The following is a 54839-nucleotide window of genomic DNA, read 5'->3' as shown; positions in this document are numbered from 1 at the left end:
GGTTATTCCGGCGGCTTTTTTTGTTCAGATTGCTTCTTCTTCAACCGTCTCGGACATGTCTTCAGCGGCCCGTTTCAGCCGGTGATAAGACCGGCGGGAAAAGGGCAGTATTGCGACATAGAACAGTCCGGCGGCGGCTAGTGCGCCCCACGGGTCTGCAACGAGAACGGCCGCATAGAGGCCCGTTCCCAGCATGAGCGGCAGAACATAGCGGGCCGGAACCTTGAAATTCTTGAAAGACCAGACCGGCAGCGTCGAGACCAGCAGCAGACCTGTCAGGATCAGGCAGACTGCCGAGACGATGGGTGCACGGGCGAAAGCTGCGAGGCCTTCGGCATGCATCCTGTCCGCCTCGAGCCCCAGAAATACAGGGAATAGAACGATACCTGCGCCAGCAGGGGCTGGTACGCCGGTAAAGAAGTTGGCGGAGTAATCCGGCTTGTCATCGTCATCCAGGCTTGCGTTAAAGCGTGCCAGACGAAGGGCCATGCAGACCGTGAACATGATGCAGGGGACAAAGGCATAGCGCCCGGCATCTTCAAGGCACCAGATCAGCAGCACGAATGACGGTGCGACACCGAAGCATACGAAATCTGACAGACTGTCGAATTCGGCGCCAAAACGCGTTGTGCCGCGCAGAAGGCGGGCAATTCGGCCGTCCAGTCCATCAATGCAGGCGGCGATCAGGAGGGCGACCGCTGCGTGTGCAAACTGGTGTTCCAGCGCAAAGCGCATCCCGCTCAACCCGGCACACAGGCCGAGCATGGTCAGGATGTTGGGAATCAGCCGGTTAAAGGACGGTCCCCGCACGCGTGTGCGGGGGGTGCGTCCCATGCGCCGCAGTCGGCGACGAATGCGGCGGCGTCTGGCAGGACGGTTGGGTTCAGCCGTCTCGGGAATGGTCATTGGCGCGTTCTGGCTCAGAGCTTCGCCAGGACGGTTTCGCCCCCGATCATGGTTTGGCCTTCAACAACGATCGGCTCAACACCCGGCGGCAGATACACGTCTGTGCGGGAGCCAAAACGGATCAGACCAAAGCGTTCGCCAGCTTCCAGATGCTCGCCTTCTTCAACGAAGCAGAGGATACGGCGCGCAATCAGGCCTGCGATCTGCACGACGCCGATATTGCGGCCGTCTGCAAGGGTCAGGCGAATTTCATTGCGCTCATTGTGCTCGGAGGCCTTGTCTAGGCTGGCGTTCAGGAACTTGCCTGCATGATAGGCAATCTTCGTGACCTGACCGGCTGCAGGCATGCGGTTGATGTGCACATCCAGCACGGAAAGGAACGTGGAGACGCGCCAGACCGGAGTTGTGCCCATTTCAAGCGCTGCCGGCGGAGCAACGAGGGAGACCGACGTTACGCGGCCATCTGCAGACGCCAGTACGAGATCTGATCCCGGTGGCGGTGTGCGCTTCGGGTCCCGGAAGAAGTACAGGCAGAAGGCAGAAAATGCGATGCCAGCCTTTCCGATGAGACGCGTGAACCGCCAGGGCGTCAGGCGCCCGATGATGCCAACGAAGGCACCAGCAGCGAGGAAGGGAGTCGCAGCGCGATGCGGCGGCGACAGGACAAGTTTGAGGGACTGGATCAACGACATGGAACGCACTCTTACGGCACAGGAAGCTAGGGTCAAGAATTCGCCACAAAGAAGGCGTTTTTCAGGCAGGTTCTGCAACCTGTCTGGGGACGGTCACACGCGCTTTTTCGTCCATCAGGGGTAGGCCTGCATAGACGTTCTTGCGAGCCACCACGATATGGACGCCCGCGCAGGGGTAGCGGATCATTTTTCCAACGCGCTCTGGAAGTGTGCCTGAAAGGCGCGACAGCAGAGCAGGAGGCGTCATGAGGGCGCCAGTGTGATGTTCGATTTGGAACAGTCCCTGCTCCAGCAGCCGCGTCAACTGTCTGGTGCTGAAGGGGACGCCGTGACCAAAAGGTGTTGCATCCGTATGAGCCCAGTAGCCGGAGCGGTTTGGTACGACGAGAATCAGGTAGCCGTCATCCGTCATGACTTTCCAGGCGGCGCGGAGAAACTCTGCTGCTGAACGGGTAAACTCCAGTCCATGAACGACCAGCACGGTATCCATCGACAGGTCATCGAAAGGCAGGCGCCCGCTCTCAATCAGGCAGTCCTGAACGATGTGGTGAAATGGGCGCTGGGTCTGGGGATGCTGCAAACGCGCAGAAATTGCGCACCCGGCTGTGGTAGGAAGATAGGGGCCGGGGTACCCTATCCCGAGCAGCCGACGCGCCCGGAGGTCTGGCAGGAGGCTGTTCAATCTTCGGTTGAGGAGGCTGGCTGTGCGTTGGCCTGCCCAGCTTTGATAGAAAGCGGCAGCATCTTCGGAACGGGTGCGTGTCAGGCGCGTCAGCATGGAAGTATCTAACCAGCAAGCTCAGTTCAGGGGAACTGTCATGTCACTTGATATTCAGCCCATTCCGGTTTTGTCAGACAATTATGTCTGGCTTTTGAAAGCAGAAGACGGGACGCGGGCTGTCGTGGACCCAGGCGAAGCTGGCCCAGTCATGGACGTGTTGGGAGAAGGGCGTCTCGATCTGATTCTTCTGACGCATCACCACGCGGATCACACGGCAGGGGTGGAAGCCCTTCGCGAGCGATATGGCGCGAAAGTGTTCGGCCCATCTCAGAAGCAGGAATGGCTTCCTAAGCTGGATCGTGGCCTTGGAGACGGTGACAGTTTTTATATCGGATCTACGAAAGTGGATGTTCTTCTAACGCCGGGACACGCTGTCGGGCATCTTTCCTATATTGTGCCTGAAGTGCCTGCGTTGTTCTGTGGTGATGTGCTGTTCAGTGTCGGATGTGGGCGCCTGCTGGAGGGGACAGCAGAGGAGCTGTATCGGAGTCTCCATCGTTATGATGCACTGCCTGATAACACGCTGGTTTGTGCCGGACATGAGTACACCCGCTCGAACATCGCTTTTGCATTACATGTCGATCCAGACAATCAGGCTCTGAAAGCGCGGGCAGCGGAAGTGGAAACGCTTCTGGAAGCGGGGAGACCGACATTGCCAGTCTCTCTGGGAGCGGAGCGGGCCACGAATCCATTTCTGCGAGCGTCCGATGTGGCGCAGTTTGCGGACTTGCGTCGGCAGAAAGATACCTTCTGAGGGCATGAAAAACCCCGCCTTTCAGGGGCGGGGTTTTTCTTTGGGAGGCCTCGGTTAGTGATGGCCGCCGAAGATGATCCTCTTGAGGAGTTCAGCTCCCACGCCAACGACGAGGACACCGCTGAGCCAGAAGAGTACGAACCATCCCACCCGTTTCATCCAGGCGACGGTGCCGGTTTTCTGGTTGGGCTTTCCGTACTCGATTCTCATGGCGCGAACTCCCTGAAGGTCAGTGGTAGTGATGCTCGTTCGTCACTTTTCCACGGAACACGTAGTAGGAATAAATCGTGTAGCCGAGGATGACTGGCAGCAGGAACATCGCACCGAACAGGACGAAAGCCTGACTGCTTGGTGGCGAAGAGGCCTGCCAGATCGTGATGGTCGGCGGCACGATATACGGCCACACGTTGATCCCGAGACCGGAAAAGCACAGGAAGAACAGACCCAGTGTCGAGATGAACGGCAGCAGGTGAGACTTGCGGTTACGCAGGCCCAGGAACAGCGCGCCAGCAACAGCTACGACAGCGACCGGAACCGGCAGGACCAGAGCAAGCTGCGGCCATTCAAGCCAATGCTGCATGTAGGTCGTGTGAAGCTGTGGCGTCCAGACGGATACAGCGACGATCGTCAGCAGCATCAGGCCGGCAAGGCCATAGGAGACACGACGCATCGTATCCTGCAGTTCGCCTTCACAGCGCCAGATGAGCCATGTGGAACCCAGAAGCGCGTAGCCGATTGTGACGGCTGCACCACAGAACAGTGCAAACGGCGTCACCCAGTCCAGCGAGGTTCCGACGAACACGTTGTTCTGGACAGGAATGCCCTGCACCAGCGTCCCGAGGATCACACCCTGCATGAATGCTGCAACGATGGAGCCACCGCAGAAGGATGCATCCCAGAACAGCTGTGAACCGGGAGATTTCATCTTGAAGCGGAACTCGAAGGAGACACCGCGCAGGATGAGAGCCAGCAGCATGAACAGGATGGGCAGGTACAGCGCGGGAAGGATCGTGCCGTAAGCGACCGGGAAGACGCCGTAGAGGGCGGCGCCGCCGAAGATCATCCAGGTTTCGTTGCCGTCCCAGACAGGGGCGACTGTGTTGACCATGACGTTGCGGTGATCGTGGTCCCGTTCCTTGAGGAACAGGACGCCGATGCCCAGGTCGAAGCCGTCAAGGATGACGTAGAGGAAGATGGCAGAGGCCGCGAGAACGGCCCAGACCACGGGAAGCCAGAAAGCGGCGGATTCGGTCATGATCGCTTACTCCGCCAGACCAGCATTGTGGGGGTGATGTGAGACCTGCGTGGTACCAGCGGACATCTGCGGCTCGTGCTCGGACGGACCTTCCTCACCAGAGTGAGGCTCTTCTGCGAAGCTGCGCAGGAGAATTGTGATGCCACCTGCGAAGACCACAAAGTACACAATCACGAAGGCAACCATCGACGTCGCCATGCTCGGCAGAGCGATCTGGGAGACACTGTCGGAGGTCTTCAGGAGGCCATAAACCGTGTACGGCTGACGGCCGACCTCAGTCGTGATCCAGCCACACAGCAGAGCAATGAAGCCTGCCGGGGACATCCACAGAGCGACACGATGGAGCATGGCGTTGCTGTAGAGGCTGCCCTTCCAGCGCAGGAAGAGAGACCACAGACCAACCAGAACCATGAGCGAGCCAAGCGCGATCATGATGCGGAAGGAGAAGAACAGCAGAGGTGAATACGGGCGCAGATCCTTCGGGTAGTCCTTGAGGCCCGGCACTTTGCCATCGAGGCTGTGCGTCAGGATCAGGGAGCCGAGGAGCGGAATCTGGACCTTGTAGTGCGTCGTCTCGTTTTCCATGTCCGGAATACCGAACAGGATTTCCGGCGCGCGGCCTTCGGAGTCCCAGTCGCCTTCCATCGCGGCGATTTTGGCAGGCTGGTATTCCAGCGTGTTCAGACCCTGCGTGTCACCCGCCAGAAACTGGACCGGAGCGACGATCGCGGCCATCCACATGGCCATGGAGAACATCAGGCGGACCTGTTCGGACGCCTGGCGCCCTTCACGACGGGCCTTCAGCAGATGCCAGCCAGCGACACCAGCCACGATGAACGCGACGGACAGGAACGCTGCCAGTCCCATGTGCACGAGGCGGAACGGGAAGGACGGGTTGAAGATGATCTGCCACCAGTTACCCGGCAGGAAGCGACCTGTAGCTTCATCAATGATGTAGCCCTGCGGCGTCTGCATCCAGGAATTGGAAGCGAGAATCCACGTCATGGAGATCAGCGTGCCGATCGAGACCATGCAGGTGGCGCCGAAATGCAGACCTTTGCCCACGCGGTTCAGGCCAAACATCATGACGCCGAGGAAGCCAGCTTCAAGGAAGAAGGCCGTCATCACTTCGTAGGCCAGCATTGGGCCGAGGATGGGGCCAGCCTTCTGCGAGAACTGGGACCAGTTAGTCCCGAACTCGTAGGACATGACCAGACCGGAAACCACGCCCATCGCGAATACGACGGAGAAGATTTTCAGCCAGTATTTGAAGAGATCCAGATAGGCGCTGCGTCCCGTCTTGAGCCAGAGGCCTTCAAGAACGGCGAGATAGGCAGCAAGCCCGATCGAGAATGCCGGGAATACGATGTGAAACCCGACTGTAAACGCGAACTGAAATCGCGCGAGAAATAAAGCCGACAGGCCAAACATTGCGATGGTGCCTTCTGCTTGGGAGGCGGACCGCAGAACCGGTCCGCATGGACCCGTCAGCTACGCTCGCACCCTAGAAGTCAGGAATGAGCTGAGATCATGCGCACCGCACTGCACACATGATCCGGATCTGAATCTTGAAAGCCGCAGCACGGGAAAAGTTTTCTTTCCGCGCCATGGTTTTGACAAAAATCAAAACATTCCCTGCGTCTACTCGCGCAAATGTGACGCGTCAATTTTTTGTGTGGAGATTGTTTGCAAAAGTTGTTCGAGAGCAGGTGCAGCATGACCGTTCACGACGGAAACTTCTGCGACAACAGGATGACTTTCTGCCAGTCCCGGTGAGGGCGTTGCGTACAAAATGTGCTCAAGAAAGACGCGCGTGTCTGGAGCAAGCGAGGCCTGAAGGCGCGGAATATTCAGGATTTTTTCGGCGGCATCATGCCAGTTCAGAAGCGTCAGGGTGAGGTGGCCGTTGAGCGCTGGGTATGTCAGTTCACCGGAAAAGGAAAAATGTGCAGAAGTCGCTTCCGACCCCATCGAAAATGATGCTGTCTGCACAAATAGGCGCTCATAGCCATCAGGACTAAAAAGTGGACTTTCAGGATGTGTGCTGGACGTTGTGAGAGCTACCACGAGATGAGCGTTGTGCAGTGGATACTTGGCAGCATTCAAAAATGATGTGCTGAGGGTGGAAGACAACACATCCAGTCCGAGGCGTGTGGCTCCCGCTGGGGCCTGGGATTGGATGAGGATGCGTCCAGAAAGGCGGGACAGCGCGACTGTCTGATCCACAAGGTTCATTGCGACGGCGACTTGGGCAGAAGGAGCATGGAACATTACGGTTCCGTCCTCTGAGATGTGCAGTCTCAAAGTTTCTGTGAGAATGGTTGCTCTGGCCGAAGAAGTGATAATGCGCGCAGCCTGACGACCAGGAAGGGAGACGGTGAGGCCGTTTCTGACGAGTTCCGTCCATGGTCCGCCAAGCCTGAAAGTCTCACCTGCCCAACCAGCTTCGAATGGTTGGGCAGGAAAATTTTTATGGCTGAGTTGGGGTTTCTGAATTTCGATCCATGCTCCGAAAGGCCAGCCTCCACGTCGAACTTCTCCAGTCTCTACGGACCATCCTGTTGCTTTCAGGTTCGCGACTTCGTTTTCAATTTGTGCCTGCATTCTGGTGGTGACGTGATGCCACAGGGCGGTATCTGCAGCCGCCACAACTGTAATGAAACAGAAGATGACAAGCGTGATTTTCAGGTAACGGGCAGTATTGGAAACTGGGTTCACTGGGCCTGTCTTTGTGTAACTGGATAAAGAGGCTGGTTCGATGGACGGTATTTTATCCCCAAAACAGCATTCCGCGTGCAGTCATTGTTTGACAGCCGAGTCTATGGAAGGCGATCTGAGAAAATTGAGGTCAGGAAATAGCTGAAAACCGCAGAAAAACAGGGTTTTTTAGCTACGTATGGAAACTGTTGGGTTTCTTGAGATTCGCCCAAAGCCTGTCGCCCCAAAACTCCTTCTGTTCCGGCGGCTGTTAAACTCTCTGAAGCTCCACAGAGTTATCCACAGTATTGCGCGGTAATTCATGGGTTGCGCACAGTTCATCCCATGCTTCGTTCAGCGCGGTCGTGAAGCCGTCGCGTCCCTCTGTGGAGGGGAGTGGCGCGCCGATGACGACCTTCAAAACACCAGGTTTTTTCCGCCAGGGAGATCGGTCCCAGAAAAGGCCGGAATTGGTGGCGACCGGCACGACAGGGACATTAGCCTGTCGGGCTAAAGCAATAATGCCCGGTTGGATGGGGTGGCGCTCTCCGGGGAGTGTGCGTGTGCCTTCAGGAAAGATAATAATCTGTCTGTCAGATGCGTGAGCGCGTGCGCTGTCTTTCATCATGGTGCGCAGGGCTTTAGATCCGGCGCTTCGTTCCACAGGGATCATACCGCTCAGAACGAGCATGGGGCCGACGAGGGGTATTTTAGTCAGTTCCGCCTTGATGATGTAGGTCGGTAGGGGAACCAGATCCATCCAGACGAAGCCATCGAAGAAGGACTGATGCTGAGATGCAATCAGGCTTGGGCCTGCAGGAATATTATCCCGACCATAAACTTCAATTTTCACGGAGCAAAGCTGTGCAAATCCGAACAGCACTGCTCTGGACCACAGTTTGGCGTAAGAGAGTGCCAGATCCTGTCGCTTCATAAGGCGGATCGGGATTGCCCCGAGGCCCATGATGACTGTGAGGATCAGGAAATAAAGATTGAACAGCAGGCCGCGAAGAATGCTCATAATTTTGTCTGCTCACCAGAAAAGCTGCGGTTGCACAAGAGGCCTTAGTGAGGCGTAAGGCCAATCTTGCCGTCTGGTAAGCCCGTCAGATTACTAAGTTCTGCGCCCAGAAGTTTGAAATATTCCCGGATGAGTAAGTGCAGGGTCTGGCGGGACAGTGGCGCTTCCAGAGCTGGCGGGAGAACCGGATAAGGCACGAGTTCCAGATCTGGGGCAGTCCGGCTGAGCTCTATAATGGCGCGGCGAATGTGGTAGCCAGCGGTAACGACCAGCAGGCTGTGCATCTTGTGATCTCTGGCCCACGTCGTGATCTCATACGCATTACCAATCGTACTGACGGCGCGGCGGCCCAGAGTGACACGGCTGGCCAAATCGTTGGAAAGGGTCTGGTTCTGAAGGCGCACAAGTTGATCGAGTGTAACATGGGGCCCTACGCCAGAAATCAGTAGAAGCTGGCCATATCCGCCCTTGAGAAGGGTGAGGGAGGTTTCGATACGGGATTGGCCGCCTGTGAGGGTGACGATGCCATCGCAGACAGTGGCAACGTGCGGTGGCTGTCGGGAATCGTGGATGAACCAGACGAAGCCAGCCGACCAGAGCACGGCAATAAGAAACAGCGAGGAAAGAAAGGCCTTCACGGCAATCGACGAAGCCACACGAGCACAACGCCCTGAGCTGTGATCCATCCCAGAAGAGCCGCAATGACGGGCAGGGCACCGAGCTCTTTCAGGAGGCTGAGAGGTAAAATGCGGAGTGTCGTCCACCAGCCATCTAGTGTTGTCGGAAAGGTGCTTGGGACGGTGGCCTGATGCGTGAAGGGGGCGAGGGTTGTGGCAAGGGAGGTTGTCAGTGGCGTGAGGAGGACGAGGCCAGCCACGCCGCCCATAAAGCTGAGGAGTGCAGCCCGACCGGCAATATGGCTGGAAATTGTAAAGTCCCCGGCGCCAAGGGAATGCACGATTTCCACAGCCCGTTTCTGGGCAGCGACAGAGCGGCGGACAGTGATGCCAATGGATAAAACGGCAATCGCTGCGATCAGGATAACAGCAAGCCAGGCGCATCCGACGAGGCTTGTGCCCAAATGTTCAAGCCTCTGGCCCCACTGCATGTCTTCCTGAACAATGGCTTCGGGTAACGTCTCATGAACAGTGGAGCTTAGGTTAGCGTCAGGCGTGTGGGCGACGATGAGGACGGTGGGCAGTGAGAGGCCCGGCAAGCCTTTCCGTGAATCCGTAGGCTGGCCAAGCCAGGGCGCCAGTAGATCCTGCACTTTGTCTGTGGAAAGCTTTTGCAGGTTGGTAACGCCCGGCAAGGCTTTGAGAGCGTGAATGAGTGCGTCCGTGCGATCTGAGGCGTTTGGAATGTCCGTCGGGATTTCGATCGTTGCAGCACTTTGGGCCGCCTGCGCCCAGCCATCTGCAAGCGCTTGAACACCGGTCAAACCAGCAAGAGCCAAGCCAGCCAGCAGGGTCATGAGAGCAACAAGCAGAGGGAGGCTGCCTGAGCGCAGACCGGGAGAGACGCGGCGGCTCACGCTATCGCCTCATTTGCATGCGGATCGAGCGTGCCATCACGAAGCATGATGGATGGGGCGGGAGCATCGCGCACGAGGCCTTCGTTATGCGTCGCGACAATCACGGTTGTTCCCAGATCAATCAGTTCCTGGAACGTTGCAAGAAGGCGTCTGGCCTGAGAATCCTCAAGAGCGTTTGTTGGTTCATCGGCAAGAAGGATATCGGGTCGTCCGATCAGGGCGCGTGCAATGGCAACACGCTGCTGTTCGCCCCCGGAAAGAGTGGTCGGTCGGGAATGGGCATGCGGGGAAACATCCAGCCAGTCCAGGACGGCAAAAACCTCCTGTCGAATATCGCGTTCGGAGCGCCCGCGCAGACGCAACGGGAGGGCGACGTTGTCAAAAACATTCCACTCTCCGATCAGGCGGTAATCCTGTGGGACGAACCCGATACGTCTTCTCAGGTTCCGTAGAGTGCTTCGGCTGGCGCCCGTGACTGGGGTGTTGAGAATATCCATTTGGCCTGAGGCGGGTTTTGCCCCGAGTGTCAGAAGCTTGAGAAGGCTGGATTTGCCTGCGCCTGATGGCCCGAGAAGCCAGCGGAATTCTCCCTGAGGGATTGTCAGGGTCATGCCGTGCAGAACAGGCTGCCCAACGCCAGCAGGTTTCAGGGAGACATCGCGCAGGCGGATCATATGAAAACGATCAAAGGTGTTGCAGGCGTATTAACCATTTATTAACGACAACCTCGTCATATGGGCAACCCAGTTGAGGTCAGACCGAGGCCGGTACGGTCTGATTTTTGAAGGATACCGTGATGCGTGTTGAATGTCCCCACTGTCATGCTGTTTTTGAAGTGCCTGATTCACTTTTGGAGCAGGCGCGGCGGCTGCGTTGCGCGAACTGTGGGGATAGCTGGCCTTTACAAGAGGCGCAGGAGGCTGAGCTTGCGCAAATTCCGCCTGATGACTTGTCCTTGCTCAAGGCTGAGACTGAAGAGCCTCCAGGCCCTGAAACATCACAGTCTTATCCTGTTGGACTAAGCGCGTCCGAAGCACGGGACGCTGCGAAACATGCGTTTGTTCTACATTCCCGGACAGTAACCCACGGTCTGGGTAAACCCGAGACTGTCGGGACGAAAATGATTGGAAGTCTTGGGACTTGGAGTGCCGCGTGGGGGCTCAGTCTTGTGGTGGTCGGCGGAGGCGTGGCCGCACTATGGCACTGGAAGGCTGGGGAGCTCGTGACTTTATGGCCGGGTATCGGCCATCTCCTTACTCCCTGAGCCTGGGTCTTACATGTTGCGAGCGGCCAGTGCGGACAGGGTCGCTCCAATTGCGGCAAGTCCCATCAGGAGAAAGCCGTCGAACATGAGGGAGCCTGGGGTTAGCAGGTGACTGCCGATCTGAAGGTGGGTCGGCAGGGTGCCCGCCACATGGTTCATGATGTCTTTCGCCTGCGGGTCGGCACTCGCAGCACTTGTCGTAATGGCGTTCACGATGTGCGGAAGGATATACCAGCCAAGACCAAGAATCAGGAGAAGCGGAGCGAGAAGCTCTGCGACCTGCTGGGCAAAGTAGAAGGCGAAATAGCAGATGGACCAGATGCCCGTCCGGATCAGCGCGCCGGTTGAAAGAGGGCCGCTTTCCCCGCTGCGGGAGTTGAGCAGGCGATCCGTCAGGTTGCGCGAGGGCTGAATGTCCATGAGATACGGCTTCCACTGATCCGGTAACGGGAGTTATCTTCGCCCCTTGGAAATCGGACGAACATCAGCTTCGGACTAGCTGCAAGAGGCCGTTAATGCAAACATTCCGTCATTCTCATGCTGCATTCTGATCTTAAAGCTCCGCTCGGAGCCACAGAGACCGCACGTGTTCTGCTCGTGGAGCCGGATGATGCTCATGCCCAGCGGATCTGGCGTGTTCTTCTAAAGGAAGGCTTCACCGTGACCTGTCTCGGCAGCGGTGAAGCTGCTTTGGGAACGGTTGAGGATCTGATGCCTGACCTTGTGGTCGTGTGCTCTGAGCTGCCCGGCATGACGGGTGGGCAGTTGGCGCGGCGTTTGCGGTTGGATGCCCTGACACGCACCATTCCGATCCTGATGCTGACGGAAGATGCTTTTCCCGGCGGTGAGCGAGAGGGGCTGGAAAGTGGGGCAGATGCCTATATTTCCAAATCCGCTCATCCTGACCTGCTGGTGTTGCGGATGCGCGCTTTGCTTCGGGAAGGACCGGAGCTTCTTCAGGTGGATGAAGCCTCTCGCTTTCGCCGGGCAAGAATTGTCATCGTCAATTCTCCCCGTGAAGAGGAGGAAGACGAAGAGATTACTGAAGATGCACCTGAGACAACGTTGGGTGAGCTGCTCTGGCGTGATGGGCATACGGTCACGTCTATCGAGCGTTCAGACGATCTGATTGATGGTGGATGGTTGCGCGGCGCAGATGGTCCTGACTGTTTGGTTCTGGAACTGGGGAGCGGAGATGAGGATCTCAAGTTTTGCCGTCTTCTGGATGCACGCCGTCAGGCTGTTCTGGAAGCCGGTGGAATTCCGTTCCGAACGCTTGGTATCGTGGAGGCCTCACGCTTCCGGAGGCAATCTTCCGGTGAATTCTTCGAGGCCGGCATTGACGATCTGGTTCCCAGCGACATTGCCATCGAAGCCCTCGCCATGCGGATCAGGACGCTTGCGCAAAGACGTATGGCGCAGGATGAGTTCCGGCAGCAGGAAATTGAGCGGCAGCAGAATGCGCTTACTTTAGAAGCGGCAAGGGCGAAGGCCGAAATGGCTGAAGCACTGGCGCAGGCCAATATGGAATTAGCGCGCACAAACGAACAGTTGATTCAGGCGCAGTCGAAACTCGTGCAGACTGCCAAGATGGCTTCGTTGGGTGAGCTGGTGGCGGGTATCGCTCATGAGATTAACAATCCGCTAGCCTTCACAATCGCCCATGCCGACACAGTGGAGCGGACGCTCAAGCGCCTTCAGGCGATGGGGAGTCCAGAGGATGGGGCGCCGCTCATGCAGAAGGGGATTTCACGTCTGGAATCCATGAAGCTCGGGTTGCAGCGGATTCAGAATCTCGTTTTGAGTCTCCGGCGATTTTCCCGGCTGGATGAAAGTTCATTCCAGACAGTCGATGTTCCCAGTGCACTTGAGACAGCATTGGCGTTGCTGGGACATAAGCTTGGTCCGGACATTAGAATTGAAAAGGATTTGCAGGCTCCGGCGCATTTGGTCTGTCAGCCTGCGTTTCTGAATCAGGTGGTTATGAATATTATTTCCAATGCAGCCGATGCATTGGCTGACATCTCGCCTGAGGGCGGCCCTGTGCAGGGGCGTATTGTGATCAAGTCCCGTCTTGAAAATGGCCGGTATGACATGACGATCAGCGATGATGGCCCGGGTTTGCCGATGGAACTGAGAAATAGGGTGTTCGATCCGTTCTTCACAACCAAGCCGGTTGGAACAGGCACGGGGTTGGGGCTTGCGATCGCTTATAGTGTGATGGAAGCCCATGATGGCATTATCGAAATTACAGATGCCCATTTGCCGGATGGCCGTGGAATAGGGGCGTGTTTCCGGCTCAGCCTTCCCGTCACAATGACGGAAGACGGGCCGGTGGCAACGGGACGTTCCGTATGAGTGTGTGGAGCGTGAAGGGGCCATTACGTCCCCGTATTTTGCTGGTGGATGACGAGGAAGAAATCCTTGTCGCCCTGGAAGATCTGCTGGAAGACCAGTACGAAATTCTTGCAACGACGGATCCGCTGCGAGCTCTGGAGCTTTTGCGGGCGCATCCGGATGTTGCCACCATTATCTCCGATCAGCGGATGCCTGGACTGACGGGGGATCAGCTTTTGATGCGGGCGCGCGAGTTTTCGGATGCGCGCAGTATTCTGCTGACGGGCTATGCGGATTTGGATGCCGTGGTGTCTGCCCTGAACCTTGGACAGGTGCAGGCTTACGTGCACAAACCCTGGGATTCGGATGCGCTTCGGTCTTTGGTCGGGGAAGTGACGCAGCATTGTATTGCCCAACGGGCGCTGCAGACGGAGCAGGCTCTGTTGCGGGGCTTGATGGATGCCCTTCCGATGGGTCTTGTTTTTTCTGATGCTCAGGGGCGCTGTATTCGGAGCAATGTGAAAGACGTTGTACAGGATTTTAACGACGAACTGATGCACTTCCCGGAAGTACTGCGTGATGATGTTCAGCAAATGCGCGAGAATGTCCGTAGTACGGGGCAGGAAGAGCGACTGGTTGCTGAAGTTCTGCCCGATCATGACGGAGGAAGCGTTCAGCGCTGGCACGAATTGAGCCGCCTTTCTCTGGCGTGGCCGCAGGGCGTTCCGACGGAAGACCGATGGCAGGTCAGCATGGATCGGGACGTTACGCAGCGAGTGCTGATGGAAAGCCGTCTGCGGCAGGCGGACAAGCTTCAGTCTCTTGGTACGTTGGCTGGGGGGATCGCGCACGATTTCAACAATCTGCTTGCTGCTATTTCCGGGTCTCTGGAACTGCTGGAAGACATGGTGGACCTGGATGAGACATCCAGTGCTCTGGTGAAGAACGCTATGGAATCTGCGCAGCGTGGTGCTGTGCTGACACGGCGGCTACTTCAGTTTGGACGTCCGCGTGAAGCGCGTCTGGCGCCGGTGGCGTTGCAGGATCTTCTGCCGGGGCTGGAAGCGCTTCTGGTTCAAAGTCTCAAGCGGCGAAGCGGTGAAAAAAGTGTGGCCTGTAAACTGTCTCTTGAGGAAATGCCTGTTGATTTCCCCGCGGTCTGGTCGGATCAGGATCAGCTTGAAATGGCGCTTCTGAACCTCTGTGTGAATGCTCGGGATGCCATGACGCAGGGTGGGACAGTGTCGGTGTCGGCGCGTGTAGTGGGGCAGAAATTCACGACGCTGCCTCCGGAATGTTGCCTGGATCGTGCGGTGGCCATTGATGTGGTCGATGAAGGTGAGGGCATGTCACCCGAGGTGATGAAACGGATTTTCGATCCATTTTTCACCACCAAGGATGTCGGGCGTGGAACAGGGCTGGGCCTTTCCAGTGTGTATGGGTTCCTGAGCCGGAGTTATGGCGAAATCGTTGTGGACAGCACGCCCGGCAAAGGGACGTGCATGACATTGCTGCTTCCGGTCGTCAGGAGCGATGTTGTGGCAGATCGGGCTGCGGAAGATGAGAAACCGCGTTCCCTGAAGGTATTGGTTGTCGATGATGAGGCGCCGGTTCGCATGGTGACGGAGGGTTTTCTTCGTCAGGACGGGCATGAGGTTGCTTCTGCATCTTCTCTGTCCGAGGCTCTGGCGCTGACAGATGAAAAGGGACCCTTCGATCTGGCGGTGATTGATATGCGCATGCCCGACCATGATGGACCGACCTGTGCAGCCATCCTGATGGAAAAAATGTCGCATCTCAAAGTGCTGTTCATCAGTGGCCACACAGATACCCAGTCTGAAAATGAGCCATTGCCCAAGCCCTTTACGCAGAAGGGACTACAGGATGCGATCAGGCGGCTGATGCAGGAGGCAATATAACCTGACAGGAGAGGTCCTCTTGTCAGGCGCTATATCCGCACCATCTTTTTGAGTGATGTCTTACCAAATCACTCCCCACGATCCGGTCGGCTGGCATGGCACGACCATTCTTTGTGTCCGTCGCGATGGCCGGGTGGCCATGGCGGGGGACGGCCAGGTCTCCCTCGGGCAGACCGTTATCAAGGGTAATGCTCGCAAGGTTCGGCGAATTGGCCCTCACAGCAATATCCTTGCGGGTTTTGCCGGTGCCACGGCTGACGCCTTTACCCTGCTGGAGCGACTTGAAGCGAAACTTGAGCGGTATCCAGGGCAGCTTGAGCGGGCCTGCGTCGAACTGGCGAAAGACTGGCGCACGGACCGCTATCTGCGGCGTCTGGAAGCCATGATGCTGGTGGCTGACGCAGACCGCTCTTTCACCCTGACCGGAAATGGCGATGTGCTGGAGCCGGAAGACGGCATTGTGGCCATTGGCTCCGGCGGAAATTACGCACTGTCTGCAGCGCGGGCATTGATGACGGTGGAGGGCCTGAGCGCCGAGGAAATCGCGCGTCGGTCCATGAAAATTGCCGGTGATATCTGCGTTTACACGAACTATTCCGTGACGCTGGAAACACTAGGCGGGGAGGCCTCCTGAGATGTCTGTTCCAAATTTTGCCCCCCACGAAATCGTATCCGAGCTTGATCGCTTTATTGTTGGTCAGTCCGACGCAAAACGTGCAGTTGCCATCGCGATGCGTAATCGCTGGCGCCGGTCCCAGCTTCCTGAAGGCTTGAAGGATGAGGTTGTTCCCAAAAACATTCTCATGATTGGCCCTACAGGTTGCGGCAAGACAGAAATCGCCCGTCGACTGGCCAAGCTGGCGCAGTCTCCGTTCCTGAAAGTGGAAGCGACCAAGTTTACGGAAGTTGGCTACGTCGGGCGGGACGTGGACAGTATTGTCCGGGATCTTGTCGAGGTCTCTCTGACCATGCTGCGGGATGGACGCCGCAAAGACGTGCAGGAGAAAGCTGAGGCCGCCGCCGAAACCCGGCTCGTTGATGCGCTGGTTGGAGAAGGCGCGACGGCCGACACCAAGGTGAAGTTTCGCCAGATGCTGCGAGATGGCGCTTTAGAAGACAAAGAAATTGAAATCCAGATTGCTCCTGATCCACAGCGCGGTAAGGAGAGCAGCGATATTCCAGGTCTCCAGCCCGGGCAGGTCATCAGTTTCAACGATATGATGAAGGGGTTCATGAACCGGATGCCTTCACGCAAGAAACTGAAGGTTTCGGTGGCCCGCGAGCAGTTAATCCGTGAGGAAGCGGACAAACTTCTGGATGATGAAGCCCTGACGCGCGAAGCCATAGAGCACACCCAGAACCATGGCATTGTGTTCCTGGATGAAATCGACAAGGTTTGTGCGACATCTGAGCATGGAACGCGCAGCGGAGATGTCTCTCGTGAAGGCGTGCAGCGTGACCTTCTTCCGCTGATTGAGGGGACGACCGTCAGCACGAAGTATGGCTCGGTGAAGACGGACCATATCCTGTTTATCGCGTCCGGAGCCTTTCACATTGCCAAGCCTTCAGATCTTCTGCCGGAATTGCAGGGGCGTCTGCCTATTCGTGTGGAGTTGGCTGGCCTGAGCAGAGACGATTTGAAGCGTATTCTGCTGGAGCCTGAGCATTCGCTTCTGAAGCAGTATGTGAGTCTGCTGGGTACAGAAGGTGTGACGCTGGAATTCGGTGACGATGCCGTGGATGCTTTGGCGGAACTGGCGGCTGATATTAACGAGCGGGTTGAAAACATTGGGGCCCGCCGTTTGGCAACAGTTCTGGAAAAGCTGCTGGAGGACGTCTCATTTACTGCATCTGACCGGAAAGGCGAGACCGTGAGGGTGACGGCAGAGGATGTTCGTGACAGGGTGGCGCCGCTTGCCCGCAAGGGTGATTTGAGCCGCTTTATCCTGTGACGGAGACGTTTTTTGTGAGAGATGCCTTTCTTGCCCCTCAGGAAGAGACGGCGACCGCTGCCATCGAGGAAATTGAAGCCGAACTGGCGATGTTCGACGACTGGATGGAGCGGTATCAGTATATTATTGAAATGGGCCGCAAACTTCCGGCTTTCCCTTCGGAATGGCAGGACGATGTCCACCGTGTTCCGGGGTGTCAAAGCCAGGTCTGGCTCGAAGCGGAAGACCGTGATGGTAAGCTCTTCTTTGCTGGCGCTTCAGATGCGGCCATTGTTCAGGGATTGGTAGCCCTTTTGCTAAGGGTGTATTCAGGGCGGAGCCGTGAAGAGGTCCTTCAGACGAGCCCGGTCTTTTTGCATAATATGGGGCTGGTCAAAGCACTGTCCACGAACCGTGGAAATGGCGTTGAGGCAATGGCTCAGGCCATCCTCAAGCGTGCTGCTGCCTAACGATCTCAGTCTTTCAAAAAAGCCCCTGCCAGCGTCTGCTGACAGGGGCTTTTTTGTTTGAGCTTAGTGAGCAGGCTGAGCAACTTGCGGAGCTGTTACGTCACATTTGGTGAACTTGCCTTTGGCATCCCGGCAGGCCTTCGGCTTCTTTGGTGCTTCACACTTTGTGAATTTGCCTTTGGCGTCCCGGCAGGGCTGAGATTTGGCATGTGCGAACTGGCCGCCGAAAGCGATGGTAGCGAAGGCAAGAAGAGCAAATTTGCGAAGGGTCATGAATAGCCTCTGTGCAGTTTTTTGCCCTGAACCGACAGGGCTTTCGATGCTGATTATGGAATGGACCAGCGTGCAGACACAAGATTTCAGCGGAACCCGTCGTTCCGGTCTTTCGCGTCTGACTCCCAGTTTATGTTGCCATGATAGGGGGCTGAGATGGGTTGCCCGTCTTTCATAGCCGGAAGGTATCTGGCCAGCGTGAAATAAGCGAGCGCTGCCCGTCGTAAAATTTCGGGCCCCGGGCTGGCGATGCAGTCATGCGCGATGCCTGCAGTATCAACCTGACAGGTGACGGCTACTCTTCCTGTAATATTTCTGTCGTTCGCAAAGTCTGGATAGTAGGGGCGTGGAGTGTGCTGATGATCCACGACGGGGACGGTTGCTGTTCCCTGGGCCTGGAAGGGAATGGTCTTTTCCCAGCGGCCTTCAACGGGTTTGCTGTCCTGGTATGCCGGAAGAAACTTGGATGAATAGGCATAGGCTTCTGCTGCAAGTGCGAAATCCGGTGCGCTCGCTGAAGTTTCACAGCTTTGAGGCTGACCGTCCTTTGTGATGACGCAGACAATATGTGCCGATCCCGAATGCCGCAGTTCAAGTTCAGCCGGCGGATAGATGAGACGTCCGTGATGGCTCGGATCCAGCACCGCCGTTACGGAAACAGTATCATCGCTGTGGGCTGGAGACGGAACGACGGCGATGAGCCCAAAGATGGCCAGAGCCATTCCAGATCGAGAAAAATGCATGACGCCCTTACTTTATGGAATATATTTCATAACGTAACGAGAACTTAGAAAGCTTTTGCCGGGACTTGAAGACAAAAAAAGGGGCACCCGAAGGTACCCCTTTTTCTCGATAACCAATGGCTTACTCAATGATCACTTCTGATCAGCGAGGCTGTAAGCAATCAGATCGTCGCCCATAACGGTCGGGAAGGAGTTGTGGCCACCAGCATAAGTGACAACGAACTGCTTTCCATTGACCGCATAGGTCATTGGCGTGGCTTGCGCGCCAGCTGGGAGGCGATCCTGCCACAGGGTCTTGCCTGTCGTCAGGTCGTAGGCGCGGATGTAGTAGTCCATCGTGCCTGTCAGGAAGCCAACGTTGCCAGCCGTGGAGAGCGGGCCGCCGAGGCTCGGGACGCCGATCTTGATCGGAGGCAGCGGAATGGGCAGGGAGCTGCCGTGCATGGAGTCACGGAGCGTACCGTTACGATGCTGCCAGACCACCTTGTTGGTGCGCAGATCGATACCGGCCACATAACCCCAAGGCGGTGTACGGCAAGGCATCTTGATGCCAAGCGGCAGCAGGACCGGGTCCATGAACGGATGCAGATCAACAGCATAGGGGATGCCGTAGTTCGGCTGCAGACCAGTTTCGCCACCAGAGCCCTTTGCGTTCGGTTCCGGCCATAGCGGGTTACCCGGACCACGGGGCACCAGACGGGAAACGAACGGCAGCGAGATAGGGTTGGCAAAAGCCACCTGACGCTGCGGATCGACAGCCAGACCACCCCATTCGAACATGCCGAGGTCGCCCGGGAAGATCAGAGATCCCTGGAGTGACGGCGGCGTGAACGGACCTTCATAGCGAAGGGAGTGGAAGTAAATGCTGCAGAACATCTGGTCGAAGATCGTGCCACCCCAGATATCGGAATCGGAGAGGGGGGCCTTCGGACGTAGGCTCAGCTGAGACATCGGCTGCGTTGGGCTGGTGTGATCGCCCGGTGCGGCGCCACCAGGAACAGGTGTTTCCGGAGCCGGGACGACTTCCTTGCCCGTACGACGGTCAAGAACGAAAATGTCGCCAGTCTTTGTCGGAACGTAGATGGACGGAACAATCGTGCCGTCTTTCGACGTGATGTCTACGAGGCTCGGCTGGGACGGGGCGTCCATGTCCCACAGGTCATGGTGAACGGTCTGGTAATACCAGGCCAGCTTACCCGTCTCTGCGTTCAGCGCGACGATACCCGGAGCAAAGCGCTCGGATTCCTTGGTGCGGTAACCGCCCCACTGATCCGGCGTACCTACGCCCATTGGGATGTAAACGAGGTTCAGGTTCTTGTCGTAGGACGACACGATCCAGGAGTTTGGAGAGTTCGGATGGAAGACCGGATGATCCGGGTCTGGCATCTGGTTCGGGTCAGGGTTGGATGCGTCAAACACCCACACGCGCTTGCCGGTATAAACGTCAAATGCCTGCGTTGCGCCCGATGCCTGCTTGATGGAGCCGTTATCGGTGATGGCGCTGTTGGCAATGATCAGCTTGTCGGTGATGACCGGCGGAGACGTCGGTTCATACATGCCCGGCGTGGTGTAAGGCTGGTTCGGCAGGCGCAGATCCAGTTCGCCATCGTTGCCGAAGCCAGAGCACTTCTGCCCGGTTTCTGCATCGACTTCGACAAGGCGGCCATCGTTGACCGGCAGAACGATACGCTTGGCGCAATCGGTCGGAGCAGGGTTGCCATCGCTGTCCGTGGCATCGGCTGGCGTCTGGTGGAAGCTCACACCACGGCACGTCAGATGCTGGAAGCCAGGGTTGATCTGCAGGCGTGGATCGAACGTCCATTTGACGTGACCCGTTGCGGCATCAACGGCCCAGAGCTTCTGGTGCAGCGAGCACAGATACAGCGTGTTGTCGAATTCAATCGGCGTGACTTCGTTGGTTGCTTCGCCTGGATCGTTCGGTCCCATCAGATCCTTGGTGTGGATGTGCCATGCCACCTTGAGGTTCTGAACGTTGGACGAGTTGATCTGCTTCAGCGGAGACCAGCGATCGCCAGCCTGCGTGCGGCCATAGGCGTGCCACTCGCTATCTGGAACGTTATCTGCGTCAACCGGTGCTGCGTTGGTCAGCTCTGTTGGCAGGTTGCCGCTGATGTCGTGCGGGTCTGTGAAAAGACCGGCAGCAAGAACCAGTACGGCGAGACCGACGGAGCCTGCCAGGGGAAGGACAGATGCGCGTGTGCCACCGATCTGACGGGACACGAACGGGATCAGCAGCCAGATGCCAAGAATGATCACGATGTCGGAGCGGGGAACCAGTGCCCAGAGGTCGAGACCGACCACGGAGAGTTCCCATACGACCGTCGCGAACACTACAGCAGCAAAGAGCCACAGGGCAGCCGGGTTACGGCGCCATGCGAGGAAGGCGGTCGCAAGAAGTGCGATGCCGAGAAGGAGATAATACAGAGGGCCGCCGAGGGAAGCGGCCCATGCGCCTCCCACGGTGAGGATCGCGCCGCAAAGCGCGAAGACCGCGGCCGTGATCAGGGCCCAGAGCCCTGGCCGGGATGATGTGCTCATGATGTTCCTAGAGCTGTTATTTGGTGCAGCACTTGACCTTCGGACAAACACATAGAAGCGCTTTAAGAATCAAGATGTCAGATGGTTCATGTTGCTCACGTCACTGTGAGTGAGATCACAGTGACGTGACTTGAACAAAGAGGCGTCTTTTGCTTGCGCGCTAAAGAAAATAAAGTCCTTGGCGGAATCAGTTCGATGGGATAAGGCAGCCGCTCCGTGTACGCGTCCGGGCCATAAGTGGCATGCCCGGCCGTGCAGAGTCCCGCTTCGGTGGGACCAATCGTTTACGGCGAGGGAGACCGAAATGCCCAAGATGAAGACGAAGTCGTCGGTCAAGAAGCGGTTCAAGATCACCGCGACCGGCAAGGTAATGTGCGGCCCAGGCAACAAGCGTCACGGCCTTATCAACCGCCCGCAGAAGATGAAGCGCACCAACCGTGGTCCTCAGACCATGACGGATATGGACGCAAAGACCATCAAGCAGTGGGCGCCCTACGGGCTCTAAGGGAGATTAAGGTACATGGCACGTGTTAAGCGGGGCGTAACGACGCACGCCCGTCACAAGAAAGTTCTCGATCTCGCCAAGGGTTACCGCGGCCGTTCGTCTACGAACTACCGTATTGCTCTCGAGCGCGTTGAGAAGGCGCTGCGCTATGCGTATCGCGACCGTCGCAACAAGAAGCGTGATTTCCGCGCTCTGTGGATCCAGCGTATCAACGCTGCTGTCCGTGAGCACGGTCTGACGTACAGCAAGTTCATCAATGGCCTGGACAAGGCTGGCATCGAGATCGACCGTAAGGTTCTTGCTGCCATTGCTTTCGACGACGCAGCTGCTTTCGCAGAAATCGTCAAGAAGGCACAGGCCGCTCTCGCAGCCTGAGCTATTCAGACCTGATCCCCACGTGTGGGGGCTGGTGACTGGCGGGCCGTCCTGTTATCAGGGCGGCCCGTTTTGTATTTGTACTGTAAGCGATGGGCGGTATGGCTGACGATCTCGACACGCTGAAGAATGAAACTCTTGCTGCGCTGGGCGCTGCTCAGGACCGCGCGCAATGGGATGCCGTTCGCGTTGGAACGCTGGGCAAGTCTGGCGCTCTCACCGGGCTGCTCAAACAGCTTGGCAAACTCGACCCCGAAGAGCGCAAACTGCGCGGACAGGCTTTAAACCGCCTGCGGGACGAATTGACCAAGGTGATCGAAGATCGCGGTCGGGAGATTGAAGAGGAAGCGCTTCAAGCACGCCTGAAAGCCGAACGGGTGGACATCACGATGCCTGCCCCTTCTGTGGTGACAGGTGCCATTCATCCGATCAGCCGCACCATTGAAGAAATGACAGCCATCTTTGGCGCCATGGGTTTTTCCGTCGCGGAAGGGCCTGATGTCGAAAGCCAATGGCATAATTTCTCGGCACTCAATACGCCGGATCACCATCCGGCACGGACCGAGCACGATACTTTTTATCTTCCGCCCAAATCAGGCAGCAATGAACCGCGTGTTCTCCGGACCCAGACGTCTGGCGTTCAGATCCGGACCATGATTGGTCAGAAGCCACCCATCCGCATCATTGCTCCCGGCCGCACGTATCGTGCCGATCATGACGCAACCCATTCGCCGATGTTCCATCAGTGCGAAGGTCTGGTCATTGATCGCAATATTACTCTTGGGCACCTCAAGGGCTGCCTGATCGAGTTCCTGCGCGTCTACTTCGACAAGCCTAATCTGCCGGTGCGTTTCCGTGCATCTTATTTCCCATTTACTGAGCCTTCCATGGAAGTGGATATCGGTTGGTCCAAGGCGACAGGCGAGATTGGCGGAGGGTCCGATTGGCTGGAAGTTCTGGGGTCCGGCATGGTGCACCCGCGCGTGCTGGCCAATTGTGGGCTTGATCCGGCGGAGTGGCAGGGCTTTGCGTTTGGCATGGGCGTTGAGCGTCTGGCCATGCTCAAGAATGGTATTCCGGATCTGCGGTCGTTCTATGAGAGTGACCTGCGCTGGCTGCGTCACTACGGATTTTCCGCTTTCTCTCCCGCCACGCTGACGGAGGGCGTGTGACATGAAGTTCTCTCTCTCCTGGCTGCGTGAACATCTTGATTTTACAGCGTCTTGCGAAGAGATCTGTGCCCGTCTGAACGGCATCGGTCTTGAAGTTGAGAGCGTTGAAAACCCCGCCGAGAAGCTGGCAGGTTTTAGAACGGCCAAAATTCTGGAAGCACATCGCCATCCGGATGCGGACCGTCTTCAACTTTGCCGCGTCGCTGCTGGTGCGGGTTATGAAGATTTGCAGGTCGTATGCGGTGCACCGAATGCACGTACTGGCCTCCATGTGATTTTTGCGCCTCCGGGGACGTATGTTCCGGGGCTGGATATCACCATCAAGAAGGGCAAAATCCGCGGTGAGGAAAGCGGAGGTATGCTGTGTTCCCTGCGTGAGCTGGGTCTTGGTGAGGAGAGCAACGGTATTGCCGAACTGCCAGAAACGGCTCCGATCGGTGAGGCTTATGCGACTTACGCCGAGCTTGATGACCCGGTCATTGAAATCGCGATTACACCGAACCGTGGCGATGCGCTGAGCATTCGCGGTATTGCGCGTGATCTGGCTGCAGCTGGCATTGGTCATCTCAAGCCATGGCTGACGGAAGCTCTTGAGGGTGATTTCGAATCACCGATCTCGTGGAAGTCCGAAAATCCTGACTGCCCGTACGTGGTAGGCCGTGTCATTCGTGGCGTGAAGAATGGTCCAAGCCCGAGTTGGCTGCAGCGCCGTCTTCAGGCGGTTGGCGTGAAGCCGATTTCGGCTCTGGTGGATGTCACGAACTACCTCACATATGATCTCGGTCGGCCTCTGCATGTCTTTGATGTTGCGAAACTTTCTGGCAGCACCCTGACCGTGACCCACGCGGCACGTGAGACTTTCACGGCGCTGGATGGCAATGAGTACGTCCTGGGGACGGACGATATGGTGATCGTCGATGATGCTGGTGTGCAGTCGCTTGCGGGCATCATGGGTGGTCAGCAGAGCGGTGTGGATGAGAACACGACAGACGTGTTTGTTGAATCCGCGTTGTTCGATGCTGTTCGGATTGCTCTGACTGGCCGCCGTCTCGCCATTCATACGGATGCCCGTCAGCGTTTCGAGCGCGGCATTGATCCTGCGCTGGTTCGTAGCGGGCTCGAAGCGGCCACAGCAATGATCCGTGACCTGTGTGGTGGTCAGCCGAGCGAAATCACGGAAGCTGGCGAACTCCCCAATTGGAAACGTACGGCTACGCTGCGTTTTGAGCGTCTGGCAACGTTGGGTGGCGTCACTATTCCTGCGGATGAGGCGGTGCGGTCTCTGGAGCATCTCGGCTTCGAGGTCGTTGAGCGGAATGACGAGGAGGCAACTTTCGCCGTTCCTTCCTGGAGGAATGACGTTGCGTCCGGTCAGGTTCTGGCTCAGGCCGTCACACTTGATGAGGACGTTGCCGCAAAGGCAGCAGCGAATGTTCCGCGCATGGAAGCAGAATGTGACCTCATAGAGGAAGTGCTGCGTCTTTATGGGCTGGATGCTGTGCCGGCTGTGCCACTCCCTCAGTTGGCCATGGTCGCGGCTCCGGCAGTCACGCCTCTTCAGGCGCGTGCAGCGCTAATGCGCCGTATCTGTGCAGCACGTGGGATGATGGAAACGGTTGGTTTCTCCTTCGTTGCTCATGAAGACGCAGTTCTGTTTGGTGATGTGCCCGAAACGCAGCGTTTGCTGAACCCGATCGCCATGGATCTGGATCAGTTGCGCCCGACGCCGCTTGTCAATCTGGCGCGTGCACTCGGCCGTAATCTGGCGCGTGGTCTGGGGCTTTCTGGCGAAGGTGCATTGTTTGAAATCGGTCCATGTTTTGATTTCGAAGGTCAGCACCTGCGTGTTGCTGGCTTGCGAGGCGGATTGACGGCTCGTGAACCCGGTCAGGCTGCGCAGGAAGCAACGCTCTGGGACGCCAAGGCGGATCTGACGGCCGCGTTGACCGCGCTTGGTGTTCCGGAAGCTTCTTTGTCTGTCACGGCAGATGCTCCGGGCTTTTATCATCCGGGTCGGTCAGGTCAGGTACGGCAGGGTCCTAAGCTGGTTCTGGGTAGCTTTGGTGAACTGCATCCTCGCACGGCACGCGCGCTTGGTCTGACTGGGACTGTCGTGGCGTTCGAGCTGTATCTGGATCGTATCCCTCAGCCTAAGGCTAAAAAGAAGACCCCTCCTGCGCTCTCAGCGCTACAGCCAGTGCGTCGTGACTTCGCGTTCCTTGCTGGGCCGGATGTTGAAGCACAGGCTGTTCTCAAGGCCGTTCGTATGGCCGACCGGAACCTGATTCAGGATGTTCGCCTCTTTGACGTCTTTGAAGGTGGTAGCCTGCCGGAAGGGCATCGTTCTCTCGGTGTTGAGGTTGTCCTGCAGCCACAGACCGAAAGTCTGACGGATGTCGGCCTTGAAGCGCTTTCCAAATCGGTGGAAGCTGCGGTTCTCAAGGCAACAGGAGCTACGTTGCGCCGATGAACTCTCTTCCAGAATCCGAACTGGCGCATCAGCCGGGCAATAGGGCCTTTCAGCCGGGGGCTCCCACGCCTCAGCATGGGCGCGTGATTTGGATTCTGGCAGGGGAAGCCAGCGGAGACGTGATTGGTGCACGTCTCATGCTGGCGCTTCATGCGCAGGACCCGACGCTGGTGTTTGCCGGAGTCGGGGGTGGCCGCATGGAAGCCCTTGGGCTGCATAGCCTGTTCCCGATGAGTGATCTGGCTGTCATGGGGCTTGTGGAAGTCTTGCCGAGGGTCAGACATTTGCGGCAGCGGCTTCTGGAAGCTGTTCAGGATATTGAGCTTCGTAAGCCTGATTTGGTTGTCACAATAGACAGCCCGGGTTTTGCACTTCGACTTCTTCAGAAAATTGAAAATTCCGGCTTCAAGCGCGTTCATTACGTTGCACCGCAGGTCTGGGCCTGGCGCGAAAATCGCGTCAAGGAATTCCCTGGGCTGTGGGATCGGTTACTCTGCCTTTTACCGTTTGAGCCGGAATGGTTTGCGCAGAGAGGACTGGAAGCGCGGTTCGTCGGTCATCCAGTGTTGCAGTCGGGTGTAAGACAGGGAAACGCTGCACGCTTTCGGACGCGGCATAATATTCCTGAAACGGCACCCGTCCTGATTTTGATGCCAGGAAGCCGACGCTCTGAAGTTCCGAAGCTGTTGCCAGTTTTTCGCAAGATGCTGGACATTGTGCGCAAGACGCATCCGGACATCTGCCCGGTGATACCGGTTGCTCCAGTCATTGCGCCGACCGTGCGCAACCTTATTCGTAAATGGCCCGTACAGCCGCATATCGTGACTGATATTCATGATAAACACGATGCGTTTGCAGCGGCTCAGTGCGCTCTGACAAAGTCGGGGACGTCCACGCTTGAGCTTGCCATGGGCAATGTGCCGATGGTGGTGACGTATCGGGTGAATCCGCTAACGGCGATGATGGCGCGTCGGATGATCAAGGTGCCATACGTGGCCATGGTCAATCTGCTGGCAGGACGTGAAGTCGTGCCGGAAATGTTGCAGGAGAACTGCACGCCTGAAAAGCTGGCGGATATGGTCTCAAAGCTGCTTGATGATCCGGCAGCGGCAAAGAAGCAGCAGATGGCATTTGAAGAGGTGCTGGAAAAGCTCTCTCCTGCTGTGGGTACGCCTGCGGATGCAGCGGCTGCGGAAATTATGGATCTTCTGGACGAGCCGGTGTCCCGCTCGTCCAAGAAGAAAAAAATCAGCGAATAAAACCGACCAAGCGTTCTGCTTCCTGCACGATTGGCTCGGAAATTTCACGGGCCCGGTCGGCGCCAGCGCGCAGGACGGAGATAATGTGATCTTCGTTCTGCATCAGGCGGGCTGTCTCGGTGGCAACTGGCCCAAGTTTTTCCACGAGCAGATCGGCCAGAGCGTTTTTGAACGGGCCAAAGCCCTGTCCACCGAAACGCGCCAGAACGTCAGACATCGTCTCGTCTGACATGGCCGCGTAAATAGCTACCAGATTGCGGGCTTCTGCACGGTCTCCCAGCCCCTCAACGTCGCTTGGTAGCGCGTCGGAATCTGTCTTGGCGCGGCGAATCTTCAGAGCGATTTCGTCCGGGGTGTCTGTCAGGACAATGCGGCTCTGCTCGGAGGGGTCCGACTTGGACATTTTCTTCGTACCGTCGCGCAGGCTCATCACGCGGGCTGCCGCTGGAGGAATAAAGGCCTCGATCTGCGGAAAGAACTCCGTATCCATATCATGGTTGAACTTCTGGGCGATGTCATTGGCCAACTCAATATGCTGCTTCTGATCGTCACCGACGGGGACGCGGGTCGCGTGGAACGCCAGAATGTCTGCGGCCATGAGGTTGGGATAGACATAGAGGCCCGCTGAGTGGTTCTCGCGGTTCTTGCCAGCCTTGTCTTTGAACTGTGTCATCCGGTTCAACCAGCCGAGGCGGGAAACACAATTGAAAATCCATCCCAGTCGCGCATGAGCGCTGACGGCGGATTGGTTGTAGAGGCGTGTCGGTTCAATGCCGGTTGCCAGAAGGCAGGCTGCTGAACCCAGCGTCTGACGACGCAGGTCTTCCGGATTCCAGGGCATCGTGATCGAGTGCATGTCCACGAGGCAGAAGACACAATCATGGTCTGCCTGCATGGCCGCCCAGTTGCGGAGTGCACCCAGGTAGTTACCCAGATGAGGAATGCCAGTTGGCTGAATGCCGGAAAATACACGCTGCATGATGGATCTGTCTTCAGCTTTGGGGAAAGGTCATGCTCTCAGGGAAGCGGCTGCTTCTGCTCCAGGAGCTGGCGTTCTTGGTAACTCGCTGCCGGATCACCCTGCTGTGCACGTGCACTGGCGACCTCGGCTGGCGTAATGGTGGGGGAAGGCTTGATATTGCCGCGTGCAATCAGCCAGTTCAGAGTATCAGAAATCTGCTGGTCCGTGAGGCGATCACGATATGCGGGCATGGAATAGTTATAGCGATAGCCCTGCGTGGTGAAACCGCCGCGAAGGCCGTTCAGAAGAACATTTGCGAGATAGTGGCGACCTTCAGGTGTTTGGGCGATGAAATCCACACGCCCCACCAGGGGTGGTGTCTCACCCGGCATTCCACTTCCGCCATGGTGGCAGATACCGCAGTTGGGTCCATAAACGGCTTGGCCAGCCGGTTTCTTCCCGCAGCAGGCAAGTGGGAGACAACCAAGAAAAGCGATCCGTTTCATGGGAGAGGGGACTGCTGTTCCAGTTTCTGGCGTTCAAGCAGCACTTCCTGAGGTGACAGCGGATGTTTGCGCTCTTCAGCGATCTCAGCAGCCGTGAATGTTGGGCCCCCTGCGGCCATTTCTTTTCCTCCAACAAATGTCAGGATCCGTGCAATTTCATCATCCGAAAGGCGATGGAATGATGGCATGGAACTGTTGTAAGGAGCGCCACCCGCTGTGATCGGTCCGTCAAGACCGTTCAGCAGCACGTGGATAATGTAGCGATGGCCTTCCGGAGTCAGGGCAATATGCCCAACCCGACCGAAGATTGGAGCAACGGCTCGCACCTGCCCATGGCCACCATGATGGCAGATACTGCACTCGTTCGAATATTCTCGAGGTGCCTGTTCACGATTTTCCCAGGCATGGCCAACCACAAAGACAATTGCCATGAAAATGGCAATAAACAGGGGAAGCCGGATTGCTGGGTCTAATCTGATCACAGAAGGTTTGTCGCATTTTCATGGTGCGTTCAGCAAGGGTGGCTCTTGGCAAAACCGTCCCGATAGGGCTCATGGGCGCATCAGAAGGAGAAAGCATGAGCGGCAAGGGACGTCTGGTACTGTATGTGGGGCCAATGTTTGCAGGAAAATCCTCGCATCTAATCAAGGCTGCGTCTGCGCATGAACGCGTTCTGGCACTGAAGCCGGGATTCGATACGCGTGACGGTGCAGAACTGGTCAGTCGGGATGGCTCACATTTCGCAGCGCGTTCCGTGCGGCGCTGGCCGTCTCATTCCGAGAACTATTCACACATTGTTCTGGATGAAGTGCAGTTTATGGTCTCACCTCATTACGAGGGAGATATCGTTTCAGAGTTGCAGTCTGCTCGATTGCGCGGAGCAACTGTCACTGTTGGTGGCCTGGATAGCGATTATCGTCAGGAGCCGTTTGAAATTGTATCGAGGCTCATGCAGTTCGCCGATGAAATTATTCACCTGGAAGCTCGGTGCCATGTCTGCAATCAGCCGGCCCAGTGGACTGCCAAGACACATGAAACTGGGCATCTTCTCGAAACGGGAGATCAGGAGCTGTATGAGGCGCGGTGCAATGAGCATTGGTGCCTGCCAGAGGGGCCTTGAGGCCTCTCTGACAGGGCTTAAATGAAGCAGCAGGACTTACTGCTGTCCGTTATTGACGCCCAGAAGCTGGAGCTTGAAGATGAGTGGGCTGTTGGGCGGAATGATGCCCATGGAGCGCTTCCCGTAGCCTAGCTTGGCTGGAAGATAGAGCATCCATTCATCGCCAACGTGCATCATTGGTAGAGCTTCGAGCCAGCCATCAACCAGGCCATCCAGCGGCATTTCCATATAGGCACCGCTGCCATGCTGATCAGAGCTGTCAAAAATTCCGCCGTCTGGCAGGCGTCCTTCATAGATCACCATGATGGTGGAGCCACGATGCGGACTTTCACCATCTTTGGGGCCGGACTTCAAAACCTTGTAGCTCAGTCCGTCCGGGAGGGTTTTGACACCCGGTTCCGCCTGGACTTTCGCCATGAACTGTTCGGGCGTCAGTTCTGGCGCGTCTTCCTTGTGTCCGGCGCATCCTGCAAGGAGTGCGCCGCAAAGGGTCAAGGCTGATGTAAGGCGAAACAGGCTGGTCATGGTCCCCCGCTACTGGTTTGTACTTAGAGTGCGCCGCCGCGGCGGCCAATCTGACCACCCAGACGCAGGCGCAGGGCATTGAGCTTGATAAAGCCCTGTGCGTCCTGCTGGTTATACGCCCCCTCGTCATCTTCAAATGTCACGACGCGGGTATCATACAGGCTGTTCGGGCTTTCGCGTCCGACGCAAACGACATTGCCCTTATAGAGTTTCATGCGGACACGGCCGTTGACGGAATGCTGGCTGGCATCAATCAGAGCCTGAAGCATCCGGCGCTCTGGGGAGAACCAGAAACCGTTATAGATCAGCTCCGCATAGCGCGGCATGATGCTGTCCTTGAGATGGGCAGCTTCGCGGTCCAGCGTGATGCTCTCGATGGAACGATGAGCAGCCAGCAGGATCGTGCCACCTGGCGTTTCGTAGATGCCGCGGGACTTCATACCCACAAAGCGGTTTTCCACGATGTCCAGACGGCCGATGCCGTTGTCGCGGCCCAGCTCGTTCAGGCGCGTCAGCAGTGTTGCCGGGGTCATCGCAACGCCGTTGATGGCAACCGGGTCACCATTCACGAAGTCGATGCTGATTTCCGTAGCCTTGTCCGGCGCGGCTTCCGGGGAGATGGTGCGCTGGAAAACGATTTCGTCAGGCGCGACAGCCGGATCTTCGAGCAGCTTGCCTTCGGAAGAGGAGTGCAGAAGGTTGGCGTCAACGGAGAAGGGGGCTTCGCCGCGTTTGTCTTTCGTAACGGGGATCTGGTTTTCTTCAGCGAATTCCAGCAGCTTCGTGCGGGATGTCAGTTCCCATTCGCGCCATGGGGAAATGACTTTCACGTCCGGCTTCAGCGCATAGTAGCCAAGTTCGAAACGGACCTGATCGTTGCCCTTGCCGGTTGCGCCGTGGGCAACAGCATCTGCACCAACAGCTTCGGCGATTTCGATCTGACGCTTGGCGATCAGCGGACGGGCGATGGACGTACCGAGGAGGTACTGGCCTTCATAAACCGTGTTCGCGCGGAACATCGGGAAGACATAGTCCTTCACGAAGGTCTCGCGCAGATCCTCGACGAAGATTTCCTTCACGCCGAACATCTCGGCCTTCTTGCGGGCCGGCTCCAGCTCTTCGCCCTGACCAAGGTCAGCCGTAAAGGTCACGACCTCGCAGTTATAGGTCTTCTGGAGCCATCGAAGGATGACCGAAGTGTCCAGCCCGCCGGAATAGGCGAGAACGACTTTCTTGACGTCCTGATGGGCGCTCATAACTGCGTGGTCCTTAATGGTGTTCGTTCGGAAGGCGTTTCTAGCATCCCGCGTCCGTGAGGGAAACCGGGCGTCAGACGCTTTTGCGCTGACGCTCGCTTTCGGTTTTGAGCTGTCCGCAGGCTGCAAGAATGTCCTGGCCACGTGGTGTACGGATCGGGGCGGCAAATCCTGCATCCATCACGATCTTTGCGAACTTTGCGAGTTGCTCTTTTGTGGAGGGACGGAACTCTGATCCTGGCCAAGGATTGAAAGGAATAAGGTTCACTTTCGCCGGCAGGTCCTTGATCAGGCGGACCAGCTCCCTCGCATCGGCTTCGCTATCATTCACGCCGCGCAGCATGATGTATTCGAAGGTGATGCGGCGGGAATTGGACGCTGCAGGATAACGCTTGCAGGCCGCCATCAATTCCTCGATCGGGTACTTGCGGTTCAGAGGGACGATCTGATCGCGCAGCTCGTTCGTGACCGCATGCAGGGAAATGGCGAGGCCTACGCCCAGTTCTTCACCGCAGCGATCCATCATGGGCACGACGCCTGACGTAGACAGCGTGATGCGTCGTCGGGAGAGGGCAATGCCTTCTCCATCCATCACGATGCGCATGGCTTTGGCGACGTTATCGTAATTGTAGAGCGGTTCGCCCATTCCCATCAGAACGATGGTTGAGAGAAAGCGTGGCATGTCCGCGCTTGGGCTAGGCCACTCCTTGTAGCTGTCTCGTGCCGCCATGAACTGGCCGACAATTTCTGCTGGGCCAAGGTTGCGGACGAGCTTTTGCGTCCCTGTGTGGCAGAACGTGCAGGAGAGCGTACATCCGACCTGTGAAGAGATGCAGACAGCGCCACGGTCTTCCTTACGGTCAGGAATATAAACTGTTTCAGCTTCCTGACCGTCGCGGAAGCGGAAAAGAAATTTCCGCGTTGCATCCACCGACGTCTGTTCGGTCGTTGTCGTCGGGCGGCCGACGATGAAGTGGTCTGCAAGTTTCGCCTGAAGGGGTTTGGCGATTGTGCTCATCTTCGAAAAATCGGTGGCTCCCTGATGGTAGATCCAGTGCCAGATCTGTTTTGCGCGGAAAGGCTTTTCGCCAATTTCCGTCATCAGGGTTGCCAGCTCTTCGCGTGACATTCCGACCAGATCACGCCGTCCGTCTTCCAATCGTGCCTCAGGTGGGGCGAACAGGGCGGACTTTGCGCGAATGCGTTCGCGCTCCGCCTCATTCAGATCATCTGAAGCGATGGAATTGATACGGGGGAGGGTGTCGGGATGTTTCAAAGCGATCATGGCGGCGGAGCCATAGCACGGGGAGGGCGCAGATTTCCAAGGGAAAGTGAGGTGGGGCAAGAAAGATTGGACTCTTTGTACCGTTCAGTACAAAATATGGTTTCTTCTATGGTTCTGAAAGGAACGACATGCAGACGCGTCCACCTGTTCCCCCATTCACGCGGGACACCGCTATTCAGAAAGTTCGAGCGGCTGAAGATGCCTGGAACCGTCAAGATCCGGAGACGGTTGCGTTGGCCTATACAGCCGACAGTCGTTGGCGAAACCGGGATCAGTTTGTTTGCGGGCGGTCTGAAATTAAGGAATTCCTGACGAGAAAATGGGAGAAGGAGCGTGAGTATCGGCTGATTAAGGAGCTTTGGGCATTTCACGAGAACCGGATCGCCGTCCGCTTTGTTTATGAGTGGCGAGATGGGCAGGGCCAGTGGTGGCGATCGCACGGGAATGAAAACTGGGGTTTTGACGAGGCAGGCCTCATGGCAGAGCGGCATGCCAGCATCAATGATGTGCCAATCAAGGACGCTCAACGCCTGTTCCACTGGGCAGGCAAGGTTCGGCCTGAGGGACATCCTGGATTGAGTGATTTGGGGCTATGATGGGATCAGGCGGCCGTAGCCGTACTGCTATCTTACAAAATATCGCTGAGGTATTTCGCCAGTATGGGTACGAAGGGGCGTCTCTCAGTCGCTTCACAGCTGCGACCGGGCTGGGAAAAGGCAGCCTCTACAATTTCTTTCCGGAAGGGAAGAAGCAGATGGCTGCTGAAGTCCTGGAGCATATCCAGCAGTGGTTCGATGCTGAAATTTTTAGTCCTCTGGAAACGGAAGAAGACCCCAAGGTCGGCCTAACAGCGATGTTCGAAGGTACTGAGCAGTACTTTAGGTCAGGTCAGAGAATTTGTCTGATGGGGTTGCTGGCCCTGAGCGTAGACACATCGTTTGCTATGCAGATTAGAAACTATTTTCTGCGCTGGCAGAAAAGTCTGTCTCAGGCGCTCCAGAGGCAGGGGCGCTCGAAAAGCAACGCTGTTGATCTGGCTGAGGAAATCGTCAGTGGCATTCAGGGAGCATTGGTTTTGGCCCATGCTCGAGGCGAGGCGGATGTTTTCAAACGTCGTCTTGAGGCGTTCAAGCTGCGTCTGGATCTTCCAGCGGACCATTACGACGAGCGGCAATGAGAAACTCCCGATTGCCTTCGGGGCCAGTAATGGGGCTGGCTTCAACTCCCAGAACTTCCCACCCTGGAGTGGCCGAGAGCCAGTCACGGATTTCGGCACAGACGCGTTCGTGAACGGCGGGGTCCCGTACCACGCCCTTTGCGCCGACTTCGTTTCGGCCGGCTTCAAATTGCGGCTTGATCAGAGCGATTGCCCAGGCATCCGGGGTTGTTAGCTTAAGCGCGGCGGCCAGCACGGTCTTAAGGCTGATAAAGCTGGCGTCGCAAACGACGATGCCTGCGCGTTCAGGAATCTGTTCTGCTGTAAGAGCGCGTGCGTTCGTCTTTTCCATGACGACGACGCGTTCATCCGAGCGGATTTTCCAAGCCAGCTGACCGTGCCCGACATCAACGGCATAAACTTTCGTCGCGCCGTGCGTGAGAAGGACATCCGTAAATCCGCCCGTTGAGGCACCGACATCAATGGCAATACGGCCTTTGGGGTCCAGCCCGAAATGCTCGATGCCGTGAATGAGTTTTAGGCCGCCGCGAGACACCCAGGGATGATCCTGCCCTTTGAGGGACAGGGGGGCATCCTCTGGAAGCTGGTCTCCAGCCTTGGCGATGCGCCGATCCCCCGTATAGGCAAGACCTGCCATAATGAGGGACTGGGCACGAGTTCGGCTGTCAACCAGCCCCCGATCAACGAGGAGCTGGTCTGCGCGGCGTTTGGCCATGACTCAGGCAGACTGCTGGACGACTTCGACGCCCAGTGCAGCTGCTGCCGTGCGAACGATATGCGGAGCTGTCAGGCCAGCTTCGTCATACTGAACGTCAGGGGCATTATGATCGATGTATCTGTCCGGGAGAGCCAGCGGACGGAATTTCACCGTATCCAGCAGACCGGTTTCTGCAAGGTGCTGCACAACCAGGCTGCTGAAGCCGCCAATCGCACCTTCTTCAAGGGTGATGAGAACTTCATGCTGGCTGACCAGATCATCAACGAGCTTCGTATCGATCGGTTTGGCAAAGCGGGCATCTGCTACCGTGACCGGAACGCCCTGAGCGGCCAGCTGGTCTGCTGCGCGCAGAGATTCGTGCAGACGTGTACCGAGCGACAGAATGGCAACACCTGCGCGGGCGCCAGGTGCCTGACGCGCTTCGCGAACGATGCGGCCCTTGCCGATTTCCTGCACTTCGCCCTTTTCCGGAAGGTCGAGGCCGATGCCGCTGCCACGAGGGTAACGGAAAGCAATCGGGCCAGCGTCGTATTCGCAAGCCGTTGCCGTAGCGTGCAGCAGCTCGATTTCGTCCGACGGTGCCATCACGACCATGTTTGGTAGGCAGCACAGATAGTTCAGGTCGAAAGACCCGGCATGCGTCGCGCCATCAGCGCCGACCAGACCTGCACGGTCGATGGCGAAGCGGACTGGCAGGTTCTGCAGGGCAACGTCATGCACGACCTGATCATAGGCGCGCTGAAGGAACGTGGAGTAAATGGCGCAGAATGGACGCAGACCCTCGGACGCAATACCTGCAGCAAAAGTGACGGCGTGCTGTTCGGCAATACCCACGTCAAAGAAGCGGTCCGGATAGGCCTTGGCGAAAGCTGTAAGACCGGTGCCGGAAGGCATGGCTGCCGTAATGGTAACGAGTTTGTCGTCTGTTTTCGCGCGACGCAGGAGTTCGCGGCTGAAAATCGACGTGTAGCTTGGCGGTCCGGCCGGAGCCTTCTTCTGCTCGCCTGTCACGACATTGAATTTGCTGACAGCGTGATATTTGTCGCCAGCAGCCTCGGCAGGCTTATAGCCGCGGCCTTTTTCCGTGATGATGTGGAGCAGGATCGGGCCTTGATCGTCCGCATCGCGCAGGTTGCGCAGGATGGGGACGAGCTGGTTCATGTCATGGCCGTCAACCGGGCCGACATAGTAGAAACCGAGCTCCTCAAACAGCGTACCGCCTGTGATCATGCCACGGGCATATTCTTCAGCGCGCTTGGCCGTCCGCTCGATCTTGCCGGGCAGGCGCTTGGCAACCTTGCCAGCCAAGTCACGCAGACCGAAGAACTGGCGCGAAGACATCAGGCGAGACAGGTAGTTCGACATCGAACCGACAGGCGGTGCGATCGACATTTCGTTGTCGTTCAGCACCACGATCAGGCGGTTCGCGCCTGGGCCTGCAACAGCGGCGTTGTTCATGGCTTCGTAGGCCATGCCAGCGGAGATCGAGCCGTCACCAATGACCGCAATCACGTTGCGCTCATGGTAGCTCGGATCTTCTTCCGCGCGCAGGTGATGGGCCACAGCCATGCCAAGACCGGCAGAAATGGACGTGGACGAATGAGCGGCACCAAACGGGTCGTATTCGCTTTCTGCGCGGCGGGTGAAGCCCGAGAGGCCTTCCGGCTGACGCAGGGTGCGAATGCGATCGCGACGGCCTGTCAGGATCTTGTGCGGGTAAGCCTGATGGCCAACATCCCAGATGATACGGTCATCTGGAGTGTTGAATACGGCGTGTAGCGCAACGGTCAGTTCGACGACGCCAAGAGAGGCGCCAAGGTGGCCGCCGGTTGTGGAAACGGCGTCAACCGTTTCGGAGCGCAGTTCGTCGGCAAGCTGCTTGAGCTGATCGACGGAAAGATTCCGCATATCTGACGGCAGGGTCACGCGGTCCAGAACCGGATAGCGACCGTATGTGGGAATCGTGGAAGACGGGTTGCTCATGAAATCAGTTCCTGCGCTCGACGACGTAGTCTGCAAGGGCCCTGAGGGCTGCGGCCTGTGCGCCGAAAGATGAAAGGGCCTCCCGGGCCTGATCGCTCAGGCGGCGGGCCTCGGCGCGAGCTCCGTCAATGCCAAGCAGGGAGACATAGGTTGATTTGCCGCTGGCTTCATCCTTGCCAGCAGTTTTGCCGAGTTCCTCGGCGCTTGCGGTCGTGTCCAGAACGTCGTCCGCAACCTGAAAGGCTGTTCCAAGATTCTGGCCGTACGAGACAATGGCGTCCCGTCGATCATCGGTCACACCCGCCAGAATTGCTCCTGATTCGGCTGCATAGCGGATCAGGGCACCTGTTTTCAGGGCGTGAAGACGGCGGACTTCATCCAGAGGGAGGGCACGGCCTTCACCCCGGATATCGATGACCTGGCCACCAACCATTCCCGCTGCGCCTGAGGCACGAGCCAGGGCAAGTGCGAGGTTGGAGCGGATGGTGGCGTCGGAAGACGTTTCATCCTCAAGAAGGATCTCGAAAGCACGCGTCTGAAGAGCGTCGCCGGCAAGGATGGCAATGGCTTCGTCAAACTGACGGTGCGTGGAAGGACGTCCACGGCGGAGATCATCGTCATCCATGGACGGGAGATCATCATGCACAAGAGAATATGCGTGAAGCAGTTCGACTGACGCCGCAACGCGCAGCGCAGCCCTGCGGTCTGCACCAAATAGAGACGCAACTTCTACGGCCAGAAAGCCACGAAGACGCTTTCCGCCACCGAGGGCAGCGTAGCGCATGGCTTCAAGAAGAATGGATTCGTCACCCGGCACCATCGGGAGCAGGGCGTCGATTGTCGCTTCGATGTCCGTGCAGGCGTGGGCGAGAGCCTCCTTGAGGGAGGTGGACGTGGTGGCACTCATCGGCCGGTCTCTCCGGTATCGGCAAGAGGCTCCGTGCCTGTGCTGCCGTCATCGTTCTGGACAATGGCGCGCACACGCATCTCGGCCTCTCCCAGCTTTGCATCGCAGTGCTTGCGTAGGGCTGCACCGCGTTCATAGGCAGAAATGGCGTCTTCAAGCTTCATCTGTCCGCCTTCAAGGCCACGGACGATCCGCTCCAGCTCGGAGAGGGCATCTTCGAAAGACATGGCATCAATGGGTTCGGGCATGGAAAGCCTCAAGACACGCTTTGGGAAACAAGGTAGCGAGGGATTACAGCCAGATGACAGGTTTTGCCAGCCCTGTGCTTGGGAACGGGGGAGTTTCCTCAGGAGGGTTGCGTTTCTGCACGCCTGCGGATGACAAATGAAAGAACGCCAGCGCTCTCTGTGAAGGCCACCATCGCATGGCCTGTTTCGCGGCAATAAGACTGGAAATCCGCCACTGAAGCGCGATCCGTCGCCAGAATACGAAGGCGTGTTCCGGGCGCCATGTCACGCAGGGCGCGGTTCGCCTTGAGAACGGGCATGGGGCAGGCAAGACCGCGCAGGTCCAGCAGGGTCTCCATCGGAGGTATCGTCATGACGTCTGTTATGCCCTGCGCCGTGCCGTGGGCCAAGTAACGGATTTTCCATTGCCGAAATAGCGTGGTTTTTCTATAACTGTGGCTTAATGCCATAAAGCGTCCTTCGGGGCGCTTTTTTTGTTTTTGAGGAACACATGGAAAAACAGATCTCTGAAAGGTCGCCGTCTTCCGAGGGAAATGAGCATCGAGCTTATACGATCCGTATCCTGGAAGACCGTGTTCTTCGACTGGAAACAGTCGCTGGGGGGTTGTCAGATCGGTACGAACAACTGCGTACGGAGATGCGGCAGGAAATCAGTTCTCTGCGGGATCAGATGAAATCCCTGGAGACCAAAGTCGATAATGGTAACAGGATTGTGAATGGAAAGCTGGACCGTCTGATCGGTGGTCGGGCTGTTCTGACGGCGATAGTGACGCTGGCAACATCCATCCTCGGAACTGGGATGGTGCATTTCGCTCTGTCTCTCAGCACGCATTGAGGGGACGAGTCATGGAAGGTCTTGATGTCGGACAACTCAAGCATCTGGTGGTGGAGCCAGCCCTTGCAGCGCTCGGACTTGGCGGGACAGCGGCCGTTAATCTCCTGACGGGAACAGCGCTGGCTGAGAGCAGAGGAGCCTACGTAAAGCAGATTGGGGGAGGGCCAGCGCTGGGGCTGTGGCAAATGGAACCTGCAACCCACGACGATTGCTGGGCTAACTTTTTACGTTTCCCGGTTGGGCAGCCATATGCTGGCATTCTGGAAAACATGCTGGCTCATGATCTGCCACGCAGTGCGCAGATGGTGAGTAATTTACGATATGCCTGTGCGATGGCGCGAATCCGGTTTTACCGTGTTCGGGAAGCACTGCCTGCTGCACAGGATCCGTTTGCCTTAAGCCGGTATCACAAGGTGCATTACAACACCCCGCTCGGCGCGGCAGACCCTGTGGCCAATGTCGATTATTTCAGGAGAGCTGTTCAGGCTTGAAGCGAGAGCGATGCCGGGGACCTGTATGCATCACGCTCCCGACATCGCAGGTTTACCTTAGATCGGTACATTATGACCGAATAGTGGCGTAGCTGAATATGCCAATTATTTAATCTGATTTTTATGGGTATTTAACGAAGCGCGAAAAGCCTGTTTTGGGGATTGCCCTGGAACGTCGCAGGACCAGTATGGGACAGGCGCAGTCCCCGATGAAGCCAGACGCTTCCGCCGATTTTGAGCCATCGACGACAAAACGCGAAGTCTTCGGAGAGATATGTCCTCGTCTCCGGGTCAATCATGCAGTCAAACAAGGCAAAAGGCTTCTGTGGGACCGAATGATCGGTGAGATGGCCACTTTGTTGAGCATCGATGCGCTCGTATTCGGTCTCAGGATAGGCGCTCATCATCTGGCTGATTGTGGCGCGTGTCAGCAGCATGAAGCCAGTTCCGATGTAAGAAACGGAAGCAATTTCGTCTGGCGGTGAAGTGTCATACAGCGCAGAGCAGTCGCCAACATAGCGTAGGCTGGCGCTCTCCGGGGGTTCGCCTTTGCTCATGAACCTCTGGGTATTATGGTCCCAATAGTGAGATTTGAGCGGGTAGGCTCCGCCGATAACCGGCTTGTCTGCGTTTAGAAGTGCTTGGATATCTGCAAACGAAAAACCAATATCACTGTCTGCAAATAACAGGTGTGTAGCGTCTGTTTGGGTTATGAATTGGTGAAGAAGCGTATTGCGTGCCCGTGTAATCAAGGCGTCGCTTCCTAGTGTCGAAAGCGTCAGGCGAATATTGTGAGAAGGTGCTTCACTCATGCAGCTGATAATGGACTGCATGTATGCCTGGGTAACGGTTCCACCAAAGCAGGGTGTCGCAATGAAGACGTGTGGGGCTGCGTTCATGGGGAGATAGTGTTCTATCTCCCCTTAAGAAAGGCTTAAAACTGAGCGATTAAAGTTTGTTAGCCGCCCATGTGACTTTGCAGAACCATATAGAAAAGAAACGCAGCATCGAGGCCGAGCACAATTGGTGTAAGGCGTTTGAAGTCCCGCAATGCGAGGGCCAATCCCGTATAAAGCAGCAAGCCACAGGACAAGCTGAGCATGAAGTTTCCGGTGATCCCGGCGATGAGCAACATCGTGAGGGGCGGAATAGCATCGGACGGGTTGGAGGCCACGCGGTGGAGGCTACCAAGCATATTGAGGCCGACCAAAACCAGAACGGGCGCCGTCGCGATGGCCGGGATAGCTGTAATCAGGGGCCAGAAAATGGAGGAAGCTGCAAATAGCAGGGCGACGATCAGGGCGCTCAGGCCAGTTCGGCCTCCAGCTTCGACACCTGCAAGGCTTTCGACATAGGCCGAAACCGTACACGTCCCGAGGCTGGCCCCAATGATGCTGGCTGCGCCGTCAGATGCAAAAGCACGATGATCCAGTGCCGGTTTCTCGGGCGTTCCATCCAGACCTGCACGATGGGCAACACTCATCATCGTTGCTGTCGCATCAAAGAAGTCACTGATGAGGAAGTAGAGCGTGATGGGAACGAGAAGGCCGAGGTGGGAGAAAAAACCTGCAAAATCAAAAGGAAGAAACAGATTGGTGGGATAATGCGGCCAGTCCACCATATGCGTGGGCAGGGTCGTGATTGCGCCCTTATCGGTATGAATGAACAGGCCTGCCACAGTCAGTGTCAGAATCGCCAGAAGAAGCCCGGCGGGTACTCTCAGAACCACGAGAACGGCACAGAGAAGCACGCCAGCTAGGCTGAGAATAACGGACGGATCACTCAGAGAACCGAACGTCAGCCCTTGAGCGGTCGGGACAGCAATGCCACTGGTGGTGAGGCCGATGCGTGCGATGAAGGCACCCAGCGCGACTTGAATGCCTAGCACAATTGAAGGCGGAAACCCGCGGATAATACGCTGGCGTATCTGACTGAGGGAAAGCGCTGTGAAGCATAGGCCGCTGAAAAGCACGACCGTAAAGGCGGTCCGTGGGTTCACATGGGCCTGCTGAACGACAACCTGCGCGAACAAAACGTTGCTGCTCATGGCTGGGGCTAAGGCGATGGGCAGTTTCGCCCAAAGAGCCATCAGCAATGTGCCAGCGACCGCACCTGCGATCGTGGTCATAACCATGTCGTGGCGATCGAGGCCCGCCGTAGAGAGAATGGCTGGATTGACAGCAACGATATAGGCCATGGCCCCGAAAACCGTCAGGCCAGCGATGATCTCACGCGGAACGGTGGAGCCGCGGGCGGAAATATGAAACCAGCGGTCGAGTGTGGACAGCAACGATCAGGCACTCCGGCGGGAATGAAAATTTTGCTCAGCTATAGTGAAAAAAGTTCATTCCGCCATGGGGCCTTAGTGATTTTTCATTTCGGGTTCGTTTTTTGAGCCCATGCTTTCTTGACCTGAGCGGGTGTCAGGCGCTTCGCAGGCTTGCCAGAAGATGTCGATTTTGAAGGATGTGGCACGCTGCTCGTCCCGCCGCCTGTCGTACTTCCTGGAGCAATGCCCGCTGCCGGGTTGGTATTGGCTTCTCGCACGGCACGCTCACAGGCTGAGCCTTCTCCCACCCCGAGCTGAATGGTGGGAATCAGCGCAGCAGGCGGAAAGAGAACACCGAGGCCTACAGAGGCTGCAACACGTCCTACCAGTTCTGCGCCAGGTAGAATGTTGGGGCCACTCAAGGGACCAAAAATGTGAACGGCACCTGGAAGGGAGAGAATCTGAGGATGAATTGAGCGGGTGGTGACAGCATAATCAAGGGTGTCGTTGCGGAAATTGACGGTTCCTGTTCCGGTTGTGCGAGTAGTTTCAGTCTGGAGAAGGAGAGACTTGGTTTTCAGAATGCCATTGTCGAGGGGCATATCAGCGACGAGGCATTCGAGCTTTGACCTGTCGGGAATGCCGAGGGCAGACAAAACTGCGGATCCGAGCTTCAGTCCGAGCAGATCCGGGAGAAGGGCGGTGACGTCTCCGCCTCGATCCAGCACTAGTGTGGTTCCGCCATCGCCGTTCGCGACCAGCGACGCGACGGAGTTGCCTGTTGATGTCAGTGTGACGTGGCCGCCGATCGTTCCTTCACCTTTGAAGGTGTCTGTTGCTTTCATGATCTGCGAGAGGGGAAGGCGAGAGACATCAAGGCGGAACTTGGTCCGGAACTGCTCATTCTTCGTTGGTTCCAGGGTCGCAGCGGCGCTGATTTTTCCAGATCCCGTCGCAAAAGTCAGATGTTTCAGATCAATGGCGCCATCTTTGACCTCGAACTCCGTATCGATGTTGTCCAGGGGCAGGTCTTTGTTGCGGATATGGTCGCCGTGATAGGTCACGTGGGCATTCACAGCGTTCAGCTTGGGAACATTGATTTTCTGATCGGGCAGCACGCTTTTGCTTGGAGGAGCAGTCTTCTTTGCTTCGCCTGTTTTCGCACCAATGAAACCGCCAAGATCGGCCAGATCGACCGAGTGTGAATGAAGGGCGGCCTCAACGAACGGTGGTTTTAGGTGGGGATTGACGTTGATGTCCCCACCAATGTCAGACGACCCCATCTTTCCTTCGAATTTCTGGAAACGAATGGCATTTTCGGAATATCCGAGGTTACCCGTGATGCTGTAGGCCGGAGTGTGCGGCACAGGAACACCCGTCAGTCCATAAAGCAAAGACATGTCTGGGCCCGCGAAGTGAAGGGTGAGCTTTGCTCCCTTGAAGTGCAGCGGGTCGTCGACCGTTCCTTTGAGGGTTACGTAAGTTGGGCCGTTAGCGATACGACCATCAATGGGGTACGGCTCAGCAGGCTTGGTGAGCGAGAGAAGAGCCCCACCAACAATGTGTCCGTTGATTGGCGCCTGAGCGTAGCGTCCTTTAAGATCAACGACGACATTGCCTTTTTGATTGGCCTGAGCTGGCGTCGTGTGAACAAGTACATGCATGTCTGTTTTTAACTGAGCGAGCGCCAGATGAATGTCGGCATTCTGGATGTCGATTTCGCCGAGGTCAGGTAACGTGGTTGTGCCTGAGGAGGAAGATGGTTGGGTGTCTTTGGATGTATCGCCGAAAGTATAATTATTTCGGCCGTCCATTAGGGAAATGATGTCACCTTTCGGTGTGTCCATGCGGATTACCGGGATGAAGAGACCGCGGCCGGTGAGATAACGCCAGACATCAACTTTGACCGTCAGGGATTTGGCAGACGCAAAGTCAGCCTTTTCTTTTTCGAAGCCTTCGGGTTGAGCAATTTTCAAATCATCGACGGTGACACTGGTGCGCAGCCCAGGTGAAACGTGAAGATGAGCGATGCTGACTGGGCGATGAAGTGCTGCCGAGGCCTTGCGATTAATGAGGGGGACGAGCCAGTCCCACTGCCAGATGAGCACCAGAACAATGATGGCAATGGCTAGGGCACCGACAAGACCTCCTGTTATTCTCAACACAGGATGCTTGCGACGAACCTTTTGGGACGAGGCATCACTCATCATTGAAACTCCACATCACGAAACATCTGGCCGAAGAAGAAATATGACTGCATTGGTATGAATACGATTTGCAGCCGACCCAGTTGCGCCTGAAGACATGAAGAGCGTGGAAAATGAGTGAGACCTTGAACGATATCAGAGCAGAGCATGATCCTCTGACAGCCTTGCGACAGGTCAGTCGCGCTGTGCACGAACAGGTCGATCAGGCGTACTCGCGCTTCAGTCTGTCAGACCCGGAATCTTATGGTGCGTTTCTGCAGGCGCATGCGAAGGTGTTGCCTGTTGTGGAGCAGTGGCTTGCCACTCAGCATGGGTTGCCGAGCTGGCAGGGCCGCACTGACCTTTTACGGCGGGATTTGAAGGCTCTTGGCCACGCTCTGCCCATGGCACTTGATTGGCAGCCTCCTGAAGCCTCAGGAGGCGCTCTGGGCGCTCTTTATGTGCTGGAAGGATCCCGGCTTGGTGGCAAGATGCTGTCAGCTCAGGTGGGGGACGGGCTGCCAAGGGAATATTTGTCGGCAGCTCATGAGAAAGGTGGCTGGCCCGCATTCCTTCAGATTCTACGGGAGCGGCTTTCCAATGGAGATGCCGCTTATCGCGCGGCAGTTATGGACGGCGTGACGTCAACGTTTGATCTGTTTCGAAAAGCGGCCGTTACGGGCTGACAGGCCGGACGCTCAACGGAACAAGCCCTGGGAATGCGAGGGCCAGCCGCGCTGCCTCTGCGGGAGAGAGCATGGCAATTGCACACCCCAGTGCAGTTGCATCGGGGGCAGAGAGTCTTTCAATGCCTCGAAGCAGCGCATCCAGCGTGTGACCGCCTTGGCTGAGCACCATCAATGCGGTGAGGCGGGCGTAAAGCTCGGAGGTAGCCTCCTGGGAAACCGGGATGGGGTCGGGCATCTCAATATGGACGCTTTGTCCTGTAATCGCAGAAGTAATGCGCTGGTCTGCCTGATTGAAGCGCAAGGGAAGGGCTGCAAGAAGTGACGGCGACCCTGCGATACTCAGACATGGGGCTGGGCATGGGCGTTCAGGGAATAAGAAAGCCGGACATGGAGATGCTGCACTGACCTCGACTGCGAGTATCATGCGGACATGCCGGGTCGGGTCGAGATCAGTTACCTGAAGAGCAATAAGTTTTTCTGAGTGAAGATCCAGTACGAACGGCTGCGTCTCACCGAAAGCATAAAACTGAAAATCAGAAAATGTGCTCTCGTCTCCCGCCACGAGATCAGATGCCATAAGGCCCAGCTTTTCCAGCGTCGCCTCATCATGCTGAACCACAGTCTGCCGAAGGCGCCAGTACAGGTCCGTTAAGCCTGACTGAACAAGCGCGGCGGCAATTCGACGCGTTTCAGAAAGCCAGCGTTGCGGGCCTGTCTCCACAGCATCATTACGATTGAAGTGTTTCCAAGCTTCTTCTGCTACTTCACTCGGATTGCGCTGAAAAAAACTCTGACGATCGCCTGCGGCGTAATGGAGAACTCGAGCCTGAGACCAGTCCGCGTGAGAACTGACGCGTTCGAAAGGATCAGGTAAGGCACCTTCGAACCGTGTCATTGGAAAGAGGGCTCGCGTTACTCTGTGATCAGCGGTTCCCAGTAGAGCATGATGCGTGAAGGCCTCGCTTGGCGCAAAAGGCGAAGGAACTTCATGCCCATTCGAGCCAAACAGACACCAGTTTACCGGAATGCTCTGCCCTTCTGAAGCAGAGAGGAAGTCATGCAGGGACGAGGCGTGTTCCAGATGGAGATATTCGTCTGCGGCCAGAATCATCATCCAGTCGAATTCATGACGACCGTTTTCGAAAATAGCTTTCTGGAAGGCTGTCTGGCGCTCCAGGCGATCGGAAATGGTTTTGTCCGATCGCTGAAGGCGAATATCGTAAAACGAAGCGGCATTGGAAAGAATTGTCCAGGTGCCATCAGTAGAGTGGTCGTCGCAGACGATCAGGGTAGAGAACCCAATCGTGGCATGGTGACTGAGCCACCAGCCGATGTTGTCGGCCTCGTTATGGACGAACAGGACAGCGGCTGTTTTGGGCATAATGCTGGGTCAGTCCATTTTGAGGGCTGCGAGGAAGGCGCTCTGCGGAATTTCGACCTTACCAAACTGTCTCATCCGCTTCTTGCCCTCTTTCTGCTTGTCCAGAAGTTTGCGCTTACGGGAGATGTCACCACCATAGCATTTCGCCGTCACATCCTTGGAGAGCGCGCCAATGGTTTCACGGGCGATGACCTTGGAGCCAATGGCGGCCTGAATGGCGATCTTGAAGAGCTGCTTGGGGATGAGATCCTTGAGCTTGCCACAGATTGCCCGACCGCGTGTTTCTGCCACGGTGCGGTGAGCAACAAAGGACAGCGCATCCACTGGCTCATGATTGACCAGAATGGAAATGCGGACCAGGTCGCTCTCTTCGTACCCATCAACCTGATAGTCGAAGGACGCATATCCGCGGGTCAGGGATTTGAGGCGATCATAGAAGTCAAACACAACTTCATTAAGCGGCAGCCGATAGACGGCCATCGCACGGTTGCCGACATACGTGAGATCGACCTGAATACCGCGACGTTCTGAACAGAGTGTCAGCACGGAACCCAGATATTCATCCTGAACCATGATCGTAGCCTTGATCCAAGGCTCTTCAATAGTTTCGATTTGGGCAGGATCCGGCATGTCTGCAGGATTATGCAGTTCTTCCTTCGTGCCGTTCGTCAGTGTCATGCGATAGACGACAGATGGCGCGGTGGCGATCAGATCCAGATTGAATTCGCGGGAGAGGCGTTCCTGGATGATCTCCAGATGAAGCAGTCCGAGGAAGCCACAGCGGAAACCGAAGCCCAGAGCGGCAGAGCTTTCTGCCTCGAAGTGGAAAGATGCATCATTCAGACGCAGCTTGCCAAGACTGTCACGCAGCTTCTCGAAATCGTCGGCATCGATTGGGAAGAGGCCGCACCACACCACAGGGATAGAAGGTTTGAAGCCTGCAAGCGCCTTTTCAGCTGGTTTGCGATCAAGGGTAATTGTGTCACCGACCGCGACGTCCGCAACGGTTTTGATGGCTGCATTAATGAAGCCCATCTCACCTGGGCCAAGCTCATCCACGTTGGTCATCTTGGGAAGGAACACACCAACCTGATCAACGTGATAGGTCGATCCGGCCTGCATCATACGAATGCGGTCACCGCGCTTGACGGTGCCATTCATGACGCGGATCAGAATGATGACGCCGAGGTAGGCATCGTACCAGCTATCCACCAGAAGAGCCTGAAGCGGTGCTGAACGGTCACCCTTCGGCGCAGGCAGACGCGTTACAAGTGCCTCGAGGACGCCTTCGATGTTAATGCCGGTTTTGGCGCTGATTTCCACAGCGTCATCTGCCGGGATGCCAATGACCTCTTCGATCTGCGTGCGAACACGCTCCGGCTCTGCTGCCGGAAGGTCGATCTTGTTCAGAACTGGCACGATTTCGTGGTTTGCGTCGATCGCCTGATAGACGTTTGCCAGCGTCTGGGCTTCCACGCCTTGGGACGCATCCACAACCAGCAGTGACCCCTCACAGGCGGCAAGCGAGCGACTGACTTCATATGCAAAGTCAACGTGGCCCGGCGTGTCCATGAGGTTCAGCGTGTAGATGTTCCCATCTTTGGCCGGGTACGTCAGGCGAACCGTCTGTGCCTTGATGGTAATGCCGCGCTCCTGCTCCAGCTCCATCGAATCGAGGACCTGAGCTTTCATCTCACGAGCCGTGAGAGCGCCACAGGCCTGGATCAGGCGGTCTGCAAGCGTCGATTTACCGTGGTCGATATGCGCAATGATCGAGAAATTGCGAATGAGGGAGAGCGGGGTTTCGGTCATGGCAGGTTACATACGGGATTATCGCAGGAATGTCAGCAGACCTGCGGAAAAGCCTGCCTTCGTGAAAAGGCAGGCAAGGGGAATCAGCGATCCGTCAGGCGGAACTCGATCCTGCGGTTGCGGGCGTATGCCGCTGGGGTACTGGCCGCGTCAAGCGGCTGGAAGTCTGCAAACCCTGTTGCTGCCAAATGATGCGGGTCCACACCCTCGGCAATCAGAAGTTTCACAACAGTGATGGCCCGTTCAGAGGACAGCTCCCAGTTGCTCGGAAAAGCGCTGTGAATGGGCTGTCTGTCTGCATGGCCGTCAATGCGCAGAATCCATGGGATGTCTGCGGGAATGGTTGAAGAGACCTGTTTGAACGTCTTTGCCAGAGTGGTGATTTCTTTTTTGCCTTCAGTGGTCAGGTCAGCGCTGCCCTGAGGGAAAAGAATTTCTGATTGAAAGACAAACCGGTCTCCTACGACATTCACGCCCTTCTGGTTCTTCAGGATATCACGCAGGCGACCAAAGAATTCCGAGCGATACCGTTTGAGTTGGTTCACTTTGTCGGCCAAGGCGACGTTCAGCTTGTTTCCAAGATCCTGAATCTGCGTATCCTTGGCTTGCTCGTTCTTTTTCTCGATATCGAGGGCATTACTGATGGCCTGAAGCTGGCGTGTCAGCTCTTCGATCTGAGCCTGTAGGTCTGAGATTTTGCTGTTCTGCTGCTGGCTTGTGCTGTCAGCAGAGGCAAGGGCCTGATCTTTGGACTGAAGCTGGCCATTCAGAAGAGCCATCTGTCCGGCCAAAGCCTTGAGCTGGTCTTCGTTCTTCTGCTTGTCATTGGCCAGGCTGGCGACCGTCGCATTCAGGGACTGGTTCTTGTCTTCCGTCATGGAGAGCATGTGTGACAGCTCAGCCAGCTGCTTCTGCAAAGCGTCGAGTGTGTGCTCGCGTCGCATCAGGGCGACGGACAAAAACTGTTGCCCCACCACAAAAACCAGAAGAACGAACGTGACGACCATCAGCAGTGTGGACAGAGCGTCCACATAGCCGGGCCAAGCATCCAGGGCGTGGTTGGGTCCGCGTCTGCGCCGGGCCATGGTCAGTCCTGCCTGCTGGAAGTGCCGTTTGTGGTGCCGGAGGCCGCAGCGATGGTCCGCGCGAGAACGCGCAGGTCATTGCGAATTTCACCGACGGTTTGGGCGCGACCTTGATGCAGTTCTTCAACGAGACGGGAAAGATGGCTCTCAATCCGAAGAAGCGGCGTGCCTTGCGAGCCCGGTTGACCCTCTTCACCCATCTGGCGAAGGAGCGGAACGAGGGCTGCATTCGTCTCAGCCGTCCGGGTCATGATCTGCTGATTGGCTTTCAGGAGTTCAGTCATGCCGCGCAGACGCTCCTGCAGGCTATCCAGCAACTGAACCTCACGGACGCGGGCTTCTTCACTACGGGAAACGGCGTTCTGAAGCGTTTCAAGATTTTCCGCTGTCTGCTCGAGAAGGGCCTGCACATAGGCTGGGATCGGAGCCCCGTCGCTCTCAATGCTTGTGCCGCCGCTGACGCGTGTAACGCCCGCAAGCCATTCTTCCAGCTCATTGAAGAAGCGGCTTTGTGCCTGACCGGCTGTCAGATCCAGGAAGCCAAGAACCAGCGCTCCTGCCAGGCCGAACATGGAACCCGAGAATGCGGTCGACATGCCCGCCAGTGGACCGGCAAGGCCTGTCTTGAGCTGGTTGAACATGGCGTCCAGATCGCCGTTACCCGCTGACATTCCACCGATCACGGAGGCGATGGAGCTCACCGTCAGAAGCAGACCGTAGAAGGTGCCGAGAAGCCCCAGGAAAATCAGCAACTGCGTCATATAACGCGAAATTTCGCGGCTCTCATCCAATCGGGACGAGAGACTGTCCAGCATGGCCTGGGTTGTCTGGGTCGAGAGGGTCAGACGGTCCGTGCGACTGCGTGCGGCCAGCATGCTCGCCATTGGGGCGAGCAGTTTGGGCGGATTTGGAGCTGCAAGCCCAGCGCGGGGCTGACGGAGCATTTCCACCCAGCGAACTTCCGGCATGAGCCGCTGGACGACGCGCAGGTTCCAGATAATTCCCAAAATCAGAACGCCCAGAATGACGGCATCCAGCTTCGGGTTGGCATTGAAAGCGTTCAGGAGCGTCTTGGCCATAGACGCTGCGAGAAGCGCAACGGCGGCGAGAAAGACGCCCATACGCAGAAGGAAGGTGGTGGGACGGGTCACGGCGGGTCTTTCCTGGCTTATGGCGTGCCGTTTGCCGGGGTTGCGGAATCGGAGGGCGGCGGATTTTGCTCAGTGACGATATCGAGACGGTCAGCCGGATTGGTATCGCCCTTGTCCGGACGTCCCATGGCGCGGGGATACAGGCGCGTGGTTGCAACGCCAGCATTGATGAAAATGGAGCGTACAGCCAGTGCCCGTGCAAGGGAAATGCGCCTTGGCATTGAAATGTCATCACCTGGCACAGTGGCATAGGCTGTCAGGATGATACGTTTTTCAGGCTGATCCTTGAGTGAGGCGCCATAGGCCGTAAGGGCCTTGAGGCTCTCATGGGTGAGATCTGAACTCGACGGCGCGAAAATCACGCGCAGTCCACCCTCTGGCAGAGCTGTCGTGCTGCTCTTCGCATCAGCAACGGCCTTGATATCAACCGGTGGAGCGGGCGCATGCGTCTGAATGGGGACGAAAGGCGGCGGCAGCACAACAGGTGGCGGCGGCGCAGCGGGAACGGCAGGAACCGTCGTTTTGCCTGTACCTGTAGGTGCCGAGGCGCTGTGCGAAGCCGTGCTCCGCGACGGAGAAGGCGTCGCTGCGGCTCGATGCGTGGTCTGGGAAGGGACTGCAGGTTTTGCAACGGCAGTCGGTTTGCCACTGGGAAGATCATCCAGATTGCTGGTGACCTGGGCATGCGCCCCAGAAGGCTGAAGGCAGGCCAGAACGGCCGCCACTGAGAGGGAGGTTAGGATCGGCCTGTACATAGGGGGCCGATCCTAACCGAGCGTTCCATCCTCCCGCAATGGGGCAGGAGAGACTTCTGCTTACTCCCGGTTCAAAGCCTCATGCACGATACCGCGCAGAGTGCCATGAAGCTGGGCATTTCCGGCGACAACATTGACGTCGTCGTCGAGGTCATGAAGTTCCTGTCCGTCTGGATCAGTGGCGTGGCCACCAGCTTCCCGAACGATCAGCAGGCCTGCTGCGCAGTCCCATGGCTTGATGCCGAATTCCCAGTAACCTTCGTAACGGCCAGCTGCGACCCATGCGAGATCAAGGGCAGCGGCGCCGAAGCGACGGATGCCTGCAACCTGCGGCATGAGAGCACCCAGAACGCGCGCGAAGGGCAGACGCTTGCTGCTGGGGACCTTTGCGAACGGGATACCTGTGGCGAACACGGCTTCCTGCATGTTCCGTCGTGCGGAAACGCGCAGGCGGCGCTCGTTCAGGAATGCGCCGATGCCTTTTTCAGCCCAGAACATTTCGTTGGCAGCAGGATTGTAGACCAGCCCGGAGACCAGTTCGACCGTACCATCTGGCAGGCGACGCTGAAGGCCAATGGAAATGGCCCAGTGCGGAATGCCGTGCAGGAAGTTCGTCGTGCCGTCCAGTGGGTCGACAATCCAGCGCCACGTCCAGTTATCCCCGCCCGAGGGGCCTGATTCTTCCATGAGGAAGGCATAGCCTGGACGTGCGCGGGCGAGTTCTTCGCGGATAATGGTTTCTGCACGCAGGTCGGCCTGGGACACGAAGTCTCCCGGACCCTTGATGCTGACCTGAAGCTGCTCGACCTCTGCAAAATCGCGGAGCAGGCGGCGTGCTGCCTTCTGCGCTGCGTTCTGCATGACGGCCATGTGCGGGGAAAGACGCATGATCAGTCCTTGGCGCGCTCGACGTAGGACGCATCATCCGTACGGACAACGATGCGCTCGCCAGCTTCAATGAAAGGAGGAACCATGGTCTTCACGCCATTGGCGAGCATGGCTGGCTTGTAGGACGATGAGGCTGTCTGGCCTTTCACGACCGGGTCCGCTTCGGTGATTTCGAGCGTGACATGCGGCGGCAGGGTCACGCCAACGGCGTCGCCTTCCACAAGCTTGACGCTCAGTTCCATGTTGTCCTGCAGGAACGGAAGCTGGTCACCCAGGATATCGGTTGGCAGGATGACCTGTTCGAACGTTTCCGGGTCCATCAGAACAATGTTCTCACCGTCCATGTAGGAATAGGTGAAGTCCTTGTCTTCCGTGATCAGGCGCTCAACGGTGTCTGCGGTGCGCCAGCGCTCGTTCGTCTTGTTGCCCGTCTTCAGGTCACGCATTTCAACCTGAATAAACGCGCCACCCTTACCCGGGGTGATGATCTGCTGCTTGAGAACCGTCCAGCGACGGCCATCGTGCTCGATGACCTGACCGGCGCGGATAAGGTTGGCTTGTTGCTTCATGTGTTGTCCTGACCCTGCAATAGTGGGTTTCTTATCACGTCTTGTGGGCTTCTAGCGCCGTGAAGGGGATTTCGGCAAGGCGCAAGGCGGCCTGAGTGGGCTGAATAACTCAGGAAAGTGTGAAGGATGTCGCTCTTGGAGGAAAAGTGAGAGGGGTTCATGCTCGCAATGGCCCTGTCGTGCAGGCGGGGACGGATAACTCAGGGGCTTGCTCTCATGTACGACATGAAAAATCTTTCCCGTATTTCCCATCTCGAAGCGAACGCCAGCAAGGGGATGGACGCGTTCTGGCAGTTTGATCGCGCTGCATTTGAAGACGGAACTGTCAGTGCCCTGACCAAGCAGCTCGCTGCGGTTGCTGTCGCGCTGACCACGCAGTGCCCATATTGTATTGAACTTCATGCCAAGGCTGCGCGTGAGGCAGGGGCAACAGACGCTCAGCTGTCAGAGATAGCCTTGGTGGCAGCGGCTATCCGTGCGGGTGGCGCCGTCACGCATGCGACGCATCTGTTTCCGAAGACGGAAGGGTAAAGCTGGTGCTCGGGGCTGCGTCCCAGTTCGTTGGGTAAGCAGCTCCAAAGTTCGTCATTGGGCAATGCTCTATCGTGTTGAGCAAGCTTGTCCACAGTTTAGGTGGTTAGAGTTGAAGGCTGAATCAGGCCAGGATTTCGACGTCCTGAGCGATAGGTCCTAACCTTCAAAATCCACAATTTCTCCTTGAGGTGTACGGACTTTGCCCTTCTCTCCAGGCAAGAGGTAATCCGGCCCCAGTGGGACTTTCCCTTTGCCATGGGGAATGTCGAGAACATATGTCGGCCACGCCAGACCCGTGACGCGTCCACGAAGGCGGCCCAGCAAAGCACGCCCTTCTTCAACGGGAACCTGAAAATGACTGGTTCCCGGCGCGGCGTCGAGGTGATGCAGGTAATAGGGCTTGATGCGTGCCGTTACGAGTGCGCGTAAAAGCGCCTCCAGAGAGGCTTCCGTATCGTTCACCCCCCTTAAAAGAACAGACTGGGACAGAACCGGAATGGCGCGCGAAAGAATGGCGCGAACTGCCTTGCGGGCGTCTTCTGTCATTTCCCGTGCGTGATTGATATGCGCAACGACCCACATGGCGCGATCTGTTTCCATGGCATCCAGCAGGTCCGGTGTAATGCGGGCCGGGTCTGCTACGGGAACACGGGAATGAATACGGATGGTCTCAATATGCGGAATTGCCGAGAGGGCCTGAACGATATGTTTCAGTCGGCGCGGCGCCAGCATCAAAGGGTCACCACCCGTCAGGATGATTTCGCGGATGGCGGGATGACCCCGAACCCAGTCCAGCGCATTTTCAAGCTCTTTATCTGTCAGAAGGCCACCATCGGGACCAACATGCTCCCGACGGAAGCAGAAACGGCAGTAAAGCGGGCAGATCAACAGGGGCTTCAGAAGCGCACGATCTTCGTAACGATGTACGATCCCTTTGACGGGGGACAGTGCATCATCCCCAATCGGATCAACGGTTTCATAGGGCTGCGTGGTCAGTTCCCGGATGTCAGGGATGACCTGCTTTCCGATAGGGTCGTCTGAGGTTTCAATCAGTGCTTGGAATGCAGGTGGGATGGCTGTCGCAAAGTGGCCGCTGACAGCATCAAGGGTCGCTCTGTCGGCTTCCGGAGCTAGACCTGCCTGAATGAGATCAGATGGTGTGCGCAGCACATGCCGCTTGTTCGTGGTCTTGACCATATCGTGCATGTGGTGGCTCTAACGCTGGCTGGCTGTGTGTTGCAACAGGAACTCTTCCCTTATGACCCATTCCTCATCCGATCATGACCGGATTGCTGAACGCCTGCCGTTGCTCAGGCGCCGGGCTGCGATGGTGCAGGCTACGCGAAAATTTTTCGATGATCGTGGTTATCTGGATGTGGAAACGCCTTACGCGGTTCCAGTCCCCGGGGAAGAAGTGCATCTTCGCTGCTTCCGGACAGAGCTGGAACAGCCTGATGGAGGCCGTGAAGCACGGTTCCTGCATACCAGCCCCGAATTTGCGATGAAACGAATTGTAGCGGCCACGGGGCTACCGATCTTCCAGCTCGCCCGGGTGTGGCGCAATGGAGAAAGTAGCTCCACGCATGTTCCGGAATTCACGATGCTGGAATGGTATGCGCCTGAAGCTGATCTTGCCAGCCTGATGGATGAGACGGAGGCTTACGTCAGGGCTCTGTTGCCGGAGCAGGTCTATCGGGATGGAAGACTAATCCCCCTGTCTGTGCCGTTTGAACGTCTGACAATGCAGGATGCTTTTGCACGATATGTAGGTGCAGACCTTCTAGTGACAGCTGGGAATGCAGAAGCTCTCGCGACACAGGCGGGCGCAGTGCTCAGAAATGGTGAGACCTGGGAAGATCTCTTTTTTCGCCTACTTCTGGAGCGTGTTGAGCCGGTGATTGGTCGTGAAAGGCCCACTTTCCTGACACACTGGCCCGCAGAGCAGGCGGCTCTTGCCCGCAAAGATCCGTCGGACGCGAGGGTAGCCTTGCGGTTTGAACTGTATATTGGTGGGATCGAGCTGGCGAACGCGTTCGAAGAATTGACGGACCCTGTGGAGCAGCGCGAACGTTTCGCTACGGATCGGCAACGAAGACTCGATATTTCGCCCGATCAGGACTGGCCGCTTGATGAAGCTTTTTTGACGGCATTGCCAGATATGCCATCATGTTCTGGTATTGCGCTGGGGTTTGATCGCCTCGTCATGCTCGCGACGGGTGCGCCTGCAATCCGTGACATTTTGTGGTTGGCATAGCCGTTTTGAAACTTGCAGGACTTTTAATCCGTTTCTATCTCCAAACGGGCTAGAACGTCTCACGAAGAAACATATCTGTGCTGGTCACACAGCCGGGGACAAAGAAAATGAAAAAGGCAAAGCTGCTTTCCGTCGTCGCTCTTCTGGCTCTTTCCGCCTGTGAGGTTCCTACCCTGCAGCAGCGCAAGGTTCTCGATTCGATGGTCGGGAAGTCTGAAGTGGACGTCATTCGCCGGTTTGGCGTCCCGACGAAGGACTACCAGGCAGAAGGTCACTCGTTCCTCGCCTATATCGACAACCAGACCCAGTATTCCGGTGGCGGCGGCTGGGGTTGGGG

57 protein-coding genes and 1 pseudogene are annotated in these 54839 nt (G+C 57.0%); 21 read left to right on the top strand and 37 right to left on the bottom strand.

From position 1 onward, the window contains the following. Positions 1 to 24: 24 nt before the first annotated feature. The 3 genes from KP702_RS14845 to KP702_RS14835 form a co-directional block, all read right to left on the bottom strand. Positions 25 to 906 carry a phosphatidylcholine/phosphatidylserine synthase gene (locus KP702_RS14845; protein WP_046901261.1) on the bottom strand — a complete coding sequence of 294 codons (882 nt, stop codon included), beginning with the start codon at positions 904 to 906 and terminating at the stop codon, positions 25 to 27. Positions 907 to 920: 14 nt separating this feature from the next. Further along, entirely contained in the window at positions 921 to 1598 is a 678-nt protein-coding gene (locus tag KP702_RS14840; RefSeq protein WP_046901262.1) for a phosphatidylserine decarboxylase, read from the bottom strand. A 61-nt stretch (positions 1599 to 1659) separates the two neighbouring features. Next, positions 1660 to 2376 (bottom strand): methyltransferase domain-containing protein, encoded by a 717-nt coding sequence (locus KP702_RS14835; protein WP_202207662.1) that lies wholly within the window; start codon positions 2374 to 2376, stop codon positions 1660 to 1662. A gap of 40 nt (positions 2377 to 2416) precedes the next feature. Here KP702_RS14835 and gloB point away from each other — a divergent pair, with 40 nt between their 5' ends. Beyond that, a complete protein-coding gene (gene gloB / locus KP702_RS14830; RefSeq protein WP_202207661.1) occupies positions 2417 to 3133 on the top strand; it encodes a hydroxyacylglutathione hydrolase in 717 nt (238 codons plus the stop codon). A gap of 54 nt (positions 3134 to 3187) precedes the next feature. Here the strand turns inward: gloB and KP702_RS14825 are convergent, their stop codons facing one another. From KP702_RS14825 to KP702_RS14790, 8 genes are all read right to left on the bottom strand, one after another. Then, positions 3188 to 3343 (bottom strand): DUF2474 domain-containing protein, encoded by a 156-nt coding sequence (locus KP702_RS14825; RefSeq protein WP_086633006.1) that lies wholly within the window; start codon positions 3341 to 3343, stop codon positions 3188 to 3190. 19 nt (positions 3344 to 3362) lie between these two features. Beyond that, the gene (gene cydB, locus KP702_RS14820) at positions 3363 to 4388 is read right to left on the bottom strand and encodes a cytochrome d ubiquinol oxidase subunit II (RefSeq protein WP_202207660.1); all 1026 of its coding nucleotides are present in this window, start codon (positions 4386 to 4388) and stop codon (positions 3363 to 3365) included. 6 nt (positions 4389 to 4394) lie between these two features. Next, positions 4395 to 5819, bottom strand: a complete 1425-nt coding sequence (locus KP702_RS14815; protein WP_046901266.1) for a cytochrome ubiquinol oxidase subunit I — start codon at positions 5817 to 5819, stop codon at positions 4395 to 4397. 210 nt (positions 5820 to 6029) lie between these two features. Continuing rightward, on the bottom strand, positions 6030 to 7106 hold the full coding sequence (locus KP702_RS14810; RefSeq protein ID WP_215769303.1) for a DUF2125 domain-containing protein: 1077 nt from the start codon (positions 7104 to 7106) through the stop codon (positions 6030 to 6032). Positions 7107 to 7356: 250 nt separating this feature from the next. Then, positions 7357 to 8106, bottom strand: a complete 750-nt coding sequence (locus tag KP702_RS14805) for a 1-acyl-sn-glycerol-3-phosphate acyltransferase (RefSeq protein WP_202207658.1) — start codon at positions 8104 to 8106, stop codon at positions 7357 to 7359. Between the two features lie 44 nt (positions 8107 to 8150). Then, positions 8151 to 8792, bottom strand: coding sequence for a YdcF family protein (locus KP702_RS14800; RefSeq protein ID WP_373687864.1), 642 nt, complete (start codon positions 8790 to 8792; stop codon positions 8151 to 8153). Then, complete coding sequence (locus KP702_RS14795; RefSeq protein WP_202207657.1) at positions 8741 to 9640, bottom strand: ABC transporter permease; 900 nt, start codon at positions 9638 to 9640, stop codon at positions 8741 to 8743. Before KP702_RS14795 ends, KP702_RS14800 begins: the two co-directional genes overlap by 52 nt. After that, on the bottom strand, positions 9637 to 10314 hold the full coding sequence (locus KP702_RS14790) for a cell division ATP-binding protein FtsE (protein ID WP_046901269.1): 678 nt from the start codon (positions 10312 to 10314) through the stop codon (positions 9637 to 9639). The genes KP702_RS14795 and KP702_RS14790 overlap by 4 nt, the downstream gene beginning before the upstream one ends. A gap of 122 nt (positions 10315 to 10436) precedes the next feature. On the opposite strand from KP702_RS14790, the gene KP702_RS14785 reads away from it, so the two are divergent. After that, the gene (locus KP702_RS14785; protein WP_202207656.1) at positions 10437 to 10904 is read left to right on the top strand and encodes a zinc-ribbon domain-containing protein; all 468 of its coding nucleotides are present in this window, start codon (positions 10437 to 10439) and stop codon (positions 10902 to 10904) included. A gap of 9 nt (positions 10905 to 10913) precedes the next feature. Here KP702_RS14785 and KP702_RS14780 read toward each other — a convergent pair whose 3' ends face one another. Further along, entirely contained in the window at positions 10914 to 11324 is a 411-nt protein-coding gene (locus tag KP702_RS14780; protein ID WP_086633011.1) for a hypothetical protein, read from the bottom strand. 117 nt (positions 11325 to 11441) lie between these two features. On the opposite strand from KP702_RS14780, the gene KP702_RS14775 reads away from it, so the two are divergent. The 5 genes from KP702_RS14775 to KP702_RS14755 are packed head-to-tail and all read left to right on the top strand — an operon-like array spanning position 11442 to position 17561. After that, positions 11442 to 13262 (top strand): ATP-binding protein, encoded by a 1821-nt coding sequence (locus tag KP702_RS14775; protein ID WP_202207655.1) that lies wholly within the window; start codon positions 11442 to 11444, stop codon positions 13260 to 13262. Then, complete coding sequence (locus KP702_RS14770; RefSeq protein WP_202207654.1) at positions 13259 to 15160, top strand: response regulator; 1902 nt, start codon at positions 13259 to 13261, stop codon at positions 15158 to 15160. The genes KP702_RS14775 and KP702_RS14770 overlap by 4 nt, the downstream gene beginning before the upstream one ends. 55 nt (positions 15161 to 15215) lie before the next feature. Next, positions 15216 to 15794 (top strand): ATP-dependent protease subunit HslV, encoded by a 579-nt coding sequence (gene hslV, locus KP702_RS14765; RefSeq protein WP_200898348.1) that lies wholly within the window; start codon positions 15216 to 15218, stop codon positions 15792 to 15794. A 1-nt stretch (position 15795) separates the two neighbouring features. After that, entirely contained in the window at positions 15796 to 17112 is a 1317-nt protein-coding gene (gene hslU, locus KP702_RS14760) for an ATP-dependent protease ATPase subunit HslU (RefSeq protein ID WP_202207653.1), read from the top strand. Positions 17113 to 17126: 14 nt separating this feature from the next. Continuing rightward, complete coding sequence (locus KP702_RS14755; RefSeq protein WP_202207652.1) at positions 17127 to 17561, top strand: SufE family protein; 435 nt, start codon at positions 17127 to 17129, stop codon at positions 17559 to 17561. A 63-nt stretch (positions 17562 to 17624) separates the two neighbouring features. Here the strand turns inward: KP702_RS14755 and KP702_RS14750 are convergent, their stop codons facing one another. From KP702_RS14750 to KP702_RS14740, 3 genes are all read right to left on the bottom strand, one after another. Further along, complete coding sequence (locus KP702_RS14750; protein WP_202207651.1) at positions 17625 to 17834, bottom strand: hypothetical protein; 210 nt, start codon at positions 17832 to 17834, stop codon at positions 17625 to 17627. Positions 17835 to 17920: 86 nt separating this feature from the next. Then, positions 17921 to 18577 carry an energy transducer TonB gene (locus tag KP702_RS14745; protein WP_202207650.1) on the bottom strand — a complete coding sequence of 219 codons (657 nt, stop codon included), beginning with the start codon at positions 18575 to 18577 and terminating at the stop codon, positions 17921 to 17923. A 132-nt stretch (positions 18578 to 18709) separates the two neighbouring features. After that, positions 18710 to 21136, bottom strand: coding sequence for a glucose/quinate/shikimate family membrane-bound PQQ-dependent dehydrogenase (locus KP702_RS14740; RefSeq protein ID WP_215769302.1), 2427 nt, complete (start codon positions 21134 to 21136; stop codon positions 18710 to 18712). Positions 21137 to 21440: 304 nt separating this feature from the next. Here KP702_RS14740 and rpmI point away from each other — a divergent pair, with 304 nt between their 5' ends. The 5 genes from rpmI (at position 21441) to lpxB (ending at position 26917) form a co-directional block, all read left to right on the top strand. After that, positions 21441 to 21641, top strand: coding sequence for a 50S ribosomal protein L35 (rpmI, locus tag KP702_RS14735; RefSeq protein WP_046901279.1), 201 nt, complete (start codon positions 21441 to 21443; stop codon positions 21639 to 21641). 15 nt (positions 21642 to 21656) lie between these two features. After that, a complete protein-coding gene (rplT, locus tag KP702_RS14730) occupies positions 21657 to 22016 on the top strand; it encodes a 50S ribosomal protein L20 (protein ID WP_007282845.1) in 360 nt (119 codons plus the stop codon). Between the two features lie 101 nt (positions 22017 to 22117). Next, complete coding sequence (gene pheS / locus KP702_RS14725; protein WP_202207648.1) at positions 22118 to 23188, top strand: phenylalanine--tRNA ligase subunit alpha; 1071 nt, start codon at positions 22118 to 22120, stop codon at positions 23186 to 23188. Between the two features lies 1 nt (position 23189). Then, positions 23190 to 25658, top strand: coding sequence for a phenylalanine--tRNA ligase subunit beta (gene pheT, locus KP702_RS14720; RefSeq protein WP_202207647.1), 2469 nt, complete (start codon positions 23190 to 23192; stop codon positions 25656 to 25658). Next, positions 25655 to 26917, top strand: coding sequence for a lipid-A-disaccharide synthase (lpxB, locus tag KP702_RS14715; protein ID WP_202207646.1), 1263 nt, complete (start codon positions 25655 to 25657; stop codon positions 26915 to 26917). The genes pheT and lpxB overlap by 4 nt, the downstream gene beginning before the upstream one ends. Here lpxB and trpS read toward each other — a convergent pair. The 3 genes from trpS to KP702_RS14700 are packed head-to-tail and all read right to left on the bottom strand — an operon-like array spanning position 26907 to position 28866. Continuing rightward, a complete protein-coding gene (gene trpS / locus KP702_RS14710; RefSeq protein ID WP_202207645.1) occupies positions 26907 to 27896 on the bottom strand; it encodes a tryptophan--tRNA ligase in 990 nt (329 codons plus the stop codon). The two genes, lpxB and trpS, sit on opposite strands and share 11 nt — an antisense overlap. Before the next feature lie 38 nt (positions 27897 to 27934). Continuing rightward, positions 27935 to 28384: a cytochrome c gene (locus KP702_RS14705; protein WP_215769301.1), complete on the bottom strand. Its 450-nt coding sequence runs from the start codon at positions 28382 to 28384 to the stop codon at positions 27935 to 27937. Then, positions 28381 to 28866 (bottom strand): cytochrome c, encoded by a 486-nt coding sequence (locus tag KP702_RS14700; protein ID WP_086633022.1) that lies wholly within the window; start codon positions 28864 to 28866, stop codon positions 28381 to 28383. The genes KP702_RS14705 and KP702_RS14700 overlap by 4 nt, the downstream gene beginning before the upstream one ends. Positions 28867 to 28961: 95 nt before the next feature. On the opposite strand from KP702_RS14700, the gene KP702_RS14695 reads away from it, so the two are divergent. Continuing rightward, positions 28962 to 29504 (top strand): thymidine kinase, encoded by a 543-nt coding sequence (locus KP702_RS14695; protein ID WP_202207643.1) that lies wholly within the window; start codon positions 28962 to 28964, stop codon positions 29502 to 29504. Positions 29505 to 29540: 36 nt separating this feature from the next. Here KP702_RS14695 and KP702_RS14690 read toward each other — a convergent pair whose 3' ends face one another. The 3 genes from KP702_RS14690 to rlmN form a co-directional block, all read right to left on the bottom strand. After that, complete coding sequence (locus KP702_RS14690; RefSeq protein ID WP_086633024.1) at positions 29541 to 30029, bottom strand: FKBP-type peptidyl-prolyl cis-trans isomerase; 489 nt, start codon at positions 30027 to 30029, stop codon at positions 29541 to 29543. A 23-nt stretch (positions 30030 to 30052) separates the two neighbouring features. Beyond that, entirely contained in the window at positions 30053 to 31285 is a 1233-nt protein-coding gene (locus KP702_RS14685; RefSeq protein WP_046901287.1) for an argininosuccinate synthase, read from the bottom strand. A gap of 73 nt (positions 31286 to 31358) precedes the next feature. Beyond that, positions 31359 to 32570, bottom strand: coding sequence for a 23S rRNA (adenine(2503)-C(2))-methyltransferase RlmN (rlmN, locus tag KP702_RS14680; protein WP_202207641.1), 1212 nt, complete (start codon positions 32568 to 32570; stop codon positions 31359 to 31361). A gap of 128 nt (positions 32571 to 32698) precedes the next feature. On the opposite strand from rlmN, the gene KP702_RS14675 reads away from it, so the two are divergent. Together KP702_RS14675 and KP702_RS14670 are read left to right on the top strand one after the other, a co-directional pair. Continuing rightward, on the top strand, positions 32699 to 33166 hold the full coding sequence (locus KP702_RS14675) for a nuclear transport factor 2 family protein (protein WP_215769300.1): 468 nt from the start codon (positions 32699 to 32701) through the stop codon (positions 33164 to 33166). Next, a complete protein-coding gene (locus KP702_RS14670; RefSeq protein ID WP_252348765.1) occupies positions 33163 to 33747 on the top strand; it encodes a TetR/AcrR family transcriptional regulator in 585 nt (194 codons plus the stop codon). The genes KP702_RS14675 and KP702_RS14670 overlap by 4 nt, the downstream gene beginning before the upstream one ends. On the opposite strand, the gene KP702_RS14665 is transcribed toward KP702_RS14670, so the two are convergent. The 5 genes from KP702_RS14665 to KP702_RS14645 all read right to left on the bottom strand — a co-directional run bounded on the left by KP702_RS14665 (position 33698) and on the right by KP702_RS14645 (position 37956). Then, the gene (locus KP702_RS14665) at positions 33698 to 34462 is read right to left on the bottom strand and encodes a TlyA family RNA methyltransferase (RefSeq protein WP_215769299.1); all 765 of its coding nucleotides are present in this window, start codon (positions 34460 to 34462) and stop codon (positions 33698 to 33700) included. The two genes, KP702_RS14670 and KP702_RS14665, sit on opposite strands and share 50 nt — an antisense overlap. Before the next feature lie 3 nt (positions 34463 to 34465). Next, the gene (gene dxs, locus KP702_RS14660; RefSeq protein WP_046901292.1) at positions 34466 to 36448 is read right to left on the bottom strand and encodes a 1-deoxy-D-xylulose-5-phosphate synthase; all 1983 of its coding nucleotides are present in this window, start codon (positions 36446 to 36448) and stop codon (positions 34466 to 34468) included. 4 nt (positions 36449 to 36452) lie between these two features. Continuing rightward, a complete protein-coding gene (locus tag KP702_RS14655) occupies positions 36453 to 37355 on the bottom strand; it encodes a polyprenyl synthetase family protein (RefSeq protein WP_202207636.1) in 903 nt (300 codons plus the stop codon). Further along, the gene (locus KP702_RS14650; RefSeq protein ID WP_046901294.1) at positions 37352 to 37603 is read right to left on the bottom strand and encodes an exodeoxyribonuclease VII small subunit; all 252 of its coding nucleotides are present in this window, start codon (positions 37601 to 37603) and stop codon (positions 37352 to 37354) included. Before KP702_RS14650 ends, KP702_RS14655 begins: the two co-directional genes overlap by 4 nt. Before the next feature lie 98 nt (positions 37604 to 37701). Further along, positions 37702 to 37956 (bottom strand): sulfurtransferase TusA family protein, encoded by a 255-nt coding sequence (locus tag KP702_RS14645; RefSeq protein ID WP_215769311.1) that lies wholly within the window; start codon positions 37954 to 37956, stop codon positions 37702 to 37704. 137 nt (positions 37957 to 38093) lie between these two features. Between KP702_RS14645 and KP702_RS14640 the strand changes: the two genes are divergently transcribed. Together KP702_RS14640 and KP702_RS14635 are read left to right on the top strand one after the other, a co-directional pair. Then, positions 38094 to 38438 (top strand): hypothetical protein, encoded by a 345-nt coding sequence (locus KP702_RS14640; RefSeq protein ID WP_046902034.1) that lies wholly within the window; start codon positions 38094 to 38096, stop codon positions 38436 to 38438. A gap of 11 nt (positions 38439 to 38449) precedes the next feature. Further along, the gene (locus tag KP702_RS14635; RefSeq protein WP_215750776.1) at positions 38450 to 38929 is read left to right on the top strand and encodes a hypothetical protein; all 480 of its coding nucleotides are present in this window, start codon (positions 38450 to 38452) and stop codon (positions 38927 to 38929) included. Between the two features lie 131 nt (positions 38930 to 39060). Here KP702_RS14635 and KP702_RS14630 read toward each other — a convergent pair whose 3' ends face one another. The 3 genes from KP702_RS14630 to KP702_RS14620 form a co-directional block, all read right to left on the bottom strand. Next, positions 39061 to 39828: a hypothetical protein gene (locus KP702_RS14630; RefSeq protein ID WP_215750777.1), complete on the bottom strand. Its 768-nt coding sequence runs from the start codon at positions 39826 to 39828 to the stop codon at positions 39061 to 39063. A 59-nt stretch (positions 39829 to 39887) separates the two neighbouring features. Then, on the bottom strand, positions 39888 to 41219 hold the full coding sequence (locus tag KP702_RS14625) for an NCS2 family permease (RefSeq protein WP_202207632.1): 1332 nt from the start codon (positions 41217 to 41219) through the stop codon (positions 39888 to 39890). A gap of 83 nt (positions 41220 to 41302) precedes the next feature. Continuing rightward, positions 41303 to 43405: an AsmA family protein gene (locus KP702_RS14620; protein ID WP_373687865.1), complete on the bottom strand. Its 2103-nt coding sequence runs from the start codon at positions 43403 to 43405 to the stop codon at positions 41303 to 41305. A 113-nt stretch (positions 43406 to 43518) separates the two neighbouring features. Here KP702_RS14620 and KP702_RS14615 point away from each other — a divergent pair, with 113 nt between their 5' ends. Beyond that, a complete protein-coding gene (locus KP702_RS14615; protein ID WP_202207630.1) occupies positions 43519 to 44070 on the top strand; it encodes a biliverdin-producing heme oxygenase in 552 nt (183 codons plus the stop codon). Here the strand turns inward: KP702_RS14615 and KP702_RS14610 are convergent. The 7 genes from KP702_RS14610 to efp all read right to left on the bottom strand — a co-directional run bounded on the left by KP702_RS14610 (position 44060) and on the right by efp (position 51714). Then, entirely contained in the window at positions 44060 to 45454 is a 1395-nt protein-coding gene (locus KP702_RS14610; RefSeq protein WP_202207629.1) for a glycosyltransferase family 2 protein, read from the bottom strand. The two genes, KP702_RS14615 and KP702_RS14610, sit on opposite strands and share 11 nt — an antisense overlap. Before the next feature lie 9 nt (positions 45455 to 45463). Then, positions 45464 to 47266, bottom strand: coding sequence for a translation elongation factor 4 (lepA, locus tag KP702_RS14605; protein ID WP_086633035.1), 1803 nt, complete (start codon positions 47264 to 47266; stop codon positions 45464 to 45466). Positions 47267 to 47349: 83 nt separating this feature from the next. Continuing rightward, positions 47350 to 48351, bottom strand: coding sequence for a peptidoglycan -binding protein (locus KP702_RS14600; protein ID WP_215769298.1), 1002 nt, complete (start codon positions 48349 to 48351; stop codon positions 47350 to 47352). Positions 48352 to 48353: 2 nt separating this feature from the next. Beyond that, entirely contained in the window at positions 48354 to 49502 is a 1149-nt protein-coding gene (locus KP702_RS14595) for a hypothetical protein (protein WP_046901302.1), read from the bottom strand. A 17-nt stretch (positions 49503 to 49519) separates the two neighbouring features. Then, a complete protein-coding gene (locus tag KP702_RS14590) occupies positions 49520 to 50257 on the bottom strand; it encodes an OmpA family protein (RefSeq protein WP_215769297.1) in 738 nt (245 codons plus the stop codon). 60 nt (positions 50258 to 50317) lie between these two features. Further along, a complete protein-coding gene (locus tag KP702_RS14585; protein WP_064274968.1) occupies positions 50318 to 51145 on the bottom strand; it encodes an inositol monophosphatase family protein in 828 nt (275 codons plus the stop codon). Positions 51146 to 51147: 2 nt separating this feature from the next. Then, on the bottom strand, positions 51148 to 51714 hold the full coding sequence (efp, locus tag KP702_RS14580) for an elongation factor P (protein ID WP_046901304.1): 567 nt from the start codon (positions 51712 to 51714) through the stop codon (positions 51148 to 51150). 216 nt (positions 51715 to 51930) lie between these two features. Between efp and KP702_RS14575 the strand changes: the two genes are divergently transcribed. Continuing rightward, a complete protein-coding gene (locus tag KP702_RS14575) occupies positions 51931 to 52245 on the top strand; it encodes a carboxymuconolactone decarboxylase family protein (protein ID WP_046901305.1) in 315 nt (104 codons plus the stop codon). 159 nt (positions 52246 to 52404) lie between these two features. On the opposite strand, the gene KP702_RS14570 is transcribed toward KP702_RS14575, so the two are convergent. Next, positions 52405 to 53454 (bottom strand): lysine-2,3-aminomutase-like protein, encoded by a 1050-nt coding sequence (locus KP702_RS14570; protein WP_215769296.1) that lies wholly within the window; start codon positions 53452 to 53454, stop codon positions 52405 to 52407. 52 nt (positions 53455 to 53506) lie between these two features. Here KP702_RS14570 and epmA point away from each other — a divergent pair, with 52 nt between their 5' ends. Together epmA and KP702_RS14560 are read left to right on the top strand one after the other, a co-directional pair. Beyond that, positions 53507 to 54502 carry an EF-P lysine aminoacylase EpmA gene (epmA, locus tag KP702_RS14565; protein ID WP_202207625.1) on the top strand — a complete coding sequence of 332 codons (996 nt, stop codon included), beginning with the start codon at positions 53507 to 53509 and terminating at the stop codon, positions 54500 to 54502. 107 nt (positions 54503 to 54609) lie between these two features. Continuing rightward, a pseudogene (locus tag KP702_RS14560) lies at positions 54610 to 54839 on the top strand (hypothetical protein); the annotation flags it as partial.

This window comes from Gluconobacter sp. P5B12 (assembly GCF_018812035.1).
GTDB lineage: Bacteria > Pseudomonadota > Alphaproteobacteria > Acetobacterales > Acetobacteraceae > Gluconobacter.
The sequence above is the reverse complement of the archived record's forward strand: the minus strand, read 5'-3'. Positions and strand labels throughout refer to the sequence as shown.

What these genes read in the sequence shown, in the direction of transcription:
- KP702_RS14845 (WP_046901261.1), bottom strand. Translation starts at nt 906, where the DNA reads ATGACCATTCCCGAGACGGCTGAACCCAACCGTCCTGCCAGACGCCGC.
- KP702_RS14840 (WP_046901262.1), bottom strand. Translation starts at nt 1,598, where the DNA reads ATGTCGTTGATCCAGTCCCTCAAACTTGTCCTGTCGCCGCCGCATCGC.
- KP702_RS14835 (WP_202207662.1), bottom strand. Translation starts at nt 2,376, where the DNA reads ATGCTGACGCGCCTGACACGCACCCGTTCCGAAGATGCTGCCGCTTTC.
- gloB (WP_202207661.1), top strand. Translation starts at nt 2,417, where the DNA reads ATGTCACTTGATATTCAGCCCATTCCGGTTTTGTCAGACAATTATGTC.
- KP702_RS14825 (WP_086633006.1), bottom strand. Translation starts at nt 3,343, where the DNA reads ATGAGAATCGAGTACGGAAAGCCCAACCAGAAAACCGGCACCGTCGCC.
- cydB (WP_202207660.1), bottom strand. Translation starts at nt 4,388, where the DNA reads ATGACCGAATCCGCCGCTTTCTGGCTTCCCGTGGTCTGGGCCGTTCTC.
- KP702_RS14815 (WP_046901266.1), bottom strand. Translation starts at nt 5,819, where the DNA reads ATGTTTGGCCTGTCGGCTTTATTTCTCGCGCGATTTCAGTTCGCGTTT.
- KP702_RS14805 (WP_202207658.1), bottom strand. Translation starts at nt 8,106, where the DNA reads ATGAGCATTCTTCGCGGCCTGCTGTTCAATCTTTATTTCCTGATCCTC.
- KP702_RS14800 (WP_373687864.1), bottom strand. Translation starts at nt 8,792, where the DNA reads ATGGATCACAGCTCAGGGCGTTGTGCTCGTGTGGCTTCGTCGATTGCC.
- KP702_RS14790 (WP_046901269.1), bottom strand. Translation starts at nt 10,314, where the DNA reads ATGATCCGCCTGCGCGATGTCTCCCTGAAACCTGCTGGCGTTGGGCAG.
- KP702_RS14785 (WP_202207656.1), top strand. Translation starts at nt 10,437, where the DNA reads ATGCGTGTTGAATGTCCCCACTGTCATGCTGTTTTTGAAGTGCCTGAT.
- KP702_RS14780 (WP_086633011.1), bottom strand. Translation starts at nt 11,324, where the DNA reads ATGGACATTCAGCCCTCGCGCAACCTGACGGATCGCCTGCTCAACTCC.
- KP702_RS14775 (WP_202207655.1), top strand. Translation starts at nt 11,442, where the DNA reads ATGCTGCATTCTGATCTTAAAGCTCCGCTCGGAGCCACAGAGACCGCA.
- KP702_RS14770 (WP_202207654.1), top strand. Translation starts at nt 13,259, where the DNA reads ATGAGTGTGTGGAGCGTGAAGGGGCCATTACGTCCCCGTATTTTGCTG.
- hslV (WP_200898348.1), top strand. Translation starts at nt 15,216, where the DNA reads ATGTCTTACCAAATCACTCCCCACGATCCGGTCGGCTGGCATGGCACG.
- hslU (WP_202207653.1), top strand. Translation starts at nt 15,796, where the DNA reads ATGTCTGTTCCAAATTTTGCCCCCCACGAAATCGTATCCGAGCTTGAT.
- KP702_RS14750 (WP_202207651.1), bottom strand. Translation starts at nt 17,834, where the DNA reads ATGACCCTTCGCAAATTTGCTCTTCTTGCCTTCGCTACCATCGCTTTC.
- KP702_RS14745 (WP_202207650.1), bottom strand. Translation starts at nt 18,577, where the DNA reads ATGCATTTTTCTCGATCTGGAATGGCTCTGGCCATCTTTGGGCTCATC.
- KP702_RS14740 (WP_215769302.1), bottom strand. Translation starts at nt 21,136, where the DNA reads ATGAGCACATCATCCCGGCCAGGGCTCTGGGCCCTGATCACGGCCGCG.
- rpmI (WP_046901279.1), top strand. Translation starts at nt 21,441, where the DNA reads ATGCCCAAGATGAAGACGAAGTCGTCGGTCAAGAAGCGGTTCAAGATC.
- rplT (WP_007282845.1), top strand. Translation starts at nt 21,657, where the DNA reads ATGGCACGTGTTAAGCGGGGCGTAACGACGCACGCCCGTCACAAGAAA.
- pheS (WP_202207648.1), top strand. Translation starts at nt 22,118, where the DNA reads ATGGCTGACGATCTCGACACGCTGAAGAATGAAACTCTTGCTGCGCTG.
- pheT (WP_202207647.1), top strand. Translation starts at nt 23,190, where the DNA reads ATGAAGTTCTCTCTCTCCTGGCTGCGTGAACATCTTGATTTTACAGCG.
- lpxB (WP_202207646.1), top strand. Translation starts at nt 25,655, where the DNA reads ATGAACTCTCTTCCAGAATCCGAACTGGCGCATCAGCCGGGCAATAGG.
- trpS (WP_202207645.1), bottom strand. Translation starts at nt 27,896, where the DNA reads ATGCAGCGTGTATTTTCCGGCATTCAGCCAACTGGCATTCCTCATCTG.
- KP702_RS14705 (WP_215769301.1), bottom strand. Translation starts at nt 28,384, where the DNA reads ATGAAACGGATCGCTTTTCTTGGTTGTCTCCCACTTGCCTGCTGCGGG.
- KP702_RS14695 (WP_202207643.1), top strand. Translation starts at nt 28,962, where the DNA reads ATGAGCGGCAAGGGACGTCTGGTACTGTATGTGGGGCCAATGTTTGCA.
- KP702_RS14690 (WP_086633024.1), bottom strand. Translation starts at nt 30,029, where the DNA reads ATGACCAGCCTGTTTCGCCTTACATCAGCCTTGACCCTTTGCGGCGCA.
- KP702_RS14685 (WP_046901287.1), bottom strand. Translation starts at nt 31,285, where the DNA reads ATGAGCGCCCATCAGGACGTCAAGAAAGTCGTTCTCGCCTATTCCGGC.
- rlmN (WP_202207641.1), bottom strand. Translation starts at nt 32,570, where the DNA reads ATGATCGCTTTGAAACATCCCGACACCCTCCCCCGTATCAATTCCATC.
- KP702_RS14675 (WP_215769300.1), top strand. Translation starts at nt 32,699, where the DNA reads ATGCAGACGCGTCCACCTGTTCCCCCATTCACGCGGGACACCGCTATT.
- KP702_RS14670 (WP_252348765.1), top strand. Translation starts at nt 33,163, where the DNA reads ATGATGGGATCAGGCGGCCGTAGCCGTACTGCTATCTTACAAAATATC.
- KP702_RS14665 (WP_215769299.1), bottom strand. Translation starts at nt 34,462, where the DNA reads ATGGCCAAACGCCGCGCAGACCAGCTCCTCGTTGATCGGGGGCTGGTT.
- dxs (WP_046901292.1), bottom strand. Translation starts at nt 36,448, where the DNA reads ATGAGCAACCCGTCTTCCACGATTCCCACATACGGTCGCTATCCGGTT.
- KP702_RS14655 (WP_202207636.1), bottom strand. Translation starts at nt 37,355, where the DNA reads ATGAGTGCCACCACGTCCACCTCCCTCAAGGAGGCTCTCGCCCACGCC.
- KP702_RS14650 (WP_046901294.1), bottom strand. Translation starts at nt 37,603, where the DNA reads ATGCCCGAACCCATTGATGCCATGTCTTTCGAAGATGCCCTCTCCGAG.
- KP702_RS14645 (WP_215769311.1), bottom strand. Translation starts at nt 37,956, where the DNA reads ATGACGATACCTCCGATGGAGACCCTGCTGGACCTGCGCGGTCTTGCC.
- KP702_RS14640 (WP_046902034.1), top strand. Translation starts at nt 38,094, where the DNA reads ATGGAAAAACAGATCTCTGAAAGGTCGCCGTCTTCCGAGGGAAATGAG.
- KP702_RS14635 (WP_215750776.1), top strand. Translation starts at nt 38,450, where the DNA reads ATGGAAGGTCTTGATGTCGGACAACTCAAGCATCTGGTGGTGGAGCCA.
- KP702_RS14630 (WP_215750777.1), bottom strand. Translation starts at nt 39,828, where the DNA reads ATGAACGCAGCCCCACACGTCTTCATTGCGACACCCTGCTTTGGTGGA.
- KP702_RS14620 (WP_373687865.1), bottom strand. Translation starts at nt 43,405, where the DNA reads ATGAGTGATGCCTCGTCCCAAAAGGTTCGTCGCAAGCATCCTGTGTTG.
- KP702_RS14615 (WP_202207630.1), top strand. Translation starts at nt 43,519, where the DNA reads ATGAGTGAGACCTTGAACGATATCAGAGCAGAGCATGATCCTCTGACA.
- KP702_RS14610 (WP_202207629.1), bottom strand. Translation starts at nt 45,454, where the DNA reads ATGCCCAAAACAGCCGCTGTCCTGTTCGTCCATAACGAGGCCGACAAC.
- lepA (WP_086633035.1), bottom strand. Translation starts at nt 47,266, where the DNA reads ATGACCGAAACCCCGCTCTCCCTCATTCGCAATTTCTCGATCATTGCG.
- KP702_RS14600 (WP_215769298.1), bottom strand. Translation starts at nt 48,351, where the DNA reads ATGGCCCGGCGCAGACGCGGACCCAACCACGCCCTGGATGCTTGGCCC.
- KP702_RS14590 (WP_215769297.1), bottom strand. Translation starts at nt 50,257, where the DNA reads ATGTACAGGCCGATCCTAACCTCCCTCTCAGTGGCGGCCGTTCTGGCC.
- KP702_RS14585 (WP_064274968.1), bottom strand. Translation starts at nt 51,145, where the DNA reads ATGCGTCTTTCCCCGCACATGGCCGTCATGCAGAACGCAGCGCAGAAG.
- efp (WP_046901304.1), bottom strand. Translation starts at nt 51,714, where the DNA reads ATGAAGCAACAAGCCAACCTTATCCGCGCCGGTCAGGTCATCGAGCAC.
- KP702_RS14575 (WP_046901305.1), top strand. Translation starts at nt 51,931, where the DNA reads ATGTACGACATGAAAAATCTTTCCCGTATTTCCCATCTCGAAGCGAAC.
- KP702_RS14570 (WP_215769296.1), bottom strand. Translation starts at nt 53,454, where the DNA reads ATGCACGATATGGTCAAGACCACGAACAAGCGGCATGTGCTGCGCACA.
- epmA (WP_202207625.1), top strand. Translation starts at nt 53,507, where the DNA reads ATGACCCATTCCTCATCCGATCATGACCGGATTGCTGAACGCCTGCCG.